Annotated in this window: 45 protein-coding genes, 2 tRNA genes and 3 pseudogenes (1 of these 50 running past the window's edge); 35 read left to right on the top strand and 15 right to left on the bottom strand. The window is 63.4% G+C overall.

Annotated elements, in window-relative coordinates; translation table 11 throughout:
• From N7367_RS05980 to N7367_RS05960, 5 genes are all read right to left on the bottom strand, one after another.
• Positions 1-658 carry the 5' portion of an RDD family protein gene (locus N7367_RS05980; RefSeq protein ID WP_053517104.1) on the bottom strand. The gene continues 275 nt to the left of window position 1, outside the view, so only the first 658 of its 933 coding nucleotides appear in the window; the start codon lies at positions 656-658; its stop codon lies beyond the left edge, outside the window.
• Positions 659-706: 48 nt separating this feature from the next.
• Positions 707-1,444, bottom strand: coding sequence for a pilin (locus N7367_RS05975; protein ID WP_279941959.1), 738 nt, complete (start codon positions 1,442-1,444; stop codon positions 707-709).
• A 39-nt stretch (positions 1,445-1,483) separates the two neighbouring features.
• On the bottom strand, positions 1,484-1,957 hold the full coding sequence (locus N7367_RS05970; RefSeq protein WP_053517108.1) for a DUF494 family protein: 474 nt from the start codon (positions 1,955-1,957) through the stop codon (positions 1,484-1,486).
• A gap of 43 nt (positions 1,958-2,000) precedes the next feature.
• A complete protein-coding gene (gene dprA / locus N7367_RS05965) occupies positions 2,001-3,128 on the bottom strand; it encodes a DNA-processing protein DprA (protein WP_164151334.1) in 1,128 nt (375 codons plus the stop codon).
• Between the two features lie 79 nt (positions 3,129-3,207).
• Positions 3,208-4,338: a LysM peptidoglycan-binding domain-containing protein gene (locus N7367_RS05960; protein ID WP_053517112.1), complete on the bottom strand. Its 1,131-nt coding sequence runs from the start codon at positions 4,336-4,338 to the stop codon at positions 3,208-3,210.
• Positions 4,339-4,464: 126 nt separating this feature from the next.
• Here N7367_RS05960 and def point away from each other — a divergent pair, with 126 nt between their 5' ends.
• The 5 genes from def to N7367_RS05935 all read left to right on the top strand — a co-directional run bounded on the left by def (position 4,465) and on the right by N7367_RS05935 (position 10,501).
• Positions 4,465-4,977 (top strand): peptide deformylase, encoded by a 513-nt coding sequence (gene def / locus N7367_RS05955; RefSeq protein WP_053517114.1) that lies wholly within the window; start codon positions 4,465-4,467, stop codon positions 4,975-4,977.
• Between the two features lie 121 nt (positions 4,978-5,098).
• On the top strand, positions 5,099-6,022 hold the full coding sequence (gene fmt, locus N7367_RS05950; protein ID WP_053517116.1) for a methionyl-tRNA formyltransferase: 924 nt from the start codon (positions 5,099-5,101) through the stop codon (positions 6,020-6,022).
• A gap of 3 nt (positions 6,023-6,025) precedes the next feature.
• Positions 6,026-7,357, top strand: coding sequence for a 16S rRNA (cytosine(967)-C(5))-methyltransferase RsmB (gene rsmB / locus N7367_RS05945; protein WP_279941958.1), 1,332 nt, complete (start codon positions 6,026-6,028; stop codon positions 7,355-7,357).
• Between the two features lie 22 nt (positions 7,358-7,379).
• Positions 7,380-9,092, top strand: coding sequence for a glycosyltransferase family 39 protein (locus tag N7367_RS05940; protein WP_279941957.1), 1,713 nt, complete (start codon positions 7,380-7,382; stop codon positions 9,090-9,092).
• A gap of 164 nt (positions 9,093-9,256) precedes the next feature.
• Positions 9,257-10,501: an O-antigen ligase gene (locus N7367_RS05935; RefSeq protein ID WP_229765804.1), complete on the top strand. Its 1,245-nt coding sequence runs from the start codon at positions 9,257-9,259 to the stop codon at positions 10,499-10,501.
• Between the two features lie 12 nt (positions 10,502-10,513).
• Here the strand turns inward: N7367_RS05935 and N7367_RS05930 are convergent.
• A pseudogene (locus N7367_RS05930) lies at positions 10,514-11,281 on the bottom strand (glycosyltransferase family 2 protein); the annotation flags it as partial.
• On the opposite strand from N7367_RS05930, the gene N7367_RS05925 reads away from it, so the two are divergent.
• Positions 11,280-12,338, top strand: a complete 1,059-nt coding sequence (locus N7367_RS05925) for a CDP-glycerol glycerophosphotransferase family protein (RefSeq protein ID WP_279942000.1) — start codon at positions 11,280-11,282, stop codon at positions 12,336-12,338. The pseudogene N7367_RS05930 and the gene N7367_RS05925 overlap by 2 nt on opposite strands.
• A 100-nt stretch (positions 12,339-12,438) precedes the next feature.
• Here N7367_RS05925 and N7367_RS05920 read toward each other — a convergent pair whose 3' ends face one another.
• From N7367_RS05920 to N7367_RS05905, 4 genes are all read right to left on the bottom strand, one after another.
• Positions 12,439-13,962, bottom strand: coding sequence for a PH domain-containing protein (locus tag N7367_RS05920; protein ID WP_279941956.1), 1,524 nt, complete (start codon positions 13,960-13,962; stop codon positions 12,439-12,441).
• The gene (locus N7367_RS05915; protein WP_065181593.1) at positions 13,959-14,459 is read right to left on the bottom strand and encodes a PH domain-containing protein; all 501 of its coding nucleotides are present in this window, start codon (positions 14,457-14,459) and stop codon (positions 13,959-13,961) included. The genes N7367_RS05920 and N7367_RS05915 overlap by 4 nt, the downstream gene beginning before the upstream one ends.
• 74 nt (positions 14,460-14,533) lie before the next feature.
• A complete protein-coding gene (gene ribA, locus N7367_RS05910) occupies positions 14,534-15,670 on the bottom strand; it encodes a GTP cyclohydrolase II RibA (protein ID WP_279941955.1) in 1,137 nt (378 codons plus the stop codon).
• 74 nt (positions 15,671-15,744) lie between these two features.
• The gene (locus tag N7367_RS05905; RefSeq protein ID WP_065174456.1) at positions 15,745-16,665 is read right to left on the bottom strand and encodes a lauroyl acyltransferase; all 921 of its coding nucleotides are present in this window, start codon (positions 16,663-16,665) and stop codon (positions 15,745-15,747) included.
• A 61-nt stretch (positions 16,666-16,726) separates the two neighbouring features.
• Here N7367_RS05905 and dtd point away from each other — a divergent pair, with 61 nt between their 5' ends.
• From dtd to N7367_RS05800, 21 genes are all read left to right on the top strand, one after another.
• Complete coding sequence (gene dtd / locus N7367_RS05900; protein ID WP_053517128.1) at positions 16,727-17,167, top strand: D-aminoacyl-tRNA deacylase; 441 nt, start codon at positions 16,727-16,729, stop codon at positions 17,165-17,167.
• Positions 17,168-17,259: 92 nt separating this feature from the next.
• Positions 17,260-19,113, top strand: coding sequence for an RNA polymerase sigma factor RpoD (gene rpoD / locus N7367_RS05895; protein ID WP_053517130.1), 1,854 nt, complete (start codon positions 17,260-17,262; stop codon positions 19,111-19,113).
• A 113-nt stretch (positions 19,114-19,226) separates the two neighbouring features.
• A complete protein-coding gene (locus N7367_RS05890; protein WP_279941954.1) occupies positions 19,227-20,012 on the top strand; it encodes a HipA domain-containing protein in 786 nt (261 codons plus the stop codon).
• A gap of 24 nt (positions 20,013-20,036) precedes the next feature.
• Positions 20,037-20,112 (top strand) — tRNA-Ile (locus N7367_RS05885).
• A 1,002-nt stretch (positions 20,113-21,114) separates the two neighbouring features.
• A complete protein-coding gene (locus N7367_RS05880) occupies positions 21,115-21,399 on the top strand; it encodes a CnrY/NccY family anti-sigma factor (protein ID WP_279941953.1) in 285 nt (94 codons plus the stop codon).
• Positions 21,399-21,845: a periplasmic heavy metal sensor gene (locus N7367_RS05875; protein ID WP_046984169.1), complete on the top strand. Its 447-nt coding sequence runs from the start codon at positions 21,399-21,401 to the stop codon at positions 21,843-21,845. Before N7367_RS05880 ends, N7367_RS05875 begins: the two co-directional genes overlap by 1 nt.
• A 15-nt stretch (positions 21,846-21,860) precedes the next feature.
• Entirely contained in the window at positions 21,861-22,418 is a 558-nt protein-coding gene (locus tag N7367_RS05870; protein WP_143048169.1) for a sigma-70 family RNA polymerase sigma factor, read from the top strand.
• Positions 22,419-22,507: 89 nt separating this feature from the next.
• Entirely contained in the window at positions 22,508-23,731 is a 1,224-nt protein-coding gene (locus N7367_RS05865; RefSeq protein WP_279941952.1) for a TolC family protein, read from the top strand.
• A 156-nt stretch (positions 23,732-23,887) separates the two neighbouring features.
• On the top strand, positions 23,888-24,898 hold the full coding sequence (locus N7367_RS05860) for an efflux RND transporter periplasmic adaptor subunit (RefSeq protein WP_279941951.1): 1,011 nt from the start codon (positions 23,888-23,890) through the stop codon (positions 24,896-24,898).
• The gene (locus N7367_RS05855; RefSeq protein WP_279941950.1) at positions 24,898-28,143 is read left to right on the top strand and encodes a CusA/CzcA family heavy metal efflux RND transporter; all 3,246 of its coding nucleotides are present in this window, start codon (positions 24,898-24,900) and stop codon (positions 28,141-28,143) included. Before N7367_RS05860 ends, N7367_RS05855 begins: the two co-directional genes overlap by 1 nt.
• 97 nt (positions 28,144-28,240) lie before the next feature.
• On the top strand, positions 28,241-29,575 hold the full coding sequence (locus N7367_RS05850; protein ID WP_046984174.1) for an MFS transporter: 1,335 nt from the start codon (positions 28,241-28,243) through the stop codon (positions 29,573-29,575).
• Between the two features lie 122 nt (positions 29,576-29,697).
• Positions 29,698-30,048, top strand: coding sequence for a hypothetical protein (locus N7367_RS05845; protein WP_049444365.1), 351 nt, complete (start codon positions 29,698-29,700; stop codon positions 30,046-30,048).
• A 328-nt stretch (positions 30,049-30,376) separates the two neighbouring features.
• Positions 30,377-31,033 (top strand): HupE/UreJ family protein, encoded by a 657-nt coding sequence (locus N7367_RS05840; protein ID WP_229301257.1) that lies wholly within the window; start codon positions 30,377-30,379, stop codon positions 31,031-31,033.
• Positions 31,034-31,056: 23 nt separating this feature from the next.
• A complete protein-coding gene (locus N7367_RS05835) occupies positions 31,057-31,707 on the top strand; it encodes a transmembrane anchor protein (protein WP_279941949.1) in 651 nt (216 codons plus the stop codon).
• Between the two features lie 103 nt (positions 31,708-31,810).
• Positions 31,811-32,176 (top strand): hypothetical protein, encoded by a 366-nt coding sequence (locus N7367_RS05830; RefSeq protein ID WP_279941948.1) that lies wholly within the window; start codon positions 31,811-31,813, stop codon positions 32,174-32,176.
• A gap of 87 nt (positions 32,177-32,263) precedes the next feature.
• Entirely contained in the window at positions 32,264-33,514 is a 1,251-nt protein-coding gene (locus N7367_RS05825) for a TolC family protein (RefSeq protein WP_279941946.1), read from the top strand.
• On the top strand, positions 33,511-34,743 hold the full coding sequence (locus N7367_RS05820; RefSeq protein ID WP_279941945.1) for an efflux RND transporter periplasmic adaptor subunit: 1,233 nt from the start codon (positions 33,511-33,513) through the stop codon (positions 34,741-34,743). The genes N7367_RS05825 and N7367_RS05820 overlap by 4 nt, the downstream gene beginning before the upstream one ends.
• 10 nt (positions 34,744-34,753) lie before the next feature.
• Positions 34,754-37,891 (top strand): CusA/CzcA family heavy metal efflux RND transporter, encoded by a 3,138-nt coding sequence (locus N7367_RS05815; protein ID WP_046984180.1) that lies wholly within the window; start codon positions 34,754-34,756, stop codon positions 37,889-37,891.
• A gap of 56 nt (positions 37,892-37,947) precedes the next feature.
• Positions 37,948-38,619 (top strand): HupE/UreJ family protein, encoded by a 672-nt coding sequence (locus tag N7367_RS05810; RefSeq protein ID WP_279941943.1) that lies wholly within the window; start codon positions 37,948-37,950, stop codon positions 38,617-38,619.
• Positions 38,620-38,638: 19 nt separating this feature from the next.
• Positions 38,639-39,280: a hypothetical protein gene (locus N7367_RS05805; RefSeq protein ID WP_046984182.1), complete on the top strand. Its 642-nt coding sequence runs from the start codon at positions 38,639-38,641 to the stop codon at positions 39,278-39,280.
• A 41-nt stretch (positions 39,281-39,321) separates the two neighbouring features.
• The gene (locus N7367_RS05800; RefSeq protein WP_279941942.1) at positions 39,322-39,567 is read left to right on the top strand and encodes a hypothetical protein; all 246 of its coding nucleotides are present in this window, start codon (positions 39,322-39,324) and stop codon (positions 39,565-39,567) included.
• A 150-nt stretch (positions 39,568-39,717) separates the two neighbouring features.
• Here the strand turns inward: N7367_RS05800 and N7367_RS05795 are convergent, their stop codons facing one another.
• The 4 genes from N7367_RS05795 to N7367_RS05780 all read right to left on the bottom strand — a co-directional run bounded on the left by N7367_RS05795 (position 39,718) and on the right by N7367_RS05780 (position 45,341).
• Positions 39,718-40,092 carry a hypothetical protein gene (locus tag N7367_RS05795; RefSeq protein WP_279941941.1) on the bottom strand — a complete coding sequence of 125 codons (375 nt, stop codon included), beginning with the start codon at positions 40,090-40,092 and terminating at the stop codon, positions 39,718-39,720.
• Between the two features lie 933 nt (positions 40,093-41,025).
• Positions 41,026-42,036, bottom strand: coding sequence for a TniB family NTP-binding protein (locus tag N7367_RS05790; RefSeq protein ID WP_279941940.1), 1,011 nt, complete (start codon positions 42,034-42,036; stop codon positions 41,026-41,028).
• Between the two features lie 672 nt (positions 42,037-42,708).
• A complete protein-coding gene (locus tag N7367_RS05785; RefSeq protein ID WP_279941939.1) occupies positions 42,709-44,427 on the bottom strand; it encodes a hypothetical protein in 1,719 nt (572 codons plus the stop codon).
• Between the two features lie 821 nt (positions 44,428-45,248).
• Positions 45,249-45,341 (bottom strand) — tRNA-Ile (locus tag N7367_RS05780).
• A 269-nt stretch (positions 45,342-45,610) separates the two neighbouring features.
• On the opposite strand from N7367_RS05780, the gene N7367_RS05775 reads away from it, so the two are divergent.
• The 4 genes and pseudogenes from N7367_RS05775 (at position 45,611) to N7367_RS05760 (ending at position 51,423) form a co-directional block, all read left to right on the top strand.
• Complete coding sequence (locus N7367_RS05775; RefSeq protein ID WP_345781891.1) at positions 45,611-47,422, top strand: AAA family ATPase; 1,812 nt, start codon at positions 45,611-45,613, stop codon at positions 47,420-47,422.
• The gene (locus N7367_RS05770) at positions 47,415-48,827 is read left to right on the top strand and encodes a UvrD-helicase domain-containing protein (RefSeq protein ID WP_279941937.1); all 1,413 of its coding nucleotides are present in this window, start codon (positions 47,415-47,417) and stop codon (positions 48,825-48,827) included. Before N7367_RS05775 ends, N7367_RS05770 begins: the two co-directional genes overlap by 8 nt.
• Before the next feature lie 247 nt (positions 48,828-49,074).
• A pseudogene (locus tag N7367_RS05765) lies at positions 49,075-49,763 on the top strand (hypothetical protein); the annotation flags it as partial.
• Positions 49,744-51,423, top strand: coding sequence for an AAA family ATPase (locus N7367_RS05760; RefSeq protein ID WP_277381111.1), 1,680 nt, complete (start codon positions 49,744-49,746; stop codon positions 51,421-51,423). The pseudogene N7367_RS05765 and the gene N7367_RS05760, both read left to right, overlap by 20 nt.
• 291 nt (positions 51,424-51,714) lie before the next feature.
• On the opposite strand, the gene N7367_RS05755 is transcribed toward N7367_RS05760, so the two are convergent.
• The gene (locus tag N7367_RS05755) at positions 51,715-52,650 is read right to left on the bottom strand and encodes a LysR family transcriptional regulator (RefSeq protein WP_279941935.1); all 936 of its coding nucleotides are present in this window, start codon (positions 52,648-52,650) and stop codon (positions 51,715-51,717) included.
• A gap of 99 nt (positions 52,651-52,749) precedes the next feature.
• Between N7367_RS05755 and N7367_RS05750 the strand changes: the two genes are divergently transcribed.
• The 4 genes and pseudogenes from N7367_RS05750 to N7367_RS05735 all read left to right on the top strand — a co-directional run.
• Complete coding sequence (locus tag N7367_RS05750; protein ID WP_065174462.1) at positions 52,750-53,076, top strand: nuclear transport factor 2 family protein; 327 nt, start codon at positions 52,750-52,752, stop codon at positions 53,074-53,076.
• A complete protein-coding gene (locus N7367_RS05745) occupies positions 53,073-53,855 on the top strand; it encodes an SDR family oxidoreductase (RefSeq protein ID WP_279941934.1) in 783 nt (260 codons plus the stop codon). The genes N7367_RS05750 and N7367_RS05745 overlap by 4 nt, the downstream gene beginning before the upstream one ends.
• A gap of 244 nt (positions 53,856-54,099) precedes the next feature.
• Positions 54,100-57,327 (top strand): DUF6531 domain-containing protein, encoded by a 3,228-nt coding sequence (locus N7367_RS05740; RefSeq protein WP_241685919.1) that lies wholly within the window; start codon positions 54,100-54,102, stop codon positions 57,325-57,327.
• Positions 57,327-57,671 (top strand): annotated as a pseudogene (locus N7367_RS05735) (RHS repeat protein); the annotation flags it as partial. The gene N7367_RS05740 and the pseudogene N7367_RS05735, both read left to right, overlap by 1 nt.

The following is a 57,671-nucleotide window of genomic DNA, read 5'->3' as shown; positions in this document are numbered from 1 at the left end:
CACGTCCCACGGTCAGCCGGTCACCGTTGCTGCGCACGACCTTGATGCCGACGGCCATCTTGCCCAGGGTGGCACCGCCGCGCGAGGCGTGGAACCAGGTGTAGTACACCATGGAGATCACCAGGTTGAGCAGGCCGCTGACCAGCTGGCCCATGATCTCGATGGCCGACTCGCCGCTGCCGGCGGCCCCCATGCCCGCACCCAGTGCCAGGGCGGAAATGACGCCGATGATCGTGCCGGGGATGAGCAGCACGAAGTAGTCGATCACATAGGCAGCCACGCGCTTCCAGAAGCCGGCATAGACCACTTCGCCGCCCATCACCGGCTGCGCGTGGCCGGCCATGGCCGCGGTGCCCGGCGCGCTGTAGGGCGAACTGCTGAGCGCGCCGGTGCCGGGCAGCGGCGCCGTGCCGTTGTCGATGGCCTGGTAGTCGCTGCGCAGGTCGAAGCCGCCACTGTCAGCGGCCGTGGTGGCGCTGGCCAGGGTCTGCAGGCCGAGCTCGTCGACCACCTGCCGCAGCGCGGCCCATTGCGCCATGCCCTCACGCCAGACCAGCGTATCCAGTGTCAGCTGGCCGCGCTGGAAGCGCTGGCGGATGTCCTCGACCGGCAGCGGTCCCTGGCGTTGCTGTCCTTCGGCGAAATACCACTCAGTCATTGTGTGTCCCTCCTGGGTCGTCCTTGCTTGGGGTGTAGTGCCGATGGCTCAGCCGCGGCACTGCTGCGGCAGATACTTGTCGTTGCTTTCGCCGCTGCATTCCCAGCGGCCGCTGTCGCGGTCGTATTCCAGCCACAGCAGATCGCCATCGATGGTCTTGCCGGGCGCGGCCAGCGTGGCTTCGATACCGCAATGACCGTTGTTGAAGCGGCCGATGTGGACCGCTGACAGGCCTGCGGCGGAGAAGTCCCCCGGCGCCGGGAAACCGGCATCGTTGGCACCCGGGCAGCGTCCTTCCTCGTCGGCGAAATGCTGCACCTGGTCCTTCAGCGGCTGCAGTGCGGTCAGCGACGTGGCGACCTTGGAGCGCAGGGTGTAGTCGTTGTAGGCAGGCAGCGCGATGGCCGCCAGGATCGCCACGATGGGTACCACCACCAGCAGCAGTGCCCCGCCGATGATGGCGGTCAGGGCGCAGCCGGACAGGCCCTTCTTCGGTGGCGGCAACGCGGCCGCGGGCGCACTGTGGGCATAGGGGGTTGCCGCCGGCAGTACCGGAGGCTGCGGGGCAGGGGGCTGCAGCCCGGGTTCGTCGCGGGCGGCATCGACGGCCGGTACGATCAGGCCGAGCTCATCCACCACGCTGCGCAATGGCTGCCATTGCGGCAGCCCATCGCGCCACACCAGGGTGTCCAGGCTGATCTGATTGTTGCGGAACAGCTCGACCAGCTGTTCTGCCGGCAGCGGGCCTTGCTGCCGGTTGCCTTCTGCATGGAACCACTCGCTCACGGGGCACGCTCCTGAATGCGCTATGCCCCAAGTGTACGGTCAGTGCAGGGGTTCTGGCTCGTCCATGAACATCTGCGTTTCCATCCAGGCGTAAGCCGCCTCGGCGCCGGGCTGGTTGAACAGCACCATCAGCACGACCCATTTCAGATCGTCCAGGTCCAGTTCGTCCTGGTCCAACGCCATCGCCCGGTCCAGCACCAGCTCGCGCTGGTCGGCATCGAGGATGCCGTGCTGCTCCAGGTACAGCAGGAAACCGCGGCATTCCACGTCCAGCTTGTCCAGCTCGGGCCCGTGATAGATGCGCACCGGGCCATCGACCCGCGCCTGGGCCACACTCGGACGCTGTGCCGCCAGGGCATCGAGCCAGTCGAATGCCTTGTTGATCTCGGTAGGGCTGAATCCGGCCTGGATCAGGCCGTTCTGGAGCGAATCGCGGTCACGGATCAGGTCCGCATCTTCGCTGAAATAGTGTTCAAACAGGTACAGCAGTACATCCAGGATGCTCTCTTTCATTGCCCCTCGGCCTGCGTCGCGCGACGCTGTGGAGGTGAAGAAACTAGGGAGTTCGACAGTAGCGGCCGTGTACGCAGACCACGATTCCCGCAAGTTCCATGGCCAGCAGCATGGAGGACACCTGCGGCGCCGTCAATCCACAGCGCGTGATCAGTGAATCCATACTGATTGGGTCAAGGTCCAGGGCCTGCCACAACCGCTGGTAGTCAGGGTCGCCGACCCAGCGTGCCGGCAGGTCGGCTGGCACTGCCTGTTCAGTGGGGGTGGCCAGCCGCGATTGCAAGGCCGGCAGCTGCTGGCGCAGGGCCGGGGCCAGCAGCTCCAGCACGTCCTCGGGCCGTTCCACCAGGGCGGCTCCCTCGCGGATCAGGCGGTGGCAGCCGGCTGCCCGCGGATTGAGCACCGAGCCGGGCACGGCGCATACCTCGCGACCGGCCTCGGCGGCCAGGCGCGCCGTGATCAGGGCGCCGGACCGGTGCGCCGCCTCGATCACCACGGTGGCCAGGGCCAGCCCGGCCACCAGCCGGTTGCGCGCCGGAAAGTGGCCGGGACGGGCAGCCGTACCGGGCAGGTACTCGCTGAGCACGGCACCCTCGGCGCCGATCCGGGCCTGCAGTGGCGCATGGTGGTCCGGATAGGCACGGTCGGGGCCCGTTCCGATGACGGCAACGGTACTGCCGCCGGCGTCCAGCACCGCAAGGTGGGCGGCCGCATCGATACCGGCCGCCAGCCCACTGGCGACCGCCAGTCCGGCTTCGGCGAAGCTGCCGGCAAAACGCGCCGCCAGTGCCCGACCGGCCGGTGTGGGTGAGCGGCTGCCAACCACCGCCACCGCCGGGCGCCAGGCCAGGCCGGGGTCGCCGGCCACGAACAGCGCCAGCGGCGGGTTGGGGACCTCCGGCAGCAGGGGCGGGAAGGCCGGGTCGGTAACGGCCAGCAGGTGATGGTGGTCGTCCTGCAGCCAGTGCAGGGCGGCTTTCGACCGCTGCGCATCGGGGCGTTCCAGTGCCGCGCACTGTTCGGGGGTGCAGCCATGGGCGCGCCAGCCGGCCACGCCCAGCGCAAGGGCCGCTTCGGCGCTGCCCGCGCCCTGCAGCAGTGCCCGCCGCGGCGCCAGCGCGCCTCCCGCCATCACCAGGCGCACCAGCGCCTCATCTGCCTGCTTGGTCATCCCCCCACTATCGACCGCAGACAACAAAGGCGCCCTAGGGCGCCTTCGCGTGCGGCTGTCAGGGATGTTCCCGGCAACCCTACTTCGTGTCCGGATGCAGCGCGCTGTAGCCCACCCGTACAGGCTTCACGCCCTGCATCACCAGCGCATAGCTGACGTTGTCGAAGGTGCGGAACACCATCGCATGCGCGGCGTACTCGTCGGGCAGCGAGACCCGGCCGGCGCCGGTACTGAGCGAATCATCCATGCGCGAGGACCCCGGGTACTTCATCCGGTGCGCGACGTGGCGGCCCGGCCGCCACAGCGAGAACACGGTGCCGTTGTCCACGCCCTGCGCGCGGCCCGCCGAAATGGCGATCACATCGCGTGGCCCGCCAACGCTGAACATGTCGGTCACCGCGAGCACACGCACGTCCACGCCCTCGACGCCCGCCGCCGGCACATGCGGGACGAACTGCAGGTCGTAGGGCCTTGCCTCGACCGGCACCAGCCGGTCGCCGGCGCGGACTTCACGCCCGCCGCTGTTCTTGTCCAGCACCAGGGTGGACGCCTCGACCTTGCCGCCGGCAACCTGGGTGATGGTGCCGGTGCCGACCTGCATCAGCTCGTAGCCCAGCATCTGGTGCGCACGTCGCGTCGGCGCGTTGTAGGCCCGCCACAGGTTGCCGCTGCCGGGGGTGACCTCGCCATTGGCGGTCAGGTCCTCGGTGGGCTTGGGCACGCCATAGCGCACGGTCGGGCGCACCACGGCCCAGCGCTGCCCGACCTGGGCATCGGCCAGGCGCACGTACACGGCTTCGCCACTGCTGGCGCGCAGGCGGTCTTCTTCCAGGCCCGCCACGTAGGGCAGGTGGTCGATGCGGTCGACCACGCTCAACTGCTTCAGGAACGGCTCGACCTGGGCCAGCGGAATGGCATCGATCGGGGCCTCCTGGCGGGGCCCGGGCTGGGCCGTCACACGGTCCAGGTAGGCCAGGCTCAGCACGTCACCCGGATAGATCAGGTGCGGATTGGCGATCTGCGGGTTGGCCTGCCAGATCTCCGGCCACAGCCAGGGCTTCTGCAGGAAACGCGCGGCGATATCCCACAGCGTGTCCCCTTTTCGGACCACATAGGTATCCGGGTGCCCGCCATTCACTTCCACGGCGGTAGCATAGGCAGCCACGGTCAGCATCGCCGCGGCGACGACCGTACGAAAACGAAGCAACATAGGTGTGAAGCCCTGATTCCCCAACAGGTCCGCGCACTATAGTCCAGAAACCGGGGCGCAAGGCAAGCGTTGCAGCTAGAATCTGCGACGTATGCCGGCGTGCCGGCCCCCTATCCGGAAACTGCCATGGCCCTCCTCCCGATTCTTGAGTTCCCCGATCCGCGCCTGCGTACCAAGGCCGCGTTGATCGACGCCGCCGAAGTGACCACGCCGGCCTTCCAGGAACTGGTCGACAACATGTTCCAGACCATGTACGACGCGCCGGGCATCGGCCTGGCCGCTACCCAGGTGGACGTGCACAAGCGCTTCATGGTCATCGATGTCAGCGAAGAGAAGAACCAGCCGCTGGTGTTCATCAACCCGGAGATCGTCGCCAAGGACGGGGGCCGGGTGTACCAGGAAGGGTGCCTGTCGGTGCCGGGCATCTTCGCCGACGTGACCCGTGCCGACACCATCACCGTGAAGTTCCTTGACCGCAATGGCCAGGAACAGCAGATGGAGGCCGGTGAAGTGCTGGCCACCTGCATCCAGCACGAGATGGATCACCTGGACGGCAAGCTGTTCATCGATTACCTGTCGCCGCTCAAGCGCGAGATGGTCCGCAAGAAGCTGGCCAAGCAGCGCAAGCACGTGGCGTGATCGCCGCTCCGGGCCGCCCGCAGGGGTGGCCCGTGCCCGCGCGCAGCGCGCGGGCTGTACGGCGCCGGCCGACGGCGCCGTTTTCTTTCCTGCACGAATCCATCCTGCAAGTGGGGTAGCCATGAGGATTGTCTTTGCCGGTACGCCGGAATTCGCGGTGTCATCGCTGCGCGCAGCGGCGCGCCACCACGAGGTCGTGGCCGTCTACACCCAGCCTGACCGTCCGTCAGGTCGTGGTCGCGGCCTGGCCCCCTCGCCGGTGAAGCTTGAGGCGGTGGCCCGCGGCATTCCGGTGTACCAGCCCGAATCGCTGAAGGACGAAGCGGCCCAGCAGCAGCTGCGTGACCTGAAGCCGGACCTGATGGTGGTGGTGGCCTACGGCCTGATCCTGCCCAAGGCCGTGCTGGCCATCCCGACCTACGGGTGCTGGAACGTGCACGCTTCGCTGCTGCCGCGCTGGCGCGGTGCGGCGCCGATCCAGCGCGCGATCCAGGCCGGTGACGAGACCACGGGCGTGTGCCTGATGCAGATGGAAGCCGGACTGGATACCGGCCCGGTGCTGCTGCACCAGGCGCTGCCGATCGCGGCCACCGATACCGGTGGCCAGCTGCACGACAAGCTGGCCGAGCTGGGTGCGCAGGTGTTGTCCGATGGCCTGGGACTGCTGCGCGCCGGCATCAAGCCGATCGCGCGGCCGCAGCCGGAGCAGGGCGTGACCTACGCACACAAGCTGGACAAGGCCGAGGCGAAGCTGGACTGGGCGCAGGATGCAGCGGTGCTGGCGCGGACCGTGCGCGCGTTCAACCCGTGGCCTGTCGCCGAAGCAACGCTGGCCGGCGAGCGCGTGCGCATCCATGGCGCCGTGGCGCAGGCGATGGAGCACGGTCAGGCACCGGGAACGGTACTTGCTGCCGGCCGCGAAGGCATCGACATTGCCTGCGGCCAGGGCGCGCTGCGCCTGCGCGTGTTGCAGCGCGAAGGTGGCAAGGCGATCACTGCCGCCGATTACCTCAACGCCCGTCGCGACCTGCGCGTGGGAGCGTAAGCGGTGACGAAACAGAATGACTTCTCCATCGCCAGGGCGGCGCCGGGTGCAGCCACCCGCATGCTGGCCGCGCGCGTGCTGGCCCAGGTGTTCACCCGTGGCCGTTCGCTGAAGGCGGAACTGGCGTGGGCCCTGCCGAAGTTGGCCGACAGCCGTGATCGGGCGTTGCTGGAAGCGCTGTGTTTTGCCGTGCTGCGCCGTCGCAGTACCTATGACGCGGCATTGCAGGCGTGGATGCAGAAGCCGCTGTCGGCGCGCGATGCAGACCTGCGTACGCTGCTGATGGTCGGCTTCGCCCAGCTGGACGTGCTGGAACTGCCGGCGCACGCGGCCCTGTCGGCCACCGTCGACGCAGCGCGTGCGCTGGGCCGTGAGCGCCAGGCGGGCCTGGTCAATGCCATCCTGCGCCGCGCCCAGCGTGAGGGATTCCCGGAACAGCCGGCCCGCGATGCATTTCCGGCCTGGCTGGTCGAGGCCATCGAGCGCGACTGGCCGGCGCAGGCCGAGGCGATCTTCAGCGCCAGCCTGCAGCCTGCGCCGCTGTGGCTGCGCGCCAACCGCCAGCACGGTGGCCGCGAGAAAGTCCTGGCCGTGCTGGCCGAAGCCGGTATCGTCGCCGAGCCGAGTCCGCTCAGTGCGGACGCGTTGCGGCTGGCGACGCCGGTCGCTGTCAACCAGCTGCCCGGCTTCGCCGAGGGCGCGCTCTCGGTGCAGGATCTGTCCGCGCAGTGCGCGGCCGATGCGCTGGCGCCGGCCGCCGGGGCGCGGGTACTGGATGCCTGCGCCGCACCGGGCGGCAAGTCGGCGCACCTGCTGGAGCGTGATCCCAGCCTGCGCCTGCTGGCGCTGGACATCGACGCCCGTCGCCTGGCGCGTGCCCGTGACACGTACGCGCGCACGGGTGTCGGTGAGGGCGCACAGACCCTGGCGGCAGACGCCAGCGATCCTGGCGCGTGGTGGGATGGCACGCCGTTCGATGCGATCCTGCTCGATGCGCCCTGTTCGGCCACGGGCGTGATCCGCCGCCAGCCGGATGTGATGTTCCACCGCCGCGCCGAGGACATCGATGCGCTGGTCGGCGTTCAGGCCCGGCTGCTGGAGGCATGCTGGTCGATGCTGCGCCCCGGTGGCGTCCTGCTGTATGCCACGTGCTCGATCCTGCGTGCGGAGAACATCGAGCAGATCCGCGCGTTCCTGAGGTGGCACCCGGATGCGGTGGCGCAGCCGTTGGACGAGGCGTTCGGGCTGGATTGCGAAGGCATTGCACGCCAACGACTGCCCGGTGACAGCGATGCTGACGGATTCTTCTACGCGCGTCTGCTAAAAGCGGTGTGAATCCGCTGCCGTTCAAGTCCTCATGCTGAAAACCCGCGCGTCGCGAGAGACGTGGTTGTTCGTGGTGATGGCCCTGCTGGTGCTGGGGGCTGGACTCGGCCTGCGCGATCCCTGGCCGTCGGATGAGCCGCGCTTCGCGCTCGTCGCCAAGCAGATGGTGGACAGCGGTCACTGGTTGTTCCCGCATCGCGGCCTGGAGCTGTACTCGGACAAGCCGCCGATGCTGATGTGGTGGCAGGCCACGCTCTATCACCTGATCGGCGATTGGCGGCTGGCGTTCCTGCTGCCCTCGCTGATCGCCGCGCTGGGCACGTTGTGGTGCGTGGTCGATCTCGGTGGTCGGCTGTGGACGCGACGCGTCGGCCTGTACGCAGGCTGGGCACTGCTGTTCGCACTGCAGTTCACCTTCCAGGCGAAGAAGGCACAGATCGATCCGCTGGTGGTGCTGTTCATCACCCTGGCCAATTACGGGCTGCTGCGCCACCTGCTGCTGGGCCCGGCATGGCGCTGGTGGTGGCTGGGCTGGTTCTTCGCCGGGATCGGCGTCATCACCAAGGGCGTGGGCGTGATCGCCCTGCTGATGCTCGTTCCGGCCGTGATCGGCTCGGCCCTGCGGTGGAACGGTGTGCGCCTGCATGCGCGCGACCTGCGCTTCTGGCTGGCGCCGCTGGCGTTCCTGCTGGCCGTGGCGCTGTGGCTGCTGCCGATGGTGCTGGCGGCGCTGGCGACCGGGCTGGACGAGTACCGCGCCTACATGGACGACATCCTGTTCCAGCAGACCGCAGGGCGTTATGCCCAGTCCTGGGACCATCACCAGCCGTGGTGGTACTTCCTGGCAATCATGCCGTCGATGTGGATTCCCCCGTTCCTGGCACTGCCGTGGGCGATTCCGGCCTGGCGCCGCCGGCTGCAGCGACGCGACGCGCGCTACCTGCTTCTGCTGGGGTGGTGGTTGCTGATCGTGCTGTTCTTCTCGATTCCCGAGGGCAAGCGCGATGTGTACATTCTCCCTGCGCTGCCGATGTTCTGCCTGGCCCTGGCGCCGCTGCTGCCCGGCCTTCTGCGTCGTCGCGACGTGCAGGCACTGCTGGGGCTGTTCACGCTGGCCCTGGCCCTCGGCACGCTGCTGGCAGGCGCACTGGCATTGCTGGGCGAGCCGGGATTTGAGTCGAGGCTGGAGCACGAACGTGGTCTGGCACCGGGCGTGATGGATGCGTTGGCCTGGGCGGCGCTGGCGATGGGCGCCTGCGGTGTGGCCAGCCTGTTGCTGTCTGGCCGTGGCCGGCGTCATCTGGCCATGGTGTCGACCCTGGCCACGGTGTGGGTGCTGTACAGCCTGGTGGGCTACCCGCTGTTGAACGATTCGGGTTCGGCGCGGGGCCTGATGCGCCATGTGGGGGAGCGCATCGGCCCGCAGGCCGAGTTGGGCCTGGTGGCCTGGAAGGAACAGAACCTGCTGATGGCCGATCGACCGGCGGCCACGTTCGGCTTCAACACCCCCTGGGATGAACAACTGCAGGCGGCGACGCGCTGGCAGCGGCTGGTGCCGGCGCGGCGCTGGCTGCTGGTGCAGGAGGACGCCCTGTTGCCGTGCGTGGACCGCGACCGGGCCGAACCGGCGGGCGTGGCCAATCGTCGCCGCTGGTGGCTGGTGCCGGCGGAGGCGGTGGTCACGCCCTGCCGGGCCAGCGATCGCGAGCGCGAACGTGAACGGCGTTTGCAGGAACGGGGATAACGACCTGTGTCCACGCTTGTCCAGACTGCCCAACAGGCGACAAAGGCAGTAAAACAGCACACTGGGAGTGGCCGTTGTGGCCGCCCCCGTTCTTCCCGCACACCCGCAGCGAAACTTCCGACGTGCCAGCTCCACCGGACAACCTGAACCCCGCGGCCGGCGACCTGCCGGGTGCCCCCGTCGGCGGTCGGCAGCGCACGGCGCACTGGCTGGCGCAGATCGGTCTGTTCTGCCTTCCGGCGCTGGTGCTTACCGTGCCAATCAACCTGCTTCCGTATGGCCTGTTGCTGCTGGCCAGCACGCTGCTGGCGCCGGAACTGCTGTGGCGCGCCCGGCACATGGGCGGGCAGCCGGTGAAGGTGCTGACCTGGCTGATGCTCGCGGTGCTGGCGCTGGGCCTGCTGTCGGTGCTGCTGTTCGAGCAGGGGCTGCGCGATGTCGACAACCGCTCGCGCTTCGTGGTGATCCCCTGGATCGCCCTGTGGGTCTGCGCGTTGCGCCCGGACCTGCGCTGGCTCTGGCGTGGCGCGCTGGCCGGGCTGCTGGTCACCTTCGCGATGTCGCTGTGGCAGGTACTGCAGGGGGCTCCGCGTGCGGAGCTGTTCACCAATGCCATCGTGCTGGCCGACATCGTGATGGTGCTGATGGTGCTGCTGGTGTTCTGCCGACCTTCGCGACGCTGGTCGCTGGTGATCGTCGGCATGGCGGCCGGCTGTGGAACCATCGTGTTGACCGGCAGCCGTGGCGTGTTCGCGGCGTTGCTGGCCCTGCTGGTGGTGCTGGCGCTGAGCCTGCGCTGGCGGACCGGCACCGCCCGTTTGTCGGTGCTGGCGGGCATGCTGGCGATCGGCGCCACCCTGCTGCTGTCGGTGCCCGAGCTGCGTCACCAGGTGCGGCTGAGCGAGCTGCACAGCGACATGCAGCGCATGGAGCAGGGCGACAGCGACTCTTCCGCCGGTGCCCGCGTGGAGCGTCTGCAGGTTGCCTGGGATACCTTCCTGGACCACCCGCTGGTCGGTGTCGGAATCGGCCATTTCGATGACGCGATGCAGCGTGTGCCGGTCTGCCGCGAGAACCCGGACGAACAGCGCTGCCATCTTGGGCATGCCCATAACGACGTGGCCGAATGGGCCGCCACCCAGGGCATGCCCGGCCTGCTGCTGCTGCTGGCGGTGTATGGCGTTCCGCTGTGGGTGTTCGTGCGCCTGCATCGGCGCAGCGGGCGCAGTACGTTCCGCGGGCCTGCCGCAGCCGGGATCATGATCGTGACCACGTACGTACTGTGCGGGCTGACCCAGTCGATGTTCGCGCACCAGATGACGGCCAGCTTCTACGTCACCATCGTCGGCCTGCTGGCCGGGTTGTCGATCCTGGAAGGTGCCCGCCACCGCGGGGCCAACGCGGGTTGACGCCTCGCCGCCGAGCATCCACAGCATGATGGTCTTCTGCCGCACGTAGTTGGCACGCACGTAGGCATAGACCAGGCCGTGCCAACCATCGCGGAAACCGCCGCGGAAAATGAATCCCCGCCAGAAGCGCCAGGCCGGCGCCAGCACCAGCTTGCCCAGGGTGGCGCGCTTGCCGCGTGCGAACTCGTGCTCGGCCATCATCCGCGCGTACTTCTCGGTCTTGGCCAGTTGCTGCTGCAGCGAGCGGTAGGGGTAGTGGATGAGGTCACCGCGCAGGGTGCCGACGCTGCCATCGACGCTGGCGGCCTCGTGGATCTCACGGGTGCCGCGCCAGCCGCCGCGGCGGCGGTCGAACAGGCGCATCACCCGGTCCGGATAGGCGTTGCCGTGGCGCAGGAAGCGGCCGAAATACTCTGAAAGGCGGGCGAAGCGGTAGCCCGCGTGGCCGCTGAATCCCCCCTCGCGGGCCTGTTCGATGGAGGCGCGCAGTTCCGGGCTGATGCGCTCGTCGGCATCCAGGCACACCACCCAGTCATGTGCTGCCTGCTCGACGCAGAACGCCTTCTGGCTGCGGAAGCCATCGAACGGCCGCTGCAGCACGCGGGCACCGGCAGCCTCGGCGATGGCCACGGTGGCGTCGCTGGAATACGAGTCCACCACGATGATCTCGTCGCAGAAGGCCAGCGAGGCCAGGCAGTCGCCGATGCGGCCGGCCTCGTTGAACGCGATAATGCACGCCGAGATGCGAGGCCGTTCGATGGGAGCGGTCGTGGAGGACATGATGGCCGGGTACCTGTTGTTTGCGACGGAGCGCTATGCGCTGCCTATTCTCGCCCCGTTGGCGCAGGCCTTGCACGCGTCCGGGCAGGAGGTGGCTGCCTGGTTCGAAGGTGGCGCCGCCGGCAGCCAGTTGCCGGGCGTGCCCGTGATCGGCCTGAAGCAGGCCCTGGCGATGCGCCCGCGCGCGGTGTACAGCGCGGCCAACTGGGTGCCGACGTTCCTGTCCGGTGCCAAGGTGCAGCTGTTCCATGGCTTCAACGTGGAGAAGCGCGACAGCGCACGTGGCCATTTCCGGGTACGCGGGATGTTCGACCTGTACTGCACCCAGGGCCCGGCCACCACCGCGCCGTTCCGCGACATCGCCGCCCTGCAGGGTCACTTCGCGGTGGCCGAGACCGGCTGGCCGAAGCTGGACCCGCTGTTCCGCGACGATGGTGGCGAAAGCGCCGCGCTGCGCGCAGCGGCGGGCGGTCGTCCGGTGATCCTGTTCGGCTCGACCTTCACCGAGCGGCTCAGCGCCGCCCCGCACCTGCATGCGCAGATCGCCGCCGACATCGCGGCCGGGGAGCGCTACTGGCTGCTGACCCTGCACCCGAAGTGCCCGCCGGAGCTGTTCGAGCGTTACCGTGCGCTGGCCGGCGCCAATGCCCGCTTCATCGAGCCAGAGCAGGTCATGGCCGCACAGCGCGCCGCCGACGTGCTGGTGTCCGATACCTCTTCGATCGTTTCGGAGTTCATCGTCCAGCACAAGCCGGTGGTGACGTTCCGCAACCGCGTGCCGAAACCGCACATGATCGATTTCGACGTGCCGGCGCAGCTGCCCGTCATGCTGCAGCGCGCGCTGCACCCGGATGCCGCCCTGCAGGCGGAGATCGTGTGCTATGCCGACGCGATCCATCCGTACCGTGACGGCCGCTCCAGTGAGCGGGTGATTGCCGCAACCGAGGATTTCCTGTCCGGCGAGATGGGCGCGCTGCGCCGCAAACCCTTCGGCAGCTGGATGCGTGACCTGCAGATCCGCAGGGATCTGGGCTACTGGGGGCCATCACAGCGGTGATCGGGGGATGTAGAGCCACGCCCACGCTCGGCTGTGGCAAGCCGAGCATGGGCTCGGCTCTATAGTAGATCCACGCCAGGCGCGGAAGGGCGGCAACGGATCACCAGCGCAGCTTGCGGCGCGGCAGCGCGGCGGCCAGCTGCGCCATCAGTGCCCGTGCCTGTGCGTGCGGCAGGTAATGCAGCGCCAGCGCCACATCACCATGCGCGCCTGCGGTGTCCAACTGCAGGCTGGCCGTGCCCAGCAGCCTGTCCAGCGGCGAGCGCTGCAGGCGCAGGCCCTGCAGCTTGTCCAGTTCCGCCCAGCGCCACCAGCGCCTCCACCATCCGCCGCGCACCGCGACGTAGCGATCATCCAGATGCCAGCCCATGCGCGCCATCTGCCGATGGGCGACCCACAGCGCGACCGGCAGCCAGCCCAGCACCAGCAGGCCGGGTGTTCCCCAGCGCCAGTACATCGCGGCGGCCAGCAACGGCACCAGCAGTACGCTGCCCAGGCACAACCGCCACCAGCCGCGCTGCGGCACCGGCTGCCACTGCGCGGGCGGCCACTGCAGCTGCGGCAGCAGGTGCTGCACCAGATGATCGCAGTCGGCGGCCGGTGCCAGCGGCGCGAGTTCGCGCAGCGCCCGATCTTCCTCGCGGGTGGGGCCGCCGGCAGCGCTGTCAATCTGCAGCTGGCGCCGCCCGAACCAGCGTTGCAGGGTGCCTTCACGCAGGGTCCAGGCCTGGATGCGCCGGCGCGCCACGCTGCTGCGCGTGCGGCTGAGCAGGCCTGCCGCGACCGTCAGCCGGTGTTCCTGCTCGGTCAGGGTGAAGCCGGCATAGCGCAGCAGGGCCAGCACCACCGACAGCAGGCGCATCAGCAGCCAGCCTGCGACCAGCACCAGCGCGGCCAGGATCAGCAGGCCGGCAAGGCCCTCGTGCAGCTGGCTGGCGTAGCCGAATGCCTCGCGTCCTCCGCTGGAGATCACGCCGTCCAGCGAACGGCGCGGGATCACCTGCAGCAGCGCACCGATGGCGGCGGCGAACAGCACCCAGCCGCGGTTGGACAGCAGGCCCAGCCGGATCACTTCGGCGGTGGACATACGCAGCAGCACTTCATCGGTCGGGTCGGCGGTGGCAGCCGGTGCGTTGCCAGGCGCCTTTCCGCGCTGCTTCACCAACTGCTCCAGTGCCAATGCCTGGTCCAACCGCAGCACCCGCATCTCTGCCTCCGGGCGCACGCCGCCGGCCGACTCCAGGCGCAGCTCGGCCACGCCGAACAGCCGGTGCAACGGGTTCTGCCGCACTTCCACGTTGTGGATGCGGGCGAAGGGAATTTCCCGGCGGTTGCGCGCAAGCAGCCCGCTGCGCACGGTGATCGCATCACTGCCGATGCGGTAGCGGTAGCTCAGGTACTGCAGCACCGAGACCACCACCAGCGCGGCGATGGCCAGCAGCGGCATCAACTGCGCCCACAGCGGGTCGCGGTCGCCACGCTGGCCGAACACCAGCAGCGCGACCAACGGCAGGAAGTAGTGCCGCAGCTGCATCAGCAGCACGAACAGCCATGACCAGGGGTGTAGGCGCTGTTCGTCGCCGCCGCGTGGCAGCGGGGGCGGCAGGGGCGGTGGCTGGCTCACAGGGCGTCGGCGTCCTGGTCGAGCTGGTGGGCCAGGGTGTCGCGCAGGCGTTCGGCGTCGGCATCATCCAGGCCGCTGACAGTCACGGCACTGAGGCGGGTGCCTGCGGTGTGCACGATCAGCGTCGCCAGGCCGGCACGCCGCTCCAGCGGACCACGGCGCAGATCCAGGTGCTGCACGCGCGAGACCGGTACCTGCGTTTCGGTCTGCCACATCAGGTCCCTGCGCAGGCCCAGGCCCTGTGCGTCCAGGCGCCAGCGTGTGCGGGTCAGGCGGCGATGGCCCAGCCACGCGCCGAACAGGGCGCCGACCAGCAGGCCCGACGCTGCACCCCACAGCCCGGCAGGCAGATCGAAGAACCACCACGCGGCTGCCAGCGGTGCGCCTGGCACGAACAGTCCACCGAATGCGCCTTCCAGCGCGGCCAGGCGTGCGGCGCGGGCCGGCAGCGGCTGCCAGTCGTTGATGGGCACAGCAGAAAGAGGCTGGTCGGTCACACGGGCTCCGTCGGGCGGCAGGGCAGGCGGGGCGGCCGCAGCCGCACCGCGCAGACGGTAGCAGGTCGGGCGCGCTACTGCGCCGCCTGGATCAGTGCATCGACATCGAGCAGATGGCCGGCACGGTCGGCCTTGGTGCGCAGGTAGTGTTCGTTCTCGGCCGTGATCTCGCCAGTGACCGGAATGCAGTCCAGCACTTCGATGCCGGCATTGCGCAGGCGCTGTGCCTTGGTCGGATTGTTGCTGAGCAGGGCCACGCGGCTGATGCCCAGGCCGCGCAGCATCGCCACGGCGCTGCCATAGCGTCGCTCATCGGCGCCGAAGCCCAGTTGTGCATCGGCGTCGATCGTGTCCAGCCCGTCGTGCTGGTAGCCATAGGCGCGCATCTTTGCAGCGATGCCCGTTCCCCGGCCTTCCTGGTCCAGGTACAGCAGCACGCCGCCGCCCAGTTCCTTCAGTTTGCGCAGACCGCGTCGCAGCTGGTCCCCGCAGTCGCACTTGAGCGAACCGAACAGGTCGCCGGTCAGGCACGAGGAGTGCACGCGTACCGGCACCACGGCAGACAGGTCCGGGTCGCCGACGATGATCGCCACCTGGTCGCGTTGTGCAACGCCGCCGCGGAACACCGCGAAGGTGGTCATGCCGACATCGCGCAGCGGTACCGGCGAACGGGCAACCAGCTCATAGTCGTGGGCGGCGTGCGCCGCACCTTCGGCCAGGTCGCACAGGGCGACGTCGGCGGCGCCGTCGAAGGTCGCATCACCCGCATCCAGGCGCACCGCGACCATGGCCGGCAGCAGCAGGCCCAGGCGGGCCAGTTCAACCGCGCCGGCATCGAAGGCATCGCCTGCGGTCCAGTGAGCCGGCATCGGCCCGGGCTCGCGCAGGTAGCCCAGCGTCGGCAGGGCGTCGAAGGCGATACCGGCCAGCGGCAGGCGCACACCGTCAGGTGCCTCCACCCCCAGCACGCGGGCGCGGGTCGCCGTCAGGAACAGGTAATGACGCTCGCGCGCTGCGCTGGCAAAGGCGGCAAAGCTGCTGGCGGTGGCGCTGTCCAGCGCGATCACGGCCAGGCGTTGGCCCTGGCCGTCGTGAAGCAGGACCGGGCGACCGGCGCGCAGTTCCGCGACCGCGCGCTCGCAGCGGATCGCGGCCGGGTCGCCGAACAGGGAGGAGGCAGCAGGCATGGCAGGACCGGGGGAGGCGGACATCGCAGTCTCTATGGGGGCGCCGGCGTCGTATTCAACGTGCTGCGGCCGCCGGTCGCAGGGCGGCACGGTGGGACTCAGTGCGGGTGTTCCTCGGTCGCGTAGGGATCATCCTCGCCGCTGCCCGGTGGCCGCAGCGTATAGCGCTTGTAGGTCCACTGGTACTGCGCCGGATCGCGGCGGGCGATGCGTTCGATCCCGGCGTTGAGGGCGGTGGCCGCAGTCTGCGGGTCCGGGTCGGCCACTGCGGGGTCGGCCGGCTCGACGTGCAGGGCGAATTCCATGTCCGGCCCAATGCGCTCGCACCAGCCATACAGGACGATGGCGCCGGTGCGTTCGGCCAGGCGGTTGACCAGGGTCATGGTCAGCGCCGGCACACCGAAGAACGGAACGAACACGCCGTCACCGGCCTTCGGCTGCTGGTCCGGCAGGATGCCGGTGGCGCCACCATCCTTGAGTACCTTGAACAACTGGCGCACCGCCGGGCCCTCGGCGCGCACCTGCTGCACGTTCTGGCCACCCCGCACCAGCTGCAGGAACGCGTCGCTGGCTTCATCCTCCGGCGGCTTGTAGACGATGGCGATCTGTCCGCGCGAGGCCAGCCACTGGTTCAGCAGCTCCCAGTTACCGAAGTGCGGCGCGGCCACGATCACGCCCCTGCCGCTGGCCAGCGCCGCGTCATACAGCGCTTCACCGTGACGCTGCTTCAGGTGCAGGCGCAGGTTCTCGGCCGGCGGGCGGCTCCACAGGCGCAGGGTCTCGATGGCCTGCAGGGCGGTGGAGCGCAGCAGATCGCGATGCAGGCGCTCGCGCGCAACGGGGTCCAGATCCGGGTAGGCCAGCTCCAGGTTGCGGCGGGTGACGCGACTCTCACGGGCGTTGAGACGGATCCAGGCCCAGGCCAGGGCCTGCGCGACGCCGCGCAGCAGCGGCCAGGGCAGGCGCGTGAACAGGGTGGTGGCGCGATAGGCCAGCCGGGCTTTGCGTTGCGGGTTCATCCACGCAAGTTTAGCCAAGGGCGCTGCTATCGTGGCCGGCCCCCCGACCGGAAACCCACAGATGCTCGTCCTGATCCAACGCGTCAGCCAGGCCGCCGTCCACGTCGATGGCGAGGCCGTCGGCCAGATCGGCCCTGGCCTGCTGGCCCTGGTGGGGATGGAGCCGGGCGACACCGAGCCGCAGCTGCAGCGCATGGCCGAGCGCCTGCTGGGCTACAGGGTGTTTGCCGATGAAGCCGGGAAGATGAACCGCTCGCTGCGCGATACCGGCGGCGGCCTGCTGCTGGTCAGCCAGTTCACCCTGGCGGCCGACACCCGGTCGGGCATGCGCCCCAGCTTCACCACTGCGGCACCGCCGGCCGAGGCTGAACGCGGGTTCAATCGATTTGTCGACATCTGCCGTGAAAATCACGCGCCAGGGGTGGAAACGGGCCGCTTTGGTGCCCATATGATCGTCAGCCTGGTCAATGATGGTCCCGTGACCTTCCTTCTCAGGCCCTGAAGCCGCCGGGACCACCGCCCGGCAGGCGGGGCCCCGGGCTGGTATAATGCTACGTTCCCTATTTCCTACCCAGCCGGTGGCGCGAGCACTACATGGCCAACGAACGTCCTGCCCAATCCGAAATCAAGCAACTGATCAGCAAGGGCCTGGAACAGGGCTACCTGACCTACGCCGAAGTCAATGACCATCTGCCGGACGACATGGTCGACCCGGAACAGATCGAAGACATCATCGGCATGATCAACGGCATGGGCATTGATGTCCATGAAGTTGCCCCGGATGTGGAGACTCTCCTCCTCAACGACGGCAACACCGGCAACCGCGAAGTCGACGACACCGCGGCCGAAGAAGCCGCTGCCGCGCTGAGCGCGCTCGACACCGAAGGTGGCCGTACCACCGACCCGGTGCGCATGTACATGCGCGAAATGGGTACTGTCGAGCTGCTGACCCGCGAAGGCGAAATCGCCATCGCCAAGCGCATCGAAGAAGGCCTGGGCCAGGTACAGGCCGCACTGGGCCAGTTCCCGGTGTCGGTCGAATCGCTGCTGTCCGATTACGAAGCCCACAAGGAAGGCAAGAAGCGCCTGGCCGAAGTGATCGTCGGCTTCAACGACCTGACCGACGAAGAGCCGGCTCCGCCGGCGGCCGCCGCCGATGACAGCGACGATGCCGACGCCGAAGCCGACGAGGACGAGGACGATGATGTCGACGGCGCCGATGAGGAAGCCGCACCGACCGGTCCGGACCCGGAGGAAGTCGCCGCGCGCATGCAGGCGCTGAGCGATGCCTTCAATGCCTTCAAGAAGGCCGCCGGCAAGGGCGACAAGAAGAACCTGCCGCGCCTGCGCGAAGAGATGTCGGCCGTGTTCGTCACTCTGAAGCTGCCGCTGCCGCTGACCGACGTGCTGACCAAGCAGCTGCGCGACACCATGGCCGAGATCAAGAGCCATGAGCGCCGCGTGCTGAACCTGGCCACCGTCACCGCGCGCATGCCGCGCAAGGATTTCATCCGCTCCTGGGAAGGCAACCAGACCAACCTGGAGTGGGTGGAAGACGCACTGAAGCGCAAGCAGAAGTGGTCGTCGGCGCTGCGTGAGGTGAAGGACCAGATCATTGCCGAACAGCAGGCCACGATCGACATCGAGAAGCTGACCCAGCTGGACCTGGAAGAGCTGAAGGAAATCAGCCGTGCCATGGCCTACGGTGAAGCCAAGGCGCGCAAGGCCAAGAAGGAAATGGTCGAGGCCAACCTGCGCCTGGTGATCTCGATCGCCAAGAAGTACACCAACCGCGGCCTGCAGTTCCTCGACCTGATCCAGGAAGGCAACATCGGCCTGATGAAGGCCGTGGACAAGTTCGAGTACCGCCGCGGCTACAAGTTCTCCACGTATGCGACCTGGTGGATCCGCCAGGCCATCACCCGCTCGATCGCCGACCAGGCGCGCACCATCCGTATTCCGGTGCACATGATCGAGACGATCAACAAGTTGAACCGCATTTCCCGCCAGATGCTCCAGCAGTACGGCCGCGAGGCCACGCCGGAGGAGCTGGCCAAGGAAATGGACATGCCGGAAGACAAGATCCGCAAGGTGATGAAGATCGCCAAGGAGCCGATCTCGATGGAAACCCCGATCGGCGACGACGAGGATTCCCATCTGGGCGACTTCATCGAGGACACCAATGTGGAGTCCCCGATCGAGAACACCACCAACATCAATCTGTCTGAAACCGTGCGTGACGTGCTGGCCGGCCTCACCCCGAGGGAAGCCAAGGTGCTGCGCATGCGCTTCGGCATCGACATGAACACCGACCACACGCTGGAAGAGGTCGGCAAGCAGTTCGACGTGACCCGCGAGCGCATCCGCCAGATCGAAGCAAAGGCGCTGCGCAAGCTGCGTCACCCGAGCCGCTCGGAACAGCTGCGCAGCTTCCTGGATATCGATTGATTCCAGCGGTTGTGTCGTGAACTGGAAAACCCCGCCTCGGCGGGGTTTTCTTTTTTCGTAAATTAATTCGTAGCTATCCCGAATGGGCAACTGCTGCGCTGGAAGGCGAAGATGTGGGTTCCTCGCCCGGCGGCGAACAGCCCAAGTTCACCGCGACGGTCGAGCACGATGGCGGCCGCTATGCCGCGCTGGTGAAGTTCGCCCTGCCAGGCGCGGGGGAGGCTGCCGAGCGATGGGCAGACCTGTTGGTCTGCGAGCATCTGGCGCTTGAGGTTCTGCGCGAGGCGGGTGTATCTGCAGCAGAATCGTCGCTCATCCAGACCGACAGCCACTCCTTCCTGGAGGTGAAGCGGTTTGATCGCTCGCCGGGCACCCTGGGACGGCGTGGATTCGTGTCGCTGTTGGCCCTGTCCTCCGCGTATGTGGGTGACGTAACCATGGATTGGGGGCAGGCGGGTGAGCAGTTGCGAGCGCAGCGGTGGATCCATCAGGAGACCACAACCGCCCTGTCGCGGCTGCACGCCTTTGGGCAATTGATCGGCAATACAAACATGCATCAGGGCAACGTCGGCTTCCATCTGCTGGATCGGGGGGCGTTGCCGCTTGCCCCTGCCTACGACATGCTGCCGATGTCCCTGGCCCCCTCGCGAACGGGCGTTCTGCGGGCGACAACGCCGCTTCCCCCCGGTCGCACCACGGCGCGCAGGCCAGCTGGATCACCTGCAATGGGCGGCTCCGCTCGCGGTAGATTTCTGGGAGCGGGTTGCAGCGTCTGGCCTGCTGCGCTCCAAGGTGCTGCTAGAAGTGGCCGGACAGAATGCAGCTCGGGTCCGGGCCATGGGCAATGGTTTCGGCTGAGGCACGCTTCTGCGGCCGGTCGGTGGCGAGAGAAGGCCTGACTCAACTACACTTTCACGTTGCACGGGCCTATAGCTCAACGGTTAGAGCAGAGGACTCATAATCCTTTGGTTCCAGGTTCGAATCCTGGTGGGCCCACCAATTGATGATCCTATTGTTGTCCGATGTGTGGGTGTAACCATAAGTTGGCCGTGAAGGCCAACTGTTACTGACATCGAAAGCATGAGTTGGCCCCGAGTTGCTGGAATTTCCGAGTACAGCTAGACGCGGTAAGGCAGGGGCATCCTGAGAGGCGTAAGTTGGCCGGAATGGCCAACTTATGATGACGTGCATTGCCACTTTCTTGAAGAGCTCCCCGTCAGGCCTGGGCTGGTGTCGTGCTGCCACCCGTCATCAATGGCGCTAAGATCCAGAGGACGAGCTCTGGTGATCTCCACATGGGACCTGAAGGTTCAAACCTGTCTGAAAAGAATGAGCCATCGTGCTCAGCGGAGGCGGCTTCCGCTGAGCGGAGAGGCCGCCTTGCGTGCAATTGGCTGACCTCCGTAGAGGTGGCCAAGCGCTTCGCACTCGATGGTCAAGACGTGGCCCAGCAGATGAATCAGCTTAGAGGAGCGGGGACCGTTCTAGCTGTCTATTGGGAGATCCACGGTGGTAGCTGGCGTTACCCTCCATGGCAATTTGGACAAGATGGACGACCTCTCCCATTTCTTGCGGAGATCGTAGGAGTTCTTCGTGAAAGTGGTCTGTTCTTGGACGCACAGGGCCGGTCCACAGGTTGGGGCGAATTAGAGTGGTTTATGACTCGCCATGCGCTCCTTGGTGCGGCCACTCCTATCGAAGTTCTTCAGACGGACCCCCGCAGCGTATTGACGGCAGCTGAGCAGGAGTTTCATGGCGCGTAGTCGAGAAGAGTCTGCGCGTAGAACCGCTTTGGAGAACTAGGTTCCGCGCGAGTGGCACTTTTTGGGGGCAACGTGTCTGATTCTGGCCGGAAGCAGACATCGTTGACGGCTCTCGCGAAGGAACAGATTCCGGCTGGTCTAGGCTGGTCTATTCAGATACTACGTTCATCAACTGCTAGTGTTCGAGGGGAAACCGCCCTGGCAGCCGTATGAAGTATGTGGACGAGGAGATCTGCAGATGAACAACCTTGATGACTGGCTTGCAAAAGCCGCAAACGCAACGCGCGCAGATGCCAGCGCGGGAACCGATGCGCTGCTGGCCCGCTTGGCCCAGGAGCCGCCACCTGCCAAATGGGCGGGACGCCGCGAGCTCCGCCGCGCTGTAACCTGCGCGGCGCTGTCTGCGGTGCTGACCTGTGGCGGGGTGGGCTCTGCATTCCTCGTCACCCAGTCCAACCCGCGGCCCACCTGGGTCGCGGCGCCGGCTGCCATGTCCCCCTACGCCCTGCTGGTGGAACGCTGATGGCTATCGGAACCGCCATGCGCCTGCCTCTGGCGACACTGGCCGGCGCGGTCATCGGCGTGGTCTGCGCCCTCGGCATCGGCTGGGGCTGGCACTACCTCAACCCCGGCCACAGCGACCTGCATGAGCGGCTGCACGCCGTGGTGCCCCTGGATAATTCTGAGAAGGACATCCTGCAGGCCAAAGAGCAGCTGTTCGCCACGCGCCGGGGCGAGATCGAGGCGCGTCTGCGGATCGCCAACCGTCAACTTGCCGATGCCATTGCGGCTGATCCTCGCTGGAGTCCGCAGGTAGAGGCGGCAAGCAGGGAGGTCGAGCGCGCGGCGGGCGATCTGCAGCGCATCACGCTGGAGCACGTCTTCGAGATGCGTGCGGGGCTGAAGCCCGATCACCGCGCTGCCTACGACAAGGCGCTGCTGGACGCGCTGCGCAACGATTCCCCTTGAAAGCATGGCCCGAGCGTGACGATCGAGGAAGACAACAACTGGGCCGTCGAAGCTGCTGCGGGTGACCCAGCGGCATTCGCGCGCCTGGTGCGCAGGCACTCGCCGGCCATCACCCAGATGGTGCGAGGCATGGGCGTTCCGGAAACCGACGTGGACGACGTCGTGCAGGAAACGTTCGTGTCGGCGTGGCGCGCGTTGGCTGAGTATGACCCCGCTCGCCCGGTGCTTCCGTGGTTGATGCGTATCGGAATCAACAAGGTTCGCGATACCCAACGTTTCCGCCGGGTGCGTTACTTCCTGTTCAAAGCCCGGCCCATCGACGATGAAGAGAGCCGAACGCTGGTATCGGACCAGGCCGGCCCGGAACAGAGCGCCAGTTCCAGTCTTGAACTCGCCAGCGTGATGCGCGTGCTGGACAGTATCGATCCCGCCTTGCGCGAGGCACTGGTGCTGACGGCATTCGTAGGCTTGTCCCAGGTCGAAGCAGCCGCTGCGCTGGGCATCAGCCTGAAAACGATCGAGGGCCGGGTGCTCCGTGCCCGGGCAAAGCTGGCTTCGGCGTTGGGAAGGTAAAAAAAACTCCAGATCTGAGGGGAGCGGCACACCGGCCGCGTAGTGCATGAGACGACCGCTGATGCGGCATCACTGCACTGGACCCCTGGATGAAGTACTCATTGCTTGCCTTGTCGACACTGCTGGCGCTGGCCGGCACATCGGTGGCGTGGGCTGCCGACGCGCCCACCTACGAAGATCTGCTGGAACAGAGCAGGGCGCAATCGCCCTACCTGCAGGAAAAGCGCTTCGACACCGCAGCGGCCGCCGGCGATGCCCGGCAGGCCAGAGCATTGCGCAACCCCACTATCGACGGCCTTGTCGAGAATCTCAACGCACCCTTAAGCAATGGCAGCAGCCAGCGCCAGACCACCTACACCGTGACCCAGCCGCTGGAGATCTTCGGCCAGCGGAGCGCGCGTATCCAGGCGGGCGAGAAGGGCCTGCAGGCGGCCGAAGCTCGGCAACACCAAGCGCAGGTTGAGTTCTCGGCAGCGCTGGCGGTGGCCTACGCCGCTGCCGAGGCCAGCCTGATTCGCCGGGCAATCGCGCAGGAGGATGTGGAGCGCGCCGAGGGCGACCTGCGTGCGGCCAAGGCTCTGGTGGAAGCTGGCAAAGAGGCCAGCCTTCGTTCCGCCCAAGCCCAGGCCGGCCTGAGCGCGGCGCAATCGGCTGCTGCCAGTCGCGATGCCGAGACGACGGCTGCTCTTGAGCAGTTGTCGGTGCTGGCCGGCCAGACCGAGACGTACTCAGGTGTGGGCCAGTCCCTTCTGGAGCGCGACTGGCCAACGGTGGGCGCAACCGCAGGCGATGCCACGGCGGTGCTGACAGCCAAGGCGGACGTGGACGCTACCGAAGCCCAACTGCGTATCGAAAGGCTCAAGCGTGCGCCGGACCTGAACGTGTCTGCAGGGCGTCGCAGCTTTGCAGCAGGTGGGGACGCGCTGGTCGTGGGCCTTTCGCTGTCCGTACCGCTGTTCGACCGCAACAGTGGCGGCATCAGCGCCGCCCGCGCCCGTACCGACGCGGCCAGGGCGCGATTGGACGCTGCGCGCCTGCAGAGCCAGGCAGATCGCGCTACCGCGTTGTCCCAGGTGGCTGCGGCACGACGCGGCCTCGAGGCAGCTGCCGAGGGTGAAAAAGCCGCGGCCGAGGCCTACCGCATGGGCCGGCTGGGGTATGAGGCCGGCCGCACGCCATTGGTGGAACTGCTGCTCAGCCGCCGCACATTGACTGATGCGCGGTTGGCGGTCGTCGATGCGCGCCTTGCGCGAGTCCGTGCTTACGCATCACTTGCAATGGCCAATGGCCAGATCGTCTTCGGAGACCGTTGAATGAAGCGAAATACTCCTTCCGTGAATACTCTGGGCATGCTTGGCGTCGCCGCGCTGGCGCTTGGCGCAGGCTTCGGCATCGCCCGCCTTTCACAGTCCTCCAACGCGCCCGCCTCGGCAGACGCTGCACCCCCTGCCGCAGAAGATACCGGCGGCGTGCAGGCCGTTGCCATTCCAGACGCATATCTAGGAGCAGCCGGCATTGCGGTTGAGGCTGTCACCTCCGCTGATGTAGCAGCCAACATTGGCGCAGCCGGCTCCGTCGTTGCCATTCCGGGTGGCGAAGCCGTGGTGGTATCCAGGGCCGCAGGCAACGTGACCGAGGTGCTGCGCCAGGTGGGCGACAAGGTCGCCAAGGGCGATATCCTTGCACGGGTCGCCAGCCCTGATGGCGCACGCATCGCAGCAGATCTGCGCGTGGCCAATGCCGGTCTTTCCCTGGCGCAGAAGAATGCCAGCCGGGACCAGTCGCTGTTGGCGCAGGGGGTGCTTGCCCGCCAGGAGGCCGAAGCCAGCCAAGCTGCCTACCTGTCGGCACAGGCGGAAGCGCAACGGGCTGCGCTGGTGGCTCGCACCGCCAACGTCGATGGCGGCGGCAGCGTTTCGGTGGTCAGCCCCATCGCCGGGACCATCAGCAGTTCCCAGGCCACACTGGGTGTATTCGTTGAACCACAGGCCACCCTCTATCGCGTCACCGGCTCGAATGGCGTGGAGGTGCAGGCATCGGTGCGCGCGGGTGATACCAGCCGGATCCGCTCCGGTGATCCAGCCACCATCGTGCGCTCTGACGGCACCGTGGTATCAGGCAAGGTCCGTTCTGTAGCGACGGCGGTGGGGGGATTGACGCGAGCTGCCACCGTGGTGATTACGCCGGAAAACGCTGGTGCCGGACTTGTCGTCGGTGACGGCGTGCAGGTGCGCCTTGTGGCGTCAGCCGGGCAGTCCGGTGGGATGTCCGTTCCCGAAGAAGCCGTGCAGAACATCGATGGCAAGGACGTGCTGTTCGTGCGCACGGAGAAGGGTTTCAACGCCCAGCCCGTGTTCGTAGGCGTGCGTAGTGGTGGAATGGCGCAGATCCTCTCCGGTGTTTCCGCAGGAACCCGTGTAGCAACCCGCAACGCCTTCCTGGTAAAGGCAGAAATGAACAAGTCCGGCGGAGACGAGTGATGATCGAACAGGTGCTTACAGGTGCCGTGCGGCACCGCTGGCTGGTGTTGTTCATAACGCTGGTGATCTCGGTCATCGGTGCCTGGCAGTTGAACATGCTGCCGATCGATGTCACCCCGGACATCACCAACAAGCAGGTGCAGATCAACACCGTCATCCCCACGCTCAGCCCGGTGGAGGTGGAAAAGCGGGTGACCTATCCCATCGAGACCGCGATGGCGGGCCTGCGCGGCGTTGCCAACACGCGTTCGTTCTCGCGCAACGGTTTCAGCCAGGTGACGGTCATCTTCGATGAAAGTGCCGATCTGTACTTCATGCGCCAGCAGGTCACCGAGCGCTTGACCCAGGCCCGGCCGCAGCTTCCCGAAGGCGCCGAGCCGCTGATGGGGCCGGTTTCCACTGGCCTGGGCGAGGTATTCCACTACAGCGTCGAGTTCACACACCCCGATGGCAAGGACGCTCCACGCAACGATGGCAAGCCCGGATGGCAGAGCGATGGTTCATTCCTGACCGACCAGGGTGATCGCCTGACCGATGATATGGCGCGCCTAGCGTACCTGCGCACGGTACAGGACTGGATCGTGCGCCCGCAGTTGCGCACGACGCCGGGCGTGGCTGACGTCGACAGCCTGGGCGGCTACGTGAAGGAGTATGTGGTCGAGCCCAATGCAGCCAAGCTTGCCGAATACGGGTTCTCCTATACCGACTTGGCGAACGCGCTGCAGGATGCAAATCTTTCGGTGGGTGCGGACTACATCCAGCGCTCTGGTGAGTCCTATCTGGTGCGAGCTGATGCCCGTATCCGGTCGGTGGATGAGATCGCGCGGGCCGTGGTGGGTAACCGCAACGGTGTTCCGGTCACGGTGGGTGATGTCGCGCGGGTGGTGATCGACGGCGAGCTGCGGCGAGGTGCCGCCAGCCGCAATGGCTACGAAACGGTGGTGGGCAGCGCACTGATGCTGGTTGGCGCCAACAGCCGCACCGTGGCCGCCGCTGTCGGCGACAAGCTCAAGGAGATCAGCAAGACCATGCCGCCGGGTGTGAGCATCGTCCCGACGCTGGATCGCTCGCAGTTGGTGGTGGCGACCATCAAGACCGTCGCCAAGAACCTGACGGAGGGCGCGCTGCTGGTGGTGGTCATCCTGTTCGCGTTGCTGGGGAACTGGCGTGCGGCAGTGATTGCTGCACTGGTAATTCCGTTGTCCCTGCTCATCACCGCAATCGGCATGAACAAGCTGGGCATCTCCGGCAACCTAATGAGCCTGGGAGCGCTGGATTTTGGACTGATCATCGACGGTGCTGTGATCATTGTCGAAAACTCACTGCGACGATTGGCCGAGCGTCAGCATGCCGAAGGTAGAATCCTCACTCTGAGCGAGCGCCTGCACGAGACCATCGCGTCCTCCAAGGAGATGGTCCGCCCGACGATCTACGGACAGGCGGTCATCTTCCTCGTCTTTGTTCCGTGCCTGACGTTCCAGGGCGTGGAAGGCAAGATGTTCTCGCCGATGGTGATCACCCTGATGCTGGCGCTTGCATCGGCCTTTGTCCTCTCGCTGACATTCGTTCCGGCGATGGTCGCTGTCATGTTGAAGGGCCACATTTCCGAGAAGGAAGTGCGTGTCGTGGCGGCCACGAAGAGCCGTTACCAACCGTTGCTGCGCAATGCGATCCGGCAACCGATGCCATATCTTGCCGGCGGACTGGGCGTATTGCTGGCCGGCGCGGTGGCGTTCTCCTTCGTCGGACGTGAGTTCATGCCGACACTGGACGAGCAGAACCTGAACCTGTCCTCCGTTCGTATTCCCTCCACGTCCATCGAACAGTCGGTGGCCATCGATCTTCCCTTGGAAAGGGCTGTGCTGACGCTTCCCGAGGTGCAGACCGTCTACTCCAAGGCGGGTACGGCGAGCCTTGCCGCAGACCCCATGCCGCCCAACGCATCGGACAACTACGTCATCCTGAAACCGAAGGACCAGTGGCCTGATGGTGTGAAGACCAAAGAGCAGGTCATCGAGCGCATCCGCGAGAAGACCGCGTTCCTGGTGGGCAACAACTACGACGCCACGCAGCCGATCGAGATGCGCTTCAACGAGCTGATCGGTGGTGTGCGCAGCGACGTGGCGGTGAAGATCTACGGCGAAGACCTGACGGCCTTGGCCACCAGCGCAGACAAAATTGCTGCTGTGCTGAAGAAGATTCCCGGGGCATCGGATGTGCGTGTGGCCCAGACCGGTGGCTTCCCGACCTTCGACATGGCGTTTGATCGCGCAGCGATCGCCCGCTATGGCCTGACCGTGAAGGATGTGGCTGATACGGTGTCGGCCGCGTTGGCCGGACGGCAAGCGGGCCAGATCTTTGAGGGCGATCGCCGCTTCGATGTGGTGGTTCGACTGCCCCGCGTCGACCGAAGTGATCTGGACGTCCTGGGTGCGGTGCCGGTCATGCTGCCGCCGGGGAATCAGGAAGGCAGCCCTTCGGTGCCGCTGCGTGAGCTGGTCAGCTTCCGCTTCACGCAGGGTCTGAACGAGGTGAGTCGTGACAACGGCAAGCGCCGGATCTATGTAGAGGCCAACGTCGTGGGGCGTGATCTGGGCAGCTTCGTGGACGATGCCAAGGTAGCGATCGCACAGCAGGTGCAACTGCCGACTGGCTCGTGGATCGAGTGGGGCGGGCAGTTCCAGAACCTGCAGGCAGCTACCCAGCGTTTGGCCATCATCGTGCCGCTGTGCTTCATCCTGATTGCCGCGGTGTTGTATATGGCCATCGGCAACGGGCTGTTGACCGGCACCGTGCTGACGGCCGTACCGCTGGCGCTGGCCGGTGGCTTCTTCGCGCTGGCCTTGCGCGGCATTCCGTTCTCGATCTCGGCAGCAGTGGGGTTCATTGCTGTTTCGGGTGTGGCGGTGCTGAACGGACTGGTGTTGATCTCCGCCATCAAGAAGCGCCTGCATGACGGCATGGAGCCGGACGAGGCGGTGGAGCAGGGTGCAATGGAGCGCGTCCGGCCCGTGTTGATGACGGCCTTGGTTGCTTCACTGGGGTTTGTGCCCATGGCGATCGCAACCGGCACGGGTGCTGAAGTGCAGAAGCCGTTGGCAACCGTGGTCATCGGCGGCCTCATCACGGCCACCGTGCTGACCCTGTTCGTCCTGCCGGCACTGTGTGGGCTGGTGCTGCGCAGGACTGCGCGCAGGAAGGCAGCGGGCATCGAGGACCCACTGCCGGCGCCGGAAACCGATTGAGTACGTTCCCTTCCACAGTTTCACGCCCGGCCCTGCGGATCGTTCTACGATCCGCAGGGTATTGGCATTTCTGCACTCCATTCCTCCGAGGACAGCCATGATCGAGGTTCTCCGTTTTCCGACCTTCAGGAATCTGTTCGCTGCCCAGGTGATTGCGTTGGTCGGTACTGGCTTGGCGACCGTGGCGCTTTCGCTGCTCGCCTATGACCTGGCCGGCGCGCAGGCCGGCCAGGTGCTCGGCACGGCACTGGCCATCAAGATGGTGGTCTACGTCCTGCTCGCGCCTATGTCCGGCGCGGTCGTGCCAGCCAATCTGCGTAAGCCGGTCCTGATCGGGCTTGATCTGGTGCGCGCGGCCGCGGCACTGTGCCTGCCTTTCGTGAATCAGATCTGGCAGGTGTACCTGCTCATCGCTCTTCTGCAGTCGGCATCAGCCTGCTTCACGCCGCTGTTCCAATCGACCATTCCGGAAATCCTCAAGGAAGAGCGCGACTACACCCGTGCTTTGTCCTTGTCGCGGCTGGCGTATGACCTGGAAAGCCTGCTCAGCCCTGCGCTGGCGGCGGCCCTGCTGACACTGATCAGCTTCCATGGCCTTTTCGCTGGCACGTCGGTGGGCTTCGTCTGCTCAGCGCTGCTGGTCGTGGTCACGGCATTCCCGTTCGTTGCAGCCTCGCCGCGCAAGGAAGGCCCCTATGCACGGGCCATCCGTGGCATGCGTATCTATCTGAAGACGCCTCGACTGAAAGGCCTGCTGGCGCTGAACCTGTGCGCTGCCGCGGGTGGTGCGATGGTATTCGTCAATACGGTGGTGGTCGTGCGCAACGTGCTGGGCGGTGCTGAAGCCCAGGTCGCCTGGGCCCTGGCTGCGTTCGGCGGCGGCTCGATGCTGATGGCGTTGGTTCTTCCCAAGGTACTGGACCGCGTACCGGACCGTCGCGTGATGCTGTCTGCAGCCAGCATGATGCTTGCGGTGCTTACCGCCTTGGGGGTTACGTGGTGGCTGACGCCCTCCGCGATCGGCTGGCCCCTGGTGCTGTCCGGCTGGGCATTGCTGGGCATGAGCTACGCCGGCCTGGTGACACCCGGCGGCCGGCTGCTACGGCGCTCGGCAGAGTCCACTGACCTTCCTTTCCTGTTCGCCGCGCAGTTCTCGCTTTCCCACGTCTGCTGGCTGATTGCCTACCCACTGGCCGGTACCGTGGGGGCACGCCTGGGCATGCCGGTGGCGGTTCTGGCGCTCGCGGTGGTGGCCTGCGCGGGGCTTCTATTCGCCTGGCGTACCTGGCCTGCGAATGATCCTGACGCAATCACCCACCGACATGATGATCTCCCTGCGGACCATCCGCACATGCAGGAACACGCGCATACGGAACAAGGCCACTCGCACCGTTTTGTCATCGATGACAACCATACCCGTTGGCCCGGATGAACGACGTGTCACCAGAGATGCCCAGTAGCGCGCGCACGCTGAACAACCCCCTTTTTCGTGTCGACTTTGATCCAGCAACACACTAGTCTTTGAGCATGACATCACTGCGCCGGATATCGAATGTGCGACTGCTCACCAGCATCTTTCTGATGCTGGTGGCGAGCATGTTCCTGCGCCCGGTGCTGAATCATCTTGGCGAGCTGCATGGTCTGCAGCACATGGTGCAGACCGCAGCCGAACATGGACATCCGCACGCGGGCGATCGGGATGCTGCAGATCGGGATCCTCTGCACGCGTCGGGCGGCCATGGCGTGCTGCACCAGTCCGATCTGGGCGGGTCACTTGGCATCCTGCTGGACGTAGCACTCCACGATCCAGCCATCGGCCGTGGTGCGCACCCCTGGCATCGCCAGGCAGCGTTCATTGCCCATCACTGCTCATCGTTGTTCAGGCCTCCAATCGTCGCGGCCTGATGCCGGGCGCATGTCTGCCGCGCTGCCTGCTTTCTGCGGGCATGCGGCTGGCTTGCGGCTAGACGCATCGCAGTTCCCCTCTGTATTCCGGCCACGATCCGGCTGACTCCTGCGCCACCGCGCGGTAACGACGTGCATGCGTGCCCTGGCACACATCTGCATGGCGTTGCAGTGCGCCTGTGGCGGGGCGCGGCACGGAGGACCGTGGCATGTCATGTCACTCAAGAACTCCATCATGATCCCCAGACCACATTCCGGGTTATCCACCCGTACCCATCCCATGGCCATGCCGTCGCACTGGCCGCGTACGCTGCTCGCAGCGATAACCATGCTGCTGCTTGTTTTCACTGCCGATGGTGCTCTGGCGCATGCCATCGCCGAGGGCGACAAGGGTTACATCCAAGAAATATCAGGGGTAAATCTGATCGCCTTCGCTTACCTGGGCGCCAAGCATATGGCCACCGGGTATGACCACATTCTGTTTCTGCTGGGCGTGATCTTCTTTCTTTACCGGATGAAGCATGTCGCGCTGTACGTCACCCTGTTTGCCATCGGTCATTCCACGACGATGCTGCTGGGTGTGCTCTTCAATGTGGGCATCAACAGCTATCTGATCGATGCGATCATCGGCTTGTCAGTGGTCTACAAGGCGCTGGACAACCTCGGTGCCTACCAGCGTTGGTTCGGCTTCCAGCCCAATACCAAGGTCGCGACACTGGTGTTCGGACTGTTCCATGGCTTTGGCCTGTCCACCAAGATCATCGAGTACGACATCTCCCCCGATGGTCTTCTGCCGAACCTGCTCGCCTTCAACGTCGGGGTGGAAATGGGGCAGATGCTTGCCCTGGGCGCCATCCTGATTGTGATGGGCTACTGGCGCCGCACCGCCAGCTTCTTCAAGCACGCCTACTTCGCCAACGCGGCAATGCTCTGCGCAGGTTTCGTCCTGATCGGCATGCAGCTGACCGGCTACGCCATTTCCTGAATCCTTGAGAGATCCCTACCATCATGTACAACAGCAAGCCCCTCGAAAGTGACCTCCCCAGCAGCCGTCAGCTGGCGCGCACTACCCTCATCGCCGCCGGCATCGCCGTCGTGCTTCTCATCGGTGTCGTGCTGCCTGCGGAACACGCCGTGGATCCGTTGGGTATAGGCCGAATGCTGGGTCTGACCGAGATGGGACAGATCAAGCAGCAACTGTCCGAAGAAGCCGCAGCGGATGCGGCCATGGATGCCCGGGCCGAGGAGGGCCTCGCCGTGCTCACCCAGGTCTCCACGCGGGATCGCCAGACAGTCGAAGTCACTCCCAAGCCGGCCGCTGCTTCGGCCTCAGCGCCCGCAGCCATGGAATGGCGTGACGAAGCCGAAGTCGTGCTGGCGCCCGGTCAGGGTACCGAAATCAAGCTTTCCATGAAGGAAGGCGAGCGTGCGACCTACACTTGGTCGGTCCAGGGCGGGGTGGTGAACTTCGACACCCATGGTGACGGCGGTGGTCGTGCCATCAGCTATGAGAAGGGGCGAGGTGAGGCGTCCGACCAGGGCGTACTTCTGGCCGCCTTTACGGGCAACCACGGCTGGTTCTGGCGCAACCGCGGCGAGGAACCGGTCACCCTGCTGCTGCGTACGGGCGGGCAGTATGAACAGCTGAAGAAAATGTAAGACCAGGCCAGGAGGGCGTGCCCGGGGCAGCCGGGTACGCTCCTCTGCAAACATTCGTCCTACCATCTCGACAAGGCCACGTGCCACATTTACCCTAGATCTCATGCGTCTTTCCGCCCGCCACCGTGTGCTCGCCCGCATCAGCCTTTTCGCGCTGATGCTGCTGAGTGTTGTGGCGCGGCCGATGGTGATCCAGCTGAGCGAACTGCATGGTCTGGAGCACGACATCGCCGCTGCGTTCGACCATGGGCATTCCCATCCGGCCGGAGCCAGTGACAACCTCGACGACGACCACGCCTCTGGTGCGCACAGCGTGCTGCACCAGGCAGACGCAAGCTTCGCAGGGAGCCTGTTCAATGGCTACCACCAGGTAGTCGCTCTCGCACTGAGCGCCGACGTGCCCACATTGCGGCTGCTGCGCGTGCCTTTGGGTTATCCCGCCTCGCCCTTCCGGCCTCCGATCGTCTGACAACGCCTGCCGCGTCCGCGCGGCCTGTTCTGCTGCCTGCCTTAGCGGGCGGCAGCGCGTTGTTCTGACATCTTTCCGGAGGCTTCCGTGAAATTCCGTAGTGTGTGGGCGCTGGCCGTTGCCGGCGCCTGCGGTATGGCCGTGCCTGGCCATGCCGCCGAAGTTCTGCGCCTGGAGGAAGCGGTCGCCCGCGCCCTGGGCAGTCATCCGAGCGCCGCAGCTGATGCCGCCCAGCTGGAGGCAACCCGCAGCCGTGCAGCCCGGGAGGGCCTGCCGGCGCCAATCATTCTGGGCGGGGAACTGGAGAACGTTGCTGGCAGCGGCAGCGTTTCAGGGATGGATGCCGCTGAGGCAACGTTCCGCGTATCCCGCCTGCTGGAACTTGGCGGCAAGCGCGCTGCGCGACAGGCATTGGGCGGCGCGGAGATCGACGCGGCCCAACGGGCAGGGGACGTGACTCGCGTAACCATCGCCACCCGAGCCGCAGGACGGTTCATCGATGTGCTGGCCGCGCAGGAGCATGTGGAACACGCGCAGGAGCGCATCGCGATGGCGCGCGCCCTGCAGCGAGAGGTCGGGCGTTGGGTCTCGGCGGCGCGCAATCCTGATTCCGACCTGCGAGCGGCAGAAATCGCAGTTGCCGACGCCGAACTCAAGCGCGATCAGGCGCTGGAGCGTCTGGAGTCGACACGCCATGCGCTCGCAGCTTCATGGGGTGCGTTGACGGTCGACTTTGGCGCCGTCGCTGGTGATACCTCGGTGCTGCCCCCCCTTGAGCAGTTCCAGGCGATGGCCGCGAAGCTGCCTTCGACACCTCAGCAACAGCTTCTTGAGTCCCAGGCAGGCGTGCTGACCGCGCGCCGTAACGTGGCGCTTGCCGCCGCCCGGCCAGATGTCAGCGTGGGCCTGGGCATTCGCCGGCTGGAAGCCACCAAAGACAGCGGATTGGTGATGTCGGTTTCTGTCCCATTGGGCAGCCGCAAGCGATCAGCGTATTCCGTTTCTGAAGTCGACCACGAGCTGTCTGCCCTCAGTGCCCGGCGCCAAGCGCAGGCCGTTGAACTGCAACAGGAACTTTTCGATATCTACCAGCAATTGCGGCAAGCGCAGCTGGAGGTCGAGTCGGTACGCGAACGCCAGCTGCCCAAGGCCGAGGCAGCACTGAAGCAGAGCCGGCGCGGCTTCGAGGAGGGCCGATTCTCCTATCTGGCGCTGGGCCAGGCGCAGAAGACCCTGTTCGACCTTCGCGAGCGCGAAGTTGAAGCCGCCGCCCGCTATCTCCGACTGCTGGTCGAGGCAGATCGCCTCACCGCCTCCGCTCTGGACATCCGCCCATGAACCGCTACGCATTCCTGATCATGTTCCCCTTGGTCCTTTCCGCCTGCGGCGGTGACAAAGCCGCGACCGAAGCCTCTACCGAGACAGCTGCCGCATCCGCCGACTACGAACGAGGGCCGAATCGAGGGCGCATGCTGCGTGACGGCGATTTTTCCCTCGAGATCACCGTTTACGAAACCAACACGCCGCCACACTTCCGTCTTTACGCGTATCGCAACGACAAACCGATTCCGCCTTCCGAAGTGCAGGCGAGCATGCAGCTCAAGCGTCTGGACGGCGAGGTCAATACCTTCAGCTTCAAGCCGGAGAACGGCTACCTCGTCGGCAGTGGGGAGGTCACTGAGCCGCACTCGTTCGATGTGGTGGCCGAAGTCACCGCAGCAGGCAAGTCCCATCGCTGGAACTACCCCTCCTATGAAGGCCGTACGCGAATCGAACCACAAGCAGCTAAGGACGCGGGCATCGTGGTGGAAGCAGCAGGCAGTGCCAGCATCCGCGACACAGTGACCTTGATGGGCAACGTGACGGTTAACACGGCGCGGCAAGCCGCAGTGAAAGCACGCTTTCCCGGCGTGGTGCGCAGCGTTGCAGTCGAGATGGGCCAGCGGGTCAGTGCGGGCCAGACTCTGGCCACGGTGGAGGGCAACGACAGCATGCGCAGCTATGCCGTCATCGCGCCGTTTGGCGGAATCGTGTTGGCGCGTAATACCAGCGTTGGGGACGTGGCGGCAGACAACACGTTGTTCGAGATCGCCGACCTCTCCGAGGTATGGGTAGACCTGCGGGCACTGGGCACCGACGCCGAGCGGCTTGCTGCAGGCCAGGTGGTGACGCTTCGCTCAGCCACTGGCGCCCATGAAACCCAAGGACGGGTGCAGAGCCTGCTCCCCTTGGCCAGTGCCGGCCAAAGCGTAGTCGCACGGGTCAGCATCCCCAATGAAGACGGCCGGTGGCGCCCGGGTATGGCCGTGTCGGCCGAGGTCGTGTTGTCCGAAACCCAGGTCCCGTTGGCAGTCAAGGAATCCGGGCTGCAGCGCTTCCGTGACTTCACCGTGGTCTTCGCACAGGTGGGCGACACGTATGAGGTGCGCATGCTTGAGCTCGGCAAGCGCGATGGGCAGCTGGTCGAGGTACTCGGTGGCCTCAAGCCCGGTACCCGTTATGTCAGCGAGCAAAGCTACCTGATTCGCGCGGACATCGAAAAGTCTGGCGCGAGCCACGATCACTGAGGGGCATCCCATGCTAGAGCGAATCATTCGCGCGTCCATCGCGCATCGATGGCTTGTGCTGCTGCTCGTGCTGGCGCTGTCCGGCCTGGGCATCTGGAACTACAGCAAGCTTCCCATCGACGCCGTGCCTGACATTACCAATGTACAGGTACAGATCAACACCGAAGCCCCTGGCTATTCGCCACTGGAAGCCGAGCAGCGCGTGACCTTCCCGGTTGAAACCGCACTGGCCGGGTTGGCACGTCTGGAGTACACACGCTCAATCTCGCGCTACGGCCTTTCGCAGGTGACCGTGGTATTCGAGGATGGGACGGATATCTACTTCGCCCGCCAGCAGGTTGCTGAGCGTCTGCAGCAGGCGGCCTCCCAGTTGCCCAATGGCCTGAAGCCAACACTGGGACCGGTTGCCACGGGCCTGGGCGAAATCTTCATGTACACCGTGGAGGCCGAACCAGGAGCTGAGAAAACCTGGACGCCAATGGCACTGCGTACCCTGCAGGACTGGGTGGTACGCCCGCAGATGCGGCACCTGAAGGGCGTGACCGAGGTCAACACCGTGGGCGGTTACGTCCGCCAGTTCCATATCACGCCAGACCCCCGCAAGCTGCAGGCCTATGGCCTGACCCTGCAGGACGTCATGGAGGCCGTTGCCCGCAGCAATGCGAACGTCGGTGCGGGCTACATCGAGAAGAGCGGCGAGCAATACCTGGTACGCGTGCCTGGGCAGGTTGCCGACATGGACGGCCTGCGCAAGATCGTGGTGGCTAATCGAGAGGGGCTGCCGCTGCGGGTAGGCGATCTTGCTGATGTCCACGAAGGCACCGAGCTGCGGACCGGCGCCGCCACCAAGGATGGCAAGGAAGTTGTGCTTGGCACGGCCTTCATGCTGATCGGCGAGAACAGCCGGGCCGTCGCCCAGCGCACCGCTGCCAAGCTGAAGGAGATCGACGGCACGCTGCCCGAGGGCGTTCGTGCGCACCCGGTGTATGACCGAACCGAGCTGGTGGATCGCACCATTGAAACGGTGAAGAAGAACCTCCTGGAGGGCGCGCTGCTGGTCATCGCGGTGCTCTTCCTGCTGCTGGGCAATCTGCGCGCCGCGCTCATCACCGCTGCGGTCATCCCGTTGACCATGCTGCTAACGATCTCCGGAATGGTGCAGAACCGGGTATCGGCCAACCTGATGAGCCTCGGTGCGCTCGACTTCGGCCTGATCGTGGACGGCGCGGTCATCATCGTGGAGAACTGCCTGCGCCGCTTCGGCGAACGCCAGCATGCGCTGGGACGCCTGTTAACGCGCGAGGAGCGATTCTCCCTGGCCGCTTCGGCAAGCGCCGAGGTCATCAAGCCCAGCCTGTTCGGTCTGTTCATCATCGCGGCGGTGTACATCCCGATCTTCGCGTTGTCGGGTGTGGAAGGAAAGATGTTCCATCCCATGGCCTTGACCGTGGTAATCGCCCTCACCGGTGCCATGGCGTTGTCGCTGACGTTCGTGCCGGCTGCCGTGGCGCAGTTCGTCACCGGCAAGGTGTCCGAGAAGGAAACCAAGGTCATGCGTGGCGTAACCCGCCTGTATGGCCCTCTGCTGGAGCGGGCGGTCAGTGCCCGTAGGTGGGTGGTCGGCGCAGCGGTTGCACTTACCGTGGTGGCCGGCATCGGTGCCAGTCGCATGGGTACAGAGTTCATCCCCAACCTGGATGAAGGCGATATCGCCCTGCACGCGCTGCGCATCCCCGGAACCAGCCTTACCCAAGCCATCGGCATGCAACGCCAGCTGGAAGCTGCCATCAAGCAGTTCCCTGAAGTCGACGAGGTGGTGGCCAAGATCGGTACTGCCGAGGTGGCGACCGACCCGATGCCTCCGTCGGTCGCCGACACCTTCATCATGCTCAAGGATCGGGACCAGTGGCCGGACCCGCGCAAACCAAAGGCCCAGCTGATTGCCGAGCTGGAGAAGACCGTCAGAGCCATCCCCGGCAACAACTACGAGTTCACTCAGCCGGTGCAGATGCGCATGAATGAGCTGATCGCCGGCGTGCGCGCGGAAGTGGCGATCAAGCTCTATGGCGACGATCTGGATCAACTCGCACAGATCGGCAGCCAGATCGAGGACGTTGCCAACCGGATCACTGGCGCAGCGGACGTGAAGCTGGAGCAGGTCTCGGGCCTTCCGTTGATGACCATTACGCCTGACCTGGACGCGTTGGCGCGCTATGGCGTGGCAATCGACGATGTGCAGAAGACCGTATCGGTCGCATTGGGTGGGGAGTCCGTTGGCCAGGTATTCGAAGGTGATCGTCGTTTCGACATCGTCGTGCGGCTGCCCGAGAACCTGCGTCAGGACACGCGCACGCTGGAATCACTGCCTGTACCGGTGTCAGGTTCGACAGAGGCCGATGCTGATCGCGGTTTCGTTCCGCTGGGGCAGCTGGCCAAGGTTGAGGTGGCTCCAGGCCCGAATCAGATCAGCCGCGAGAACGGCAAGCGGCGTGTGGTTATCACCAGCAACGTCCGCGGACGCGATCTCGGCTCGTTCGTCGAGGAGCTGCGCGCCGCCGTCGGAGATGAAGTCCAGCTGCCTGAAGGTTACTGGGTGGAGTATGGCGGCACGTTCCAGCAGCTCATCTCGGCCAGCGAGCGGCTGATGGTGGTGGTGCCCGTAGTGCTGGTGATGATCTTCGGCCTGCTGTTCATGGCGTTTGGTTCGGGACGTGATGCCGCCATCGTTTTCAGCGGCGTGCCGCTCGCCCTTACCGGCGGTGTGGCGGCTCTGTGGCTGCGTGACATTCCGCTGTCCATCTCGGCCGGTGTCGGGTTCATCGCGCTTTCGGGCGTGGCGGTACTGAACGGCCTGGTGATGATCAGCTTCATCAAAAGCCTGCGGGAACAGGGTGTGCCTCTCCACCGCGCTGTCAGCGAGGGGGCAGCGGGACGCTTGCGACCTGTGCTGATGACTGCCCTGGTCGCCAGCCTGGGCTTCCTGCCCATGGCACTGAACGTCGGTGCCGGCGCTGAAGTACAGCGTCCTCTCGCCACGGTGGTCATCGGCGGCATCGTCTCGTCCACGCTTTTGACGCTGCTGGTGCTTCCTGCGCTTTACCGCCTCATCCATCGCGAGGGCGATACGTCCAAGGATGAAGCCGAATGACGCTTTCCCTTTTTCCAACGTTGAGGAACCTACGCTTGATTCCGTTGAACAGACCGTTGTCGTGGCTCTCCCTGCTGGCCGCGCTGTTGATTCCCTGGGCCGCGTTCGCCCACGGCGTCAGTGAGGGTGACCAGGCCTTCCTGGAGGACAGCACGGGCACCCAGCTGATTGCATTTACCTACCTGGGAGCCAAGCACATGGTTACCGGGTACGACCACCTGCTCTTTCTGTTCGGGGTGATCTTCTTCCTGTACCGGATGCGTGACGTCAGCATCTACGTGACCTTGTTCGCCATTGGGCACAGCACGACGCTACTGCTGGGCGTGTTGGGTGGCTTCCACGTGAATGCCTACCTGGTGGATGCGATCATCGGACTGTCCGTGGTCTACAAGGCACTGGACAACATGGGGGCGTTCAAGCGCTGGTTCGGTGTGCAGCCCAACACCAAAGCAGCCGTGCTCATCTTCGGCTTCTTCCATGGCTTCGGCCTGGCAACGAAGTTGCAGGATTTCACCCTGTCCGCTGACGGACTGGTGCCCAACATGCTGGCGTTCAACGTCGGCGTGGAGCTGGGCCAGCTGCTGGCCTTGGCCGGCATCCTGATTCTGATGGGCTTCTGGCGCCGTCTGCCGTCCTTCCATCGGCAGGCCTACAGCATCAATACCGTCCTGATGTGTGCCGGCTTCGTGCTGATGGGCATGCAACTGACGGGCTACTTCGTTTCCTGACCTTTGATCGAGGCTTTCAATGTCCATTTCCATCAATCAGCAACTTCCCAGCACTCGTCGTCTTCTCAAATCAACTGCGCTCGCCGTGGCGGTCGCTGGTGTGATTCTGATCACTACCGTATTGCCCGCCGAGTACGGCATTGACCCGACTGGCGTGGGTCGTGCCCTCGGTTTGGATGCGCTGGCCGCGAGCGGCGATTCCTCCGCATCTGAAGCCGTTCCTCAAACCTCAAATGGGCGCCCGGAAGCCATTGCGGCCTTGTCCGAGAAGGCCAAGGTCGCCTTCGGAGAGAACAAGGGGCAATCCCTTGATCCAGCGGCTGTAGGTTTTGGTTCTGGCGCGCTGCGTCAGGACACCATGACCATCGAAATCGAGCCAGGCAAAGGCATGGAGCTGAAGTCCCACATGACCACGGGCGCAGGAATGCTGTTCCGCTGGACATCCAGCGCTCCGGTCGCCGTGGACATGCATGGCGAGAGACCTGACGTGAAGGGAGCCTGGACCAGCTACGCCGTAGAGGGCGCCCAATCGAAAGCAGAGGGGACTTTCATCGCTCCCTTCGATGGAACACATGGCTGGTATTGGCAGAACCGAGGTACCTCGCCGGTGATCATCACAATCGAACTGAATGGCTATCAGGCCGACCTGTATCAGCCGTAACACCCCCGGCAGTCCGCCGGAACCAACCCAGGAGTCAATCCATGAAACTGCGTTATACGTTCGCTGCATGCCTCGTTGCCGGCCTGACATGGTCCTCAGGCGCATCTGCCCACGATCCTGCCTTGCATGCCGATCCGGCGCCGGCAGCCGCGCCGCAAGCCAAGCCGAAGACGTGCGAGCAGCTGGCTGATCGATCGAAGTACAAGGTTGATCTGAATGACTCTCAGACCAAGGCATTGAAGGAGCGTTGCGACGCTCAAGCGGCTTCGGCTGCAAAGAAGAGGTAAGCACTGGGCCATGTGGCCCGGCTGTAGATGCCGGGCCATATCCGCGTAAGAGTGGCAGTGCAGACCATGCTTGCTGGCATGTCTGCCTCCGGCCGCAGGCGGACATTGCGCCCGCAGCACGTAGGTGGGTGGTACTAGGGCCGGGCCAACTCACTTGCCAGCCCCGGGGGCATTCTTCACGCTTGCCTGTCCGGTTGTTTCAGAAGAGAGGCAATGTTCCACTACCTTGCGCGCGGTGAGCGTTTGAACACCGCTGGCATTGGCAACTGCGCGGATAAGCTCTTTGAGCTGCTTGATGCGCCCAGATCTGTAGTCATCGATGAGTCCCGAGTTGGCCATCTCCAGCGCAGCCACCGTCACCGATTCCCGTCTCCAATGAGAGTACTCGCGTCGAAGATCCGCATACTTTCTTGCCTCAATCGGGAAATTATGTCTGACGTAACCTGTAGACACGTCCAAGTTTGCGCAGAAAGTGCAAAATGCGGGGGAGGACTTGGGGTTTTCAAGGGCGCTGTTCAGCGCCACTTGAACCTTCAAATAGACACTTCGGGGGTGCCGACCACATCGTCTGGAGGTGGGAATGGATGCGGCATCATAGAGACAGTGACTAACGTCAGGGGGCCGTGACGATTGAAAGTCGAGTAGTGATGCTCCGAACGCGGTGGCGAACTTCAGAACACTCATAAGCGACGGCTTACTCGACCGAGAGCCAAGAGCCCTTACATTGACTAATGGGTCTCCTGGGGGAAGGTCTCTTCGGTGCCTCTTGAAGAAAAGGCGCATTCCTTCCCGATTGAGAGTCAGGTTCGGATTCTCGGCGCAGGCTGTTACCAACTCATGCAACAGCTGCTCGCCAAAACCGGGGTGCTCCAAAGGCGCGTGTAAAGGGGGGATCGCTCTGAGGTTCGCGCGGCATACGTAGCACTCGTCTAGTTGAGCGCCTGAAGCGTAGACTTGAGCGCTTTCGCAGGAGGGGCAGCGCTGGAGCAACGGGGTCTTATGAATCGAGCACCTCGCTATTGGAAGCAAGGCCCAAAGAAGACGGTCGTAGACCTCTCCTCGTTCTCTTGCATCCTCCGCGTAGCATGCAGGGCACCATGCACGTGAACTCTTCAGCGCGCCAATTGATGTGCTTGAAATCACTTGTTTGAGCGACAGGATGGTGGCGGATCGTAGGGAGGTGATGCCGGTTGCGGCACCCAAGGCTTTAACTAGCTTTGCGGTATCAGACCCGACACCACAAAGCTGAATTCTCACTCCACTCTGGGTGATTCTAGGAAGTCGTTCCACCTGTTGGTCGCAGTTGCTCCTATCCCACCATGCATCCAGGTGCCTAGCCAACTGCCAATGGCTGCAGCTATGTGCTCGAGCCATGCGAACGAGGTAGCTGCTGATTCCCTCGACCTCCAGGCTTCCTGCACCGAGATGCGGAACGGAGAAGTAATCGGCCATGGTTGGTCACCTTCTGACAGGGGCTACGGGGTCCCGCTTGGGCTTCCGTTGAAATGGCCTCCTCTGTTCCTTGGAGCGGCAACTCGAGTCAGCGCCATTCTTCGTCTCGCTGGGAGGCGTCGGTAGCTTTCTCATTGCGGACTCCCCTTCAGCAATTTCTCGAGCGATGAGGGCTATCTGCTCTTCATAACGAGTTTCCATGAAGTGTTCCAAGCGGAGCGCCCGCTCTCCACGGGAGTGCATCTCGCACATGGCCGCATTCACCCAGCCTAGGAGCAGCCCCAGGCATCCGAGTGTCCCGGCAGTCATGTAGCTAGAGTGGATAATCAAACTACTTCCGCTCTTCCAAGGAAGATGGGCATCCAAACCTTTGAGAATCCCGAGAAAATTCAGCTCGTCTTGACCTGTAGGTCGATAGCGACCGAACTCGATGACTCTCATTCGTCCGTTTAGATGAGCAGAGGAAAGTCCTGCCGCGAACAGCTCGTAACCACCGGCCAGCACTAGAATGATGTCTGTGGTGTTGGCTAAGCACTTCAGAGAATCAAGAATGTCGGATGCCTGTGCCCCACGGTTAGTCCGCAGTAGGTGATGAGCTTCATCAATGAACAGGTAACGGGTCTTCCGATAGATGATCGCCTGCTCGAGCTTGATCCTTAGCTCTGTCTCCGACTCTCTCTGTCGAATGATGCCTCTGAGATCGCCATACATAGGGTGGCGCAGTGCTTGTAGTGCGCGCATTGTAAAATGCTTCATTGAGAAGCGCCCTCCATGCGTAGTCGCAGCCTCAACAAGGATCACCGGCAGCTCGTCGTCTGAGATCGGGCTCTGGACTAGACGACGGGCCACACTTTGCACCAGGCGTGACTTTCCCACACGGGTGGGACCGACCAGGAGGACAACACTTCCGGGCGCGCCCATGGCTAACTGCGTGAAAAGTTGGCGATCGACCTCTTGGTATCGGGGATGGTCGATGTCCAGTTGATGCAGCGCATTGGCGGGTATGATCTTGGTCATGGCTGGGAGTTCCAGCTGATGGCGATGCTTGGAATATCGTCGCTACAAAGAGAAGGATTTTTCTTTGCGTCGCAAGCTGTTGACGAGAACGGTGTGGGCTGCTCAGACGGCGTCACGCGCTCCCTCTCACTAAGGTGCCTTGCCAAAGATAGGTCAGCTTCGTGCCTTGCTTCCGCCAGCTCTGCACGACCATCCAGCCTGAGCGTGGTTCTGCAGATTCTAGCTGTGAGACTGTCCATCGCTTGCTCAAGAGAGCCGCGGCTTCGGCATGGGAGCCAGCCTCCATCTAGCCATGCATAGACTAGGTTCTCGTCCCAAGAGTCCATTCGTACTTCAACCCTTCGCTTGGACGAACGGGCTAGCCCTACGCCCCAATACCATCTCCCAAGCACGTTGATTCCGCGTGACCTGTCTACCAGATACATACGATTCGGTGCGTCGATTGAGGTTGCAATCAGGAAGTCTTGGTCGACACTGATTGGTACTCCCGACATGGGGTAAAGCTCTAGTCCATTTCCCATGACCACGTCTGGAGAGTTCAGTCTCTCACCGCGCAGATGAACGTTAAGCTGTTCGAAGATGGAGCTTTCCAGCTCGTGATAGAAATCAATGAGATCTTGTTCGGCAAGTCTATGGCTTCGATGTGATGGTGAGACTGATCTGCCTCTCATGTCATTGCGTGTTGATCCAGCGTGCTGCCATAGGATAGATGTCTTGAGTGTCCCGAATAGCCTTTCCAATTCGCCGCCAAACCTGGGCGGCGCCACTTGGTCTATCCTTCTTATGGACGCCGTATAGCGCGAGCGTGGACTCGTAGAAGGTTGACTCAAAGTCCGATCCGCAGTCGCTTGCGATCGATTCGGGAAGCCGCTTATGTCTTCTCGCACAGTCTCTTAGTAGCTCAGCTAGAACCTTTCTCCCTGGTGCGCGAAATCCAACTGTGAGAGCTAGTACTTCCCCGGTACAGGAGTCTCTCAGAACGCTAACCCAAGGTCTCTGTGTGAAGCGCCTATTGCCTGAGCTGCACAATGCAAGTGCGCGGTCTCCCAGGTAGTGGTCGGCCTGCGCTGACTCGAAGGGTCTCTTCGTCGGGGCACTCGCGTGGCGACGGTCAACAGGATTCGCAGCGCTGTTCGCGGCTCGCTTTCCGCCCACCGCAAAGGCTAGGCTCTCTTGATCACGTCTTCGAAGTCTGCCGGCGTAAGTGTTGAGTGATACTGAAAAGTCACTTTCGGCCAGCTCTCCCAAGGCTTTCTTGTCATCGAATGCATTCTTATAAAGAAGATAGCTTGCCGACACCGACCGGCCGACTGGGTTGGTGTGGTTGGCACTTATGGATTCTTGGAGGAAGCGTTCGTGGTCAGCCGTCAAGCGCGGAAGCCGGTTGCCCGGCCGTGGCCGGGGTAGAAGTGCATGAACGTCGCCGTTGCTGTGGCGAAGCAGTGCCTTGTAGCGCCGCATCGTGCGCTTCGAGCGCGTGGGCTCGGATACGCCGTCAAGCTCCTTCTTTCGCTCAATCATGATTGATGCTTGGGCTAGGTTGGGAATGCATCGAGATCGGCTAGGGTGGCATGACTTTGTGCGATAGGATTCGAGAGTTTCCATTCCAAGCTCGAAATCCCTTGCCGTCAGGGCAACCAAGCCATCTTCAGGGCATGACAGAAGATACAAGTCCAGCGGTGCGTACAGCCATCCGTCATGTATCCCTCGAAGGATGACGCCCGCATCTGGAAGGTGGAGCTCGGAGTGTAGGTCCGAGATGCTGGCGATCATTCGCGTGGCCAGGTAGCGGGTTATCCGTAGTCTCCACTTCTCTCCGATGTCATTTTTTGGCCATCGCCGTACGGCGAGCAGCAGGTCTATGTTGCTACTGCGGAGCTGGCTGCGGTCATCCGGGGTCCATACCCTGTGGCTGATGCCAAGTTCTGAGAAGTATGAAACGGCCGGCTCAAAGCTGAAGTCGTTTCCATCAAATCTCCAGTCCTCCCCCCTGATGTTGGTTAGTGCCTCCGCGCCCGATCTGGTCTTGCACTCCACCACTGTTGGGCCCGTCGCACGGATGATCAGGTAGTCCGGCGTATGAGTCGTGCGCTGCCGCCGCCCACGCCGATCCGTGATGACCAAGGGAACGGCTTTGGGCTGGTCCCAGTACTCCAGAATCTCGTAGTCGTACTCACACATACGTACTAGGGCGCCTTCCACTGTGGCGCTCTCCGCTTGGATTACCCTACCCATGCGTTGGCTGGCGAATCGTTCCGGCGTGTTACGTGTCCTTCCAGAGCCCACGAGGCGTGCCGGCTCGCGTGACCGCACGTGCTCTATGTAGTCACGTCCGAGTGCAGGGATATCCCAAGAATCGAATAGCGCTTCTATCTGCTGTGAGCTCAGCATTGGACCCTCCGGCCAGCTGATAGCTGGATGACAGGCAAGGACTGTCCGTGACGGCGCCGATAGGCTCCGAACGGAAGTTGACTTACGTAGGGAGTGGTGCTGAGATCGAGATGCCAAGTGAGCGATTTATGGCATTTGTACGAAAGCCCCGACCGCTAATCGGGGCTTTCGTTTTCTCAGCGACCGGACGCGGCTATCTGTCCATCGTCGCCTCCAGCAGTAGGGATGTGGTTCTTCGGAAGTGTCGCCTGTAGGTACGCGGCGAGATGCTTGGGTGAGGTGTACAGCCCCTGCCTGTTTGGCAGCCGAAACATGTCGATCGACACTACCCCGCGGCTACGAGCCTTCGCCAACGAATTGGCGCTTCTGTAGCCCAGAATTCTTGCGATCACTGTCGAATCGATCAGCAGCCCGTACTCCCTCTGGAGCCAGGTCTCCAAGTTGCTCTGCGTGTGTGCTTGGAATTCCATGACCACTCGTGACGGTCTTGTTGGATGATCCTAGACTCGTCTGGAGCTTGTGTGCAAGTGAAATTTGTTGGCAAGTTGTTGATAAAAAACAACTTTCGTTGCGTTATGCCGAACTACTTCTATTGCAGTAAGAGAGTACTAGCGCCCAGCGCTGCAGCGGTTAAGCGCTCTCTGCGAGGCTGACTCACCTGGGGTGGCTCGCTACTGCCACCTGCGCTTCGGCACAGCCGCACTCAAGTGGCGGCTAGGAACGACTGGAACATTTGTGAGCTGAGCTGAGGGAGAGGCATCAGCGGTGGCAGCTTCAGCAGGCACAGAGCGGCTAGGCATCAGCGCTAAGGATTAGTCAGGTGGTGCCCCTGGCCGGGCTCGAACCGGCACTTGCCGCTTATCTGGCGCTGACGGGATATAAATCCGCTGCTCTACCCATTGAGCTACAGGGGCGTGATCATTACGATCACGCCGATATTCGGTGGCAACTCTGGTAGAGCGGACGTCTCATATGAACCGAATCTAGCACATCTTCGCCCCCGGGATGGTTGTGCTCCGCCTCACTGTACAAGCAGCGCGACATAAGCGAGCAGCCCTTCTTCCGCAGGCGCAACAAGTTTGGCAGCATGGGCCTGAGGGCCTCCAGCTGGAGCATCTGAAATCCCAGATTGCCCGCGTCGAGCGCGTCATCGCCGAGAAGATGTTGGTGAACAACGGGTCAAATGGAGCAGCGAGGCGAACTAGTAGTCAACTTTGACGTGAATGCGGGAGGGGGGATGGCAAAGATTAGGCACGTTGAGATACGACGTTTCCGCGGGATTCGCCGCCTGGTTTGGGCTCCTAGTCCAGGGTTTAACTGCCTGATCGGGCCCGGAGACAGTGGGAAAACTACCATTCTCGATGCGATTGAAGCCTGTATGTCAGTTCGGCGGGGCATGGAATTCTCGGACGCGGACTTCTTCAATCTCGATGTATCCAAATCCATTGTAATTAGAGTGACGGTCGGGGCGCTCCCTGACCAACTAATGGATCTCGATCTGTATGGAGATGTTCTGCGTGGCTTCTACGCGGCGAAGGGAAAGGTCGAGGACGAACCAGGTAGGGGGCGGGAGGTCGTTTTAACCTTTCAGCTGACAGTTGGCGCTGACCTGGAGCCGGTACGATCTCTCTATTCAGAGAGAACGGAGTCGAATCCCCACCAGCGACAAGTGGCTTGGAGAGATCGGGCAATCCTCGCACCGAGCCGGATTGGCAACCATTCGAGTGCTAACCTGGCATGGACCAGAAATTCGGTCTTGGCCCGCTTGTCAGAAGAGGTGCTTGGGGTATCAGGGGAGCTCGTTGTCGCTGCGAGGGATGCACGCTTGGCGTTCGGGGACAAGGCAGGTGCTGGAGTTGGCGAGCTTCTAGCATTGGTCACCAGCAAGGCCCAAGAGGCTGGTGTGAATGTCGGAACCAAAGCCAAAGCGCTACTTGATGCCCGAGCTTTGTCGTTCTCAGACGGCGCGATTTCATTGCATTCGGAGGAGGGAGTTCCCCTGCGAAGCCTGGGGACAGGCTCAGTACGTTTGTTGCTAGCTGCGCTCCATCGGGAGGCGTCCTCCGAATCAAGCTGTCTACTGATTGATGAAGTTGAACATGGTCTTGAGCCGCATCGTGTCATCAGCCTCTTGCATTCACTCGGATCGAAGGACGAGGAGGCGCCGCTTCAGGTCTTCATGACTACCCACTCTGCCGTGGTCGTGCGTGAGCTAGGGGGTGATCAGCTCACGATTGTCCGGAAAGCGGACACTGGCCGTCATGTGATGCGGTGGATTAGTAGCGAGAACTCCATTCAAGGGGTCGCTCGGCTGTACCCAGAGGCATTCCTCGCGCGGACAGTCATTGTTTGCGAGGGAGCAAGTGAAGTCGGCTTGCTTCGCGGATTGGACCGATATCGTGTCAAGAAGGGGCGTAAGTCTGCGTATGCGAGCGCGACCGCCTTTGTGGATGCCGGTGGGCGGAGCCCTGAGCATATCTTAGAGAGGGCGCGCGTCTTTGCAGAGTGGGGCTATGTCACCAAGGCATTCCTAGATGCTGACGTGCCAATCCCCCAAGCCGCTAGGACGGCAGCCGAAGCGATGGGCGTTCAGGTTTGCACTTGGGATGGCGCTTTGGCTTTAGAGGAGGCGCTTTTCATGTGGCTGTCAGACAACAGCGTCGACGAGCTCATCGAACTTGCCATTGGCTTGAACTCGGAAGAGCTCGTTGACGGAGCTCTAGTGGCTGTTTCGCACGGAAGATTTGATCTAGACGCTGCGAAGACGCTAATGAACGGTGACGCTGCATACGAGGATGAGGAACGAGAACTTCTTGGAAGAGCAGCCAAGTTGACAACCAAGGACTCGAAGGTGGGCCCTGGTCGAAAGGGTTGGTTCAAGACGGTCGCAAGAATGGAGCAGGTGGGCGAGAAAGTACTGGGCCCAGGCCTTGCAAATGCCAAACCAGAACTCAGAACGCCGATCTTGAAGCTATTTAGGCAGTCAGATGACTGACGGCGAGCTGGATCTCTTCGCTTTTGAGCGTGGAAGTGTCAGCGCACCTGCTGGTTGCGGCAAAACGCAACTCATCACTTCCGCGTTACTCCAAGCTGCCGACAAGCGACCTGCGTTGGTCTTAACACACACAAATGCCGGCAGGACCGCGCTCGAACAGCGTTTGAAAAAAGCGGAGGTGCCAAGTGGCACAGCACGAGTAGCAACTTTGGACAGCTGGGCGATTCGCTTGGTTCAGAGTTTTCCTCTGCGTTCGGGTTTGGTCCCGGAGGTGCTGTGCTTGCATGGGAACAGCGCGAACTATCAGGCCATCCGCCAAGGCGCAGTCCGCATACTGCAGGGCGGTCATGCCAATAACGTTATCCGGGCGACCTATTCCAGAGTGGTCGTGGATGAATATCAAGACTGCAGCACCGCTCAGCATGACATGGTGAGAGAGTTAGCCAAATTGCTGCCAACTATTGTTCTTGGTGACCCCCTGCAAGTCATCTTCGACTTTGCAGGACCAGTGGTCGATTGGCGGAATGAGGTTGTGACCACATTTCCATCCATACCCTGGAAGCGAGAGCCATGGAGATGGAGAAACGCAGGATCGCCCCTGCTTGGGGGCTGGCTATTGAACGTAGTCCGCCCCGCCTTGGGGCGCGTCGGCGGATGCATCGACCTCGCTGCAGCCCCAGAGGGCGTGGTTTGGGTCCCACTTAAGGGCACGGAAGCCGAGAAAAGCCAAGCGCGCTTAGCTGCGGCCAAGGCTAGGTTCGATGGAACGGCATTGATCATTGCAGACTCTCGGAGTAAGGAAGCCCAATGGGAAATCGCGCGTAGGACTCGTTCAACGATGGTCGAAGCGAACGAGATGGTGGACTTCATCAATTTCGCGACTGCGTTTGATCCTGCGAGGTCAGCTTCCTTGGATCAGGCACTTGGCTTCTTCGGCAACCTGCTCGTTGGGCTTGCACCGAAACAGTTGATTGCCCGAGCTCGCTCACTGCAGAATGGCAGAGCGAAGGTGGGGGCTAGCGAGATTGAGGAAATCTGCCTGAAGTATTTGCGGGATCCGTCTTACCGAGCGGCTGCAGACATGCTCGATTCCTTTGGCCAAGCTAGAGGCGTCTTTGCGTTCCGTCCGGATATTGTACGGCTATGCTCAAAAGCCCTGCGGGCAGTGAATGGGAAAACCACACTGCGCGAGGTCGCGTTGCGTGAACGCGAGCGGTTCCGCCATATGCCGCGGATCATGAGGCCAAGGTCAGTCGGTAGCACCCTTCTATTAAAGGGGTTGGAGGCAGACGTTGCCGTAGTGCTTGAGCCAGAGAAGATGAATGCGCAGAATCTCTACGTCGCGATGACTCGGGGGAGCAAGAAGCTAATCATCTGCTCTAGTTCAGCGCGGCTGTGCTTCTAGCGTTTTTGCTTAGGTATCTCAATGTCTCATTGGCCATGGTGGTTATCTATCCCCATTGCGGCCAACTTGTGCTGTAAGCATGTGGTCAATTTATGCTTGCGCCCACACGATGAAGGCTGAAATATCCTGAAAAATCAGGTGTTTCGGCCTTTTTTTGTCTGACTGCTCGATTGCCTAGTGTTCGGCATGGCCCCATCTGGGACGGCAACTCCCGCACTCCGGGCGGCTGCTACAGCTGGAAACGTTGATGGCGCAGTGCATGCGCCGTGGCGCGCATCCTGGTGAGTTCTTCCACCTGCGTGCCGGGTGGGTCGAGCACGAGTTTGCACTTGGCTCGGTATACCAGCTGCGTGAGGCCGACACCGATCAGGAAATCTATGGGATGCCGGAATGGTTGGCCGTGGTGCAGTCGGCGCTGCTCAACGAATCGGCAACGTTGTTCCGTCGCCGGTACTACTCAAGCGGCTCACATGCCGGGTTCATCCATTACATGACCGACCCGCAGCCGGAGGGCATGGACGTGGACGCCTTGCGTGAGGCGCTGCGAGACTCGCGTGGGCCAGGCAATTTCCGCAACCTGCTCGTGCACTCGCCCAATGGCAACAAGGACGGGTTGCAGCTGATTCCTATCAGCGAAGTTGCCGCAAAGGATGAGTTCACCGGGATCAAGCGCGTGACCCGTGATGACATACTGGCGGCGCTGCGCATCACCCGCAGCTGCTCGGTATCGTCCCTCAGAATGCTGGTGGATTCGGTTCGATTCGGGATGCGGCCATGAAGTTCGCAGGTGTGGCGGGGAGACAAGTGCGCACCCCGGGGGCAGCGATGCCCGAGGTCGAGGGGCAGCGTCAGTTGGTCAGCGTGGAAGTCTGGCTGGGTTTAGGGCAGTCTTTGCCTGAACTGCCGGGGGGATTCGATGGAGATCGTAACGTTTGAGTTGAGCAACTACCGGAGCATCCAGAGAACGGAGAGGCTCGCTCTAGGCAACCCGACAGTGATTGTCGGGCCAAACAATGAAGGTAAGAGCAACATCATTCGTGCGTTGGTGACTTGTGTAAGGTTCTTATGCTCGTCTCCGCGAGAATCCTTACTGACCCGCTCATGGGGCTATGAATGGAGTCGCGACTTCCCGATTGCACTTCAGGAGAAGAACCCAAGTGGTGAATCCCTTTTTCACGTCGAGTTCCAACTTGACGTGAAGGAGCGTGCCAGCTTCCTTAAGACTGTCGGTAGTAAGAACAATGGAAAGCTCAAGATCGAGATCAGTCTTGGCAATGAGAGTCCTCCGAAGTTCAATGTGTTGAAGCAAGGAGGCGGCAAGGAAGCCATGAACCGCCGATCTCATAAGATCCGAGAATTCCTTCGCAATCACCTCCGTATCGAACACATCCCTGCAGTTAGGACCGCTGATGAGGCTCGGCGGGTGATCCATCAGCTTATCCAGGATGATCTTGCACAGATCGAGAGCTCCGAGGAATACAAGGATGCGATGCGAGCAATCGGTGCTCTGCAAAAGCCAATCTTCGACCGACTTGGAAGGAGTCTAACGGCGAGCCTCCGTGCATTTCTCCCCGATATCAAAGCAGTAAAGATATCGGCTGGGTTGGAGGCAAGGCAGCGAGCGCTTCGCTCAAGCTATGACATCAATATCGACGACGGGACTGCTACAGCATTGGATAAGAAGGGGGATGGCGTACAGAGCCTCGCAGCGCTCGCGCTCATGAAGCATGCCGTTACTCCCCAGCTCGGTGACGTGTCGTTGGTACTGGCAATTGAGGAGCCAGAGTCGCATCTGCATCCCAGCGCTATCCATCGGCTGCAGGAGGTGATATCCGATCTCAGCAAAGAGCACCAAGTGATCATCAGTACGCACTGTCCGTTGTTCGTGGACCGTAAGGATGTGTCAAAGAACATCATTGTGAATAAGAAGCGCGCCAGGGCGTCCCGATCTGTGAACGAGGTGAGGGAGGCTTTAGGTGTGCGCGTGTCAGACAACCTCACTAATGCGGAGATCGTCCTGATCGTTGAAGGGGAGACGGATCGCCATCTGCTCTCGGCAATCATGCGATCGTCCTCAGCAACGGTTGGCCGGGCACTCGACTCTGGCATCTTCGCCATTGACTCACTTGCTGGAGCAAGCAACCTTACGTACAAACTCCAGTTGCTTCGCGATTCAATGTGTCAATGCTTGGTTTTGCTGGATAAAGACAAGGCGGGAGACGAGGCAAAGAAGAAAGCTATTGAGGTCGGTGTGCTCACTCCCGCTGACGCGTTCCAGTTGTCTCGGCCTGGAGCCAAAGAGTCCGAGCTAGAGGATTTCGTTGATGAAGGGCTCTACGTACAGTTGTTGAGGGAGTACGGAGTAGATATGTCCAAGCCCTCGGGTAAGGAAGCAAAGCAGAAGTGGTCGGATCGCTTGATGGCTCTTGCTGAACGTCAAGCTCATCCGCTCTCGGAAGTGGACCTGATGTCTATCAAAATCAAGGTCGCCGCACTAGTCCAGGCATCGCCTGGATCTGCGCTTAAGGCTTGGCTGCGGGAGCCGATCAACAGTGTCATTTCGGCAATTGAGGGGCGCCTGGCTATGCGAGGCTGACCAGCATATGAGCTATCTGATCTTTGCGTGCGTCGTCGTTGCGATCTTCACCGCTCTTGGCGGGGTGTTTGTTTGGCTGGTTAGCGCCGCCTGCAGTTTTTTGGCCATCTCGTTGGAACCAGTAGACGGGCAGCCCGCGCCCCGCACTCCCGGAAGTGGAAGCCGTACCAGAGCCAACAAACGAGCAGCTGGCGGCAACTTTGGCGGTAAGTGGATTTCTGTAGCTGCTGGATAGCTAGTACTATCAATTGATGAATGGTCGAATTCGGTTGATGGTGGCCCACCCCATCCTCAGCGCAACCGCACCTCCATCTGCTTCCCTTCATCGAATGGCCCTTGATCCAGAAGACAGTCGATGAAGGCGCCCAGCAGGGCGGGTCGATGCTGCCGGCTCGGGTAGTAGAGGAACAGCCCGGGACGCGAGATCGACCAGTCCGACAGGACCCGGACCAGCCGCCCCTGGGCCAGCAGTTCGCCTACGCCGTCCTGCTCGAAGTGATAGGCAATGCCGAGCCCACCCAGCGCAGCAGCAATGCCGACGTCAGCGTGATTGGTGATGACAGGGCCATCGACGGCTACATCGAGCCGATGCCCCTGCTTCTCGAACTCCCAGCGATAGTGCCTGCCATCCATCTCGAGTCGCCAGTTGATGCACGCGTGCTCGTGCAGCTCGGCCGGCGAGGTGGGGGTGCCTCGACGTGAGAGGTAGTCGGGGGATGCCACGGCCATCATCTTCATGTCGGGAGTGAGGCGGACGGCAACCATGTCCTTTTCGAGCTGGCCGCCGACGCGGATGCCTGCATCAAAGCGGCCCCGGACGATATCGGCCAGCGCATCGTCGACCACGATGTCGAGCACGACATCAGGATGCGCGCGATGGAAGCGCGCAAGCCGTGGGGCGATGACCGTCCTTGCCGCGATGCCCAGCGTGTTGATGCGCAGCGTGCCGCTCATCCGCCCCGTCGCCTCACCGGCATCCGCCACTGCAGCAGCCATCTCCCGGAACAGCGGGGCGATGCGCCTGTAGAGCAGTTCGCCCGTTGCCGAGGGTGCGACGCTGCGTGTGGTGCGATTCAGAAGGCGGGCGCCGATGCGACCTTCGAGCTGGCGGATCGTCTGGCTCAGCGCCGAAGGCGACAGGCCAAGATGCTCTGCGGCTCGCGCAAAACTCTGACGCTCCACGACGGCAACAAAGGCCCTGAGTTCAGCAAAGTCGGATCCGCGCATTATGTACTCGTTTCTAAAGAGCCCATCCGGATTCTAGGATATTCAATAAATTAGCCTGGGTGCGCATCCTACGGGCCATCCACCCGAGGAGACAGAAACGTGAGCGCCTTGACCCTTCCCGAGCCCATTGCGGCGTACTTCGCGGCAGAGCAGAACCCGGACGCCTTGACGCAGTGCTTCACGGCACACGCGGTGATGAAGGACGACGGACATACCTACGTGGGCATCGACGCCATCAAGGCGTTCATGGCCGAGGCAACGGCCCGGTACCACGCGACGAGTGTGCCGTTTGCCATCGAGCGGCAGGACGACATCCACAGGGTGCAGGCCGACGTCACCGGTGACTTTCCCGGCAGCCCGACGGTTCTGACGTACCGCTTTCGACTGGAGCGCGGCCGGATTGCATCGCTGGAGATCACGGCATGAACTTCGACCTTCAACTGAAGGACCTGAGGGCAGTGGTCACAGGAGGAACGCTGGGACTGGGGGCTGCCGTTGTGAAAACCCTGACGGAGGCCGGAGCGCGCGTGACGACGTCCGCGCGTACGGTTCCCGCCCAGCCGCGCGAGGGCGTCACCTACGTCGCTGCCGACCTGTCGACCGCAGAAGGCACGGATCACCTTGCGCAGGCCGTCCTCCGGCAGTGGGGAGGTGTGGACATCGTGATCAATGTGCTCGGAGGCTCGAACACGCCCGGTGGTGGCTTCGCTGCCATTAGCGATGCGCACTGGTTCGCCGAGCTGAACCTGAATCTCATGTCCGCGGTGCGCCTGGACCGTGCACTGCTGCCTGCGATGCTGCACCAGGGTTCGGGTGTGGTGATCCATGTCAGCTCCATCCAGCGCGTGCTGCCGCTGCCGGAGTCCACCACTGCGTACGCTGCGGCAAAGGTCGCTCTCACCACGTACAGCAAGTCGCTTGCCAGAGAGGTGACACCCAAGGGAGTGCGCGTACTGAGTGTTGCGCCGGGCTGGATCGAGACCGAGGCGTCCGTGTCGTTCGCGGCGAGGATGGCCGCAGAGGCCGGAACGGATTACGAAGGTGGCAGGAAGATCGTGATGGATTGGCTGGGCGGGATTCCGGTGGGTCGACCTGCCAAGCCACAGGAGGTGGCAGACCTGATCGCTTTCCTGGCCTCCCCGCGCTCCGCGTCGATCGCAGGGACGGAGTATCGGATCGATGGGGGTACGGTCCCCACCGTGTGATCAACGGGCTTGGCGGTCGTATCGGGCGCCAGGCTGCACGCGTCTATGGGCCGCCGTTTCACAAAACTTCCATCTACCTGAATCAGCTGTTAGGCTCCGGGCGGAAGGTCGTCTCATTCAGGTACCAAAGTCCCCGCTGAACAGCCCGCATACAGGAATTGGAGAGAGCATGAAGCTCCGCGTGACAGGCAGGTCCCGTTCCAACGTACTGTTGTTTCTTCCCCTTGTTTCCCTCTGCGCCGGCGTGGCTATCGCGCCTTCGGTGAAAGCGGCGGAAAAGCCCACCGATATCGACACAGTTCAAGTGCGCGCCAAGCGCATACAGAACGAGATCATCCCGTGGCATCTGTTCGACATGGGGGGAGGAGGCGGACGCTGGGACTTCCTCGGCGGTGGTGGTGGCGGTGCAGCCCCCAACCAGACCGCCAAGGAGCAGGAGACCGACGACCGCGAGAAGCAGTGCGATGGAACGACCGGCAATCCGATCGTCCTGTACACCGGCAACAAGGTCGAGCACGAGCTGGACTTCGCAAGTGCCAGTGAGATGGGCTTGTTCCTGCGACGCAGCTACAACCATCACTGGAGTGCGACCGGCCTTTTCGGCAATCACTGGCTGAGCAACTTCGATTACTCGCTGGCGTTCTCTGATGGCCAGAACACTCTCTGGAACCAACGGCCGGACGGTCGCCGGATCAAGTTCCAGCGCGATCCCGCCAGCGGCCACTGGAACGAGGACAAGGCACAGCCCATTGCCTACATCGTCAAGAATGCGGACGGCAGTTTCACGCTTCACAACGATGAGAATGGTGCGGAGAACTACAACGCAGAGGGCTACATCACCCAGCTTCGCAACGAGCAGGGGATCGCCTGGAACTTCGTCTACAGCAACAAGTACCTGCAGACGGTCACGCACTCTTCCGGCCGCCAGGTGAAGTTCACCTGGAGCGGCAGCCAAGTCACGCAGGTGACCGATCCGGCCGGAAACATCTTCCAGTACGCCTATACACCCAACGTGTTCGGGACTGGGCGGGGGCGTCTGGCATCGACCACGCTGCCAGGCGCGCCAGCCACCACCATTACCTATCACTATGAGGACGCACGGTATCCCGGCGGCTTCACCGGAAAGTCCTTCAATGGTGTGCGCTATTCCACCTTTGCCTACGACGAGAATCGCCGTGCGGTTCTCTCCGAGCATGCCGGTGGCGTCGAACGCCACACCATCAGCTACGTGGTGGAAAGCACGGAACAGGTGCTGCCGCCACCCGCGCCGGCACGGCCGGGTGGCATCTTCGTGGAAGCAGAGCGGGGCTGGTGCGAGGACACGCGCAACGGGATGATGTGCTATCAGCCGCGCTCTTTGCCGGGTGGCAGTGTTCCCATGGCAGGCACGGGCGCCGGCACGGGAATCGGCAGCATCCAGCTGTCCTCGACACCTGAAGGCAAGGCGCGCCCTGTCAAGATCAAAGCGATCGAAACCAATCCACTGGGTCGCAGGACAACCCACGCCTACGAAGATGGTCGCCCGGTGTCGGTGACCGGCGCCGCCTCGCCGCGCTGCGCAGCCAGCTACAAGGAGAGCAGCTACGACGCCAATGGTTATCCTGATCTGGTCCACGATTTCGCCGACAACCTGACCGACTTCGACTACAGCCCCCAGGGCTATCTGCTGAAGCGTGTTGATGCGGTAGGTACAGCCGTGCAGCGGACTACGACCTTTGAATGGGACACGGCACGCAATCGCCGGACCAAGGTGTCGGTCGCCAACGACAAGGAGACCAGCTACACCTACGACGCGCGCGGCAATGTTGCATCGGTGACAGAGAAGAACCTCTCCAGTCATGGTGCCCCGGGGCAGAGCCGTACGACCACGCTGACCTACACGTATCACCCGAATGGGCTGAAGGCCTCCATGAAGGTGGATGGCCCGTTGGCGCAGGATGACGCCACCTCGGTCTATGACGCCAATGGCGACCTGGTCAGCGTGACCAACGCGCTGGGACACAGCATTGCGTTCAGTGGTTACAACGGGTTGGGCCAACCGGCCCGCATCATCCAGGTCAATGGCCAGGTTCGCGAGTACAGCTACGACGCGCGTGGCCGCGTGGTCAGCCAGCGCGACAGCTTCGGCGACAGCTGGGCCACGACGACCTTCGGCTATGACGCGACGGGCAATCTGGCCAGCGCCACCCGGCCCGATGGAGTGATCGAGCGCTACGAGTACGACGCAGCACGGCGCCGCCTGGCGGAGGTGGTTCCCTTGGGTGACGGCACCTACGCATGGACGCGCTACAGCTATGACGCCGCCTCGAACATCACACGCAAGGAAGTGGCACACACCGACTTCCCACTGGGCAGCACGGTTACCGGCGTGATCGACGAACTGACCCACGACGGCAACTGGAACTGGTTCCTGCGTGGCTGGGCCTGCAGTACTGGATCCAACGCCTCCATCGAGGTCCATGGCTACGCGGAAGGTCAGTTCCTGGCCGCTGCGCAGGCCAACCTGGCCAGTGAACCGGGTGTCGCCTCTGCCTGCCAGGCGGGCGGCAGCGCTTACCGCTTCCAGCTGCCGGTGTCGCTGGCCCAGCGACAGCAGCTGGGCGGACGCAAGATCACCCTGTACGGCCTGTCGCCACAGGGCGGCGCCCACAATCGTGCGCTCGCCAATTCGGGCGTGTTCGCGGTACCGCAGGCGACTGTGGTGGGAGACATCGGTGGCGTCACTCATGACGGCAACGGCAACTACGCGGTAGAAGGCTGGGCCTGCTCGGTGGGTGTGGACAGTTCCATCGATGTGCATGCCTACGTCGGCGGTTCCGCCGGCGGCGGCGCATTCGCGATCGCCGGCACTGCCAACCTTCCCACTGATGGCAACGTTGCCAACGCCTGCCAGGCGAGAGGTACGGCTTATTGGTTCAAGCTGCCGCTGGACGCTGCGCTGCGCCAGAACCATGGCGGCAAACCGATCTACATCCACGGCATCTCGCCGGTCGGCCAGGCCAACCTGACCATCAACCGCTCGGGCGCATTCACGGTTCCATCGATTGTGCGCAGTGCCGAATTCATCACCTTCAACTCCAGTTCGTATCACATCTACAACGGCGACCGGGTGACCCTCACAGCGCAGGTGCGCAACACCGGCAATGTCACCTGGGATGGCAACACCTATCTCGCCTGGGGCCATGATTTCCCGACGCAATCACATGGATTGTCGGCACCTGTTCCGCCAGGGGGGATCGCCACTTTCAGCTTCGATATCGCGCCCTATCACGACGGCGTAGGCATCGGCGGCTATTCCTATGTCGCGCAGATGGCTACGAGCGGAACAGCGTGGGGCCCCCGTCCCTACGTCACCATCGTGGTGGAAAACGGGGACTGGCATTGCCCCAATGGTCCAAATGGTCCCAACTGCCAAGAGCCGATGCGGGTCACGCCGCCCATTTGGTTGGACGCTAAGGAAGGAGTCCGCTGATGTCTGTGATCACTCTGACCCTGATGGGATTGAACGCTGTGACGTTCAGCGTCAACTACGACTACGACGAACTGGGACGGCTCATTGGCGAGCGCGGCAATAATGGACAGAACATCCGGTATGCCTACGACGCCGAAGGCCGCCTTGTCCAGATCACGGATTCGCAGAACCGCGTGAGGCAACTCAGCTACGACGCGCTTGGGCAGATGGTGCAGGCAGTGGACCCGGCCAATGGCACCACCCACGTCTCCTACGATCCGGGTGGCCGCGTTGCGCGGGTCAGCGACCCGCGGGGGCTGGTGACGACCTACGAGTACGACGGACTGGGTAACTTGTGGAAGCAG

It is taken from the genome of Stenotrophomonas sp. GD04145, from assembly GCF_029835135.1.
Classification (GTDB): Bacteria; Pseudomonadota; Gammaproteobacteria; order Xanthomonadales; family Xanthomonadaceae; genus Stenotrophomonas; species Stenotrophomonas maltophilia_P.
The sequence above is the reverse complement of the archived record's forward strand: the minus strand, read 5'-3'. Positions and strand labels throughout refer to the sequence as shown.

Excerpts from the sequence above, each read along its gene's own strand:
- N7367_RS05850 (WP_046984174.1), top strand. The coding sequence starts at position 28,241 with ATGATCGAGGTTCTCCGTTTTCCGACCTTCAGGAATCTGTTCGCTGCC.
- N7367_RS05855 (WP_279941950.1), top strand. The coding sequence starts at position 24,898 with ATGATCGAACAGGTGCTTACAGGTGCCGTGCGGCACCGCTGGCTGGTG.
- fmt (WP_053517116.1), top strand. The coding sequence starts at position 5,099 with ATGAGGATTGTCTTTGCCGGTACGCCGGAATTCGCGGTGTCATCGCTG.
- ribA (WP_279941955.1), bottom strand. The coding sequence starts at position 15,670 with ATGTCCGCCTCCCCCGGTCCTGCCATGCCTGCTGCCTCCTCCCTGTTC.
- N7367_RS05805 (WP_046984182.1), top strand. The coding sequence starts at position 38,639 with ATGTCCATTTCCATCAATCAGCAACTTCCCAGCACTCGTCGTCTTCTC.
- N7367_RS05875 (WP_046984169.1), top strand. The coding sequence starts at position 21,399 with ATGGCTATCGGAACCGCCATGCGCCTGCCTCTGGCGACACTGGCCGGC.
- N7367_RS05820 (WP_279941945.1), top strand. The coding sequence starts at position 33,511 with ATGAACCGCTACGCATTCCTGATCATGTTCCCCTTGGTCCTTTCCGCC.
- N7367_RS05790 (WP_279941940.1), bottom strand. The coding sequence starts at position 42,036 with ATGACCAAGATCATACCCGCCAATGCGCTGCATCAACTGGACATCGAC.
- N7367_RS05815 (WP_046984180.1), top strand. The coding sequence starts at position 34,754 with ATGCTAGAGCGAATCATTCGCGCGTCCATCGCGCATCGATGGCTTGTG.
- N7367_RS05770 (WP_279941937.1), top strand. The coding sequence starts at position 47,415 with ATGACTGACGGCGAGCTGGATCTCTTCGCTTTTGAGCGTGGAAGTGTC.
- N7367_RS05800 (WP_279941942.1), top strand. The coding sequence starts at position 39,322 with ATGAAACTGCGTTATACGTTCGCTGCATGCCTCGTTGCCGGCCTGACA.
- N7367_RS05830 (WP_279941948.1), top strand. The coding sequence starts at position 31,811 with ATGCGTCTTTCCGCCCGCCACCGTGTGCTCGCCCGCATCAGCCTTTTC.
- N7367_RS05960 (WP_053517112.1), bottom strand. The coding sequence starts at position 4,338 with ATGTTGCTTCGTTTTCGTACGGTCGTCGCCGCGGCGATGCTGACCGTG.
- rpoD (WP_053517130.1), top strand. The coding sequence starts at position 17,260 with ATGGCCAACGAACGTCCTGCCCAATCCGAAATCAAGCAACTGATCAGC.
- N7367_RS05940 (WP_279941957.1), top strand. The coding sequence starts at position 7,380 with ATGCTGAAAACCCGCGCGTCGCGAGAGACGTGGTTGTTCGTGGTGATG.
- N7367_RS05755 (WP_279941935.1), bottom strand. The coding sequence starts at position 52,650 with ATGCGCGGATCCGACTTTGCTGAACTCAGGGCCTTTGTTGCCGTCGTG.
- N7367_RS05745 (WP_279941934.1), top strand. The coding sequence starts at position 53,073 with ATGAACTTCGACCTTCAACTGAAGGACCTGAGGGCAGTGGTCACAGGA.
- N7367_RS05760 (WP_277381111.1), top strand. The coding sequence starts at position 49,744 with ATGGAGATCGTAACGTTTGAGTTGAGCAACTACCGGAGCATCCAGAGA.
- N7367_RS05775 (WP_345781891.1), top strand. The coding sequence starts at position 45,611 with ATGGAGCAGCGAGGCGAACTAGTAGTCAACTTTGACGTGAATGCGGGA.
- def (WP_053517114.1), top strand. The coding sequence starts at position 4,465 with ATGGCCCTCCTCCCGATTCTTGAGTTCCCCGATCCGCGCCTGCGTACC.
- N7367_RS05840 (WP_229301257.1), top strand. The coding sequence starts at position 30,377 with ATGCTGCTGCTTGTTTTCACTGCCGATGGTGCTCTGGCGCATGCCATC.
- N7367_RS05835 (WP_279941949.1), top strand. The coding sequence starts at position 31,057 with ATGTACAACAGCAAGCCCCTCGAAAGTGACCTCCCCAGCAGCCGTCAG.
- dtd (WP_053517128.1), top strand. The coding sequence starts at position 16,727 with ATGCTCGTCCTGATCCAACGCGTCAGCCAGGCCGCCGTCCACGTCGAT.
- N7367_RS05865 (WP_279941952.1), top strand. The coding sequence starts at position 22,508 with ATGAAGTACTCATTGCTTGCCTTGTCGACACTGCTGGCGCTGGCCGGC.
- N7367_RS05785 (WP_279941939.1), bottom strand. The coding sequence starts at position 44,427 with ATGCTGAGCTCACAGCAGATAGAAGCGCTATTCGATTCTTGGGATATC.
- N7367_RS05880 (WP_279941953.1), top strand. The coding sequence starts at position 21,115 with ATGAACAACCTTGATGACTGGCTTGCAAAAGCCGCAAACGCAACGCGC.
- N7367_RS05925 (WP_279942000.1), top strand. The coding sequence starts at position 11,280 with ATGATGGCCGGGTACCTGTTGTTTGCGACGGAGCGCTATGCGCTGCCT.
- N7367_RS05905 (WP_065174456.1), bottom strand. The coding sequence starts at position 16,665 with ATGAACCCGCAACGCAAAGCCCGGCTGGCCTATCGCGCCACCACCCTG.
- N7367_RS05970 (WP_053517108.1), bottom strand. The coding sequence starts at position 1,957 with ATGAAAGAGAGCATCCTGGATGTACTGCTGTACCTGTTTGAACACTAT.
- dprA (WP_164151334.1), bottom strand. The coding sequence starts at position 3,128 with ATGACCAAGCAGGCAGATGAGGCGCTGGTGCGCCTGGTGATGGCGGGA.